Source organism: Streptomyces sp. NPDC050738 (assembly GCF_040654175.1).
Lineage (GTDB): Bacteria > Actinomycetota > Actinomycetes > Streptomycetales > Streptomycetaceae > Streptomyces.
In genome coordinates, this window is record NZ_JBFAHN010000019.1 from 111372 (window position 1) to 161162 (window position 49791).

The 49791-nt window shown below is 69.6% G+C and carries 43 protein-coding genes and 2 pseudogenes; 31 read left to right on the forward strand and 14 right to left on the reverse strand.

The genetic code is table 11. From position 1 onward, the window contains the following. The first annotated feature begins 358 nt into the window (after window positions 1–358). From AB0H78_RS33950 to recQ, 15 genes are all read left to right on the forward strand, one after another. Entirely contained in the window at window positions 359–718 is a 360-nt protein-coding gene (locus tag AB0H78_RS33950) for an NADH-quinone oxidoreductase subunit A (RefSeq protein WP_030379754.1), read from the forward strand. Window positions 719–737: 19 nt separating this feature from the next. Next, window positions 738–1292 carry an NADH-quinone oxidoreductase subunit B family protein gene (locus tag AB0H78_RS33955; protein ID WP_328537291.1) on the forward strand — a complete coding sequence of 185 codons (555 nt, stop codon included), beginning with the start codon at window positions 738–740 and terminating at the stop codon, window positions 1290–1292. After that, entirely contained in the window at window positions 1289–2005 is a 717-nt protein-coding gene (locus AB0H78_RS33960) for an NADH-quinone oxidoreductase subunit C (protein ID WP_363238615.1), read from the forward strand. The genes AB0H78_RS33955 and AB0H78_RS33960 overlap by 4 nt, the downstream gene beginning before the upstream one ends. Then, window positions 2005–3339, forward strand: coding sequence for an NADH-quinone oxidoreductase subunit D (locus AB0H78_RS33965; RefSeq protein ID WP_363238617.1), 1335 nt, complete (start codon window positions 2005–2007; stop codon window positions 3337–3339). The genes AB0H78_RS33960 and AB0H78_RS33965 overlap by 1 nt, the downstream gene beginning before the upstream one ends. After that, window positions 3339–4190: an NADH-quinone oxidoreductase subunit NuoE gene (gene nuoE / locus AB0H78_RS33970; RefSeq protein WP_363238618.1), complete on the forward strand. Its 852-nt coding sequence runs from the start codon at window positions 3339–3341 to the stop codon at window positions 4188–4190. The genes AB0H78_RS33965 and nuoE overlap by 1 nt, the downstream gene beginning before the upstream one ends. After that, entirely contained in the window at window positions 4190–5560 is a 1371-nt protein-coding gene (gene nuoF, locus AB0H78_RS33975) for an NADH-quinone oxidoreductase subunit NuoF (RefSeq protein WP_363238619.1), read from the forward strand. The genes nuoE and nuoF overlap by 1 nt, the downstream gene beginning before the upstream one ends. Further along, window positions 5557–8070: an NADH-quinone oxidoreductase subunit G gene (locus AB0H78_RS33980; RefSeq protein ID WP_363238620.1), complete on the forward strand. Its 2514-nt coding sequence runs from the start codon at window positions 5557–5559 to the stop codon at window positions 8068–8070. Before nuoF ends, AB0H78_RS33980 begins: the two co-directional genes overlap by 4 nt. After that, on the forward strand, window positions 8067–9434 hold the full coding sequence (nuoH, locus tag AB0H78_RS33985) for an NADH-quinone oxidoreductase subunit NuoH (RefSeq protein ID WP_363238621.1): 1368 nt from the start codon (window positions 8067–8069) through the stop codon (window positions 9432–9434). Before AB0H78_RS33980 ends, nuoH begins: the two co-directional genes overlap by 4 nt. Beyond that, window positions 9427–10044, forward strand: a complete 618-nt coding sequence (gene nuoI, locus AB0H78_RS33990; protein WP_363238622.1) for an NADH-quinone oxidoreductase subunit NuoI — start codon at window positions 9427–9429, stop codon at window positions 10042–10044. Before nuoH ends, nuoI begins: the two co-directional genes overlap by 8 nt. Further along, entirely contained in the window at window positions 10041–10862 is an 822-nt protein-coding gene (locus AB0H78_RS33995; protein ID WP_363238624.1) for an NADH-quinone oxidoreductase subunit J, read from the forward strand. The genes nuoI and AB0H78_RS33995 overlap by 4 nt, the downstream gene beginning before the upstream one ends. After that, a complete protein-coding gene (gene nuoK, locus AB0H78_RS34000) occupies window positions 10859–11158 on the forward strand; it encodes an NADH-quinone oxidoreductase subunit NuoK (RefSeq protein ID WP_129773108.1) in 300 nt (99 codons plus the stop codon). The genes AB0H78_RS33995 and nuoK overlap by 4 nt, the downstream gene beginning before the upstream one ends. A gap of 14 nt (window positions 11159–11172) precedes the next feature. After that, window positions 11173–13068: an NADH-quinone oxidoreductase subunit L gene (gene nuoL / locus AB0H78_RS34005; RefSeq protein WP_363238625.1), complete on the forward strand. Its 1896-nt coding sequence runs from the start codon at window positions 11173–11175 to the stop codon at window positions 13066–13068. 5 nt (window positions 13069–13073) lie between these two features. After that, complete coding sequence (locus tag AB0H78_RS34010; protein WP_363238626.1) at window positions 13074–14645, forward strand: NADH-quinone oxidoreductase subunit M; 1572 nt, start codon at window positions 13074–13076, stop codon at window positions 14643–14645. Beyond that, the gene (gene nuoN, locus AB0H78_RS34015; RefSeq protein WP_363238627.1) at window positions 14642–16291 is read left to right on the forward strand and encodes an NADH-quinone oxidoreductase subunit NuoN; all 1650 of its coding nucleotides are present in this window, start codon (window positions 14642–14644) and stop codon (window positions 16289–16291) included. The genes AB0H78_RS34010 and nuoN overlap by 4 nt, the downstream gene beginning before the upstream one ends. A gap of 157 nt (window positions 16292–16448) precedes the next feature. Beyond that, on the forward strand, window positions 16449–18380 hold the full coding sequence (gene recQ / locus AB0H78_RS34020; RefSeq protein ID WP_363238628.1) for a DNA helicase RecQ: 1932 nt from the start codon (window positions 16449–16451) through the stop codon (window positions 18378–18380). 15 nt (window positions 18381–18395) lie between these two features. Here recQ and AB0H78_RS34025 read toward each other — a convergent pair whose 3' ends face one another. Together AB0H78_RS34025 and fahA are read right to left on the reverse strand one after the other, a co-directional pair. After that, window positions 18396–19079, reverse strand: coding sequence for a GPP34 family phosphoprotein (locus AB0H78_RS34025; protein ID WP_363238629.1), 684 nt, complete (start codon window positions 19077–19079; stop codon window positions 18396–18398). After that, window positions 19076–20305 (reverse strand): fumarylacetoacetase, encoded by a 1230-nt coding sequence (fahA, locus tag AB0H78_RS34030; RefSeq protein ID WP_363238630.1) that lies wholly within the window; start codon window positions 20303–20305, stop codon window positions 19076–19078. Before fahA ends, AB0H78_RS34025 begins: the two co-directional genes overlap by 4 nt. 179 nt (window positions 20306–20484) lie before the next feature. On the opposite strand from fahA, the gene AB0H78_RS34035 reads away from it, so the two are divergent. The 4 genes and pseudogenes from AB0H78_RS34035 to AB0H78_RS34050 all read left to right on the forward strand — a co-directional run. Next, the gene (locus AB0H78_RS34035; RefSeq protein ID WP_363238631.1) at window positions 20485–21741 is read left to right on the forward strand and encodes an ATP-grasp domain-containing protein; all 1257 of its coding nucleotides are present in this window, start codon (window positions 20485–20487) and stop codon (window positions 21739–21741) included. Window positions 21742–21801: 60 nt separating this feature from the next. Continuing rightward, window positions 21802–22992 carry an FAD-dependent oxidoreductase gene (locus tag AB0H78_RS34040; protein ID WP_363238632.1) on the forward strand — a complete coding sequence of 397 codons (1191 nt, stop codon included), beginning with the start codon at window positions 21802–21804 and terminating at the stop codon, window positions 22990–22992. A gap of 112 nt (window positions 22993–23104) precedes the next feature. Then, window positions 23105–23989, forward strand: a complete 885-nt coding sequence (locus AB0H78_RS34045; RefSeq protein WP_363238633.1) for an aminoglycoside phosphotransferase family protein — start codon at window positions 23105–23107, stop codon at window positions 23987–23989. A gap of 53 nt (window positions 23990–24042) precedes the next feature. After that, window positions 24043–24165: pseudogene (locus AB0H78_RS34050) on the forward strand (prevent-host-death protein); the annotation flags it as partial. Here AB0H78_RS34050 and AB0H78_RS34055 read toward each other — a convergent pair. Both AB0H78_RS34055 and AB0H78_RS34060 read right to left on the reverse strand, forming a co-directional pair. Further along, complete coding sequence (locus AB0H78_RS34055) at window positions 24162–24716, reverse strand: DinB family protein (RefSeq protein WP_363238634.1); 555 nt, start codon at window positions 24714–24716, stop codon at window positions 24162–24164. The pseudogene AB0H78_RS34050 and the gene AB0H78_RS34055 sit on opposite strands and share 4 nt — an antisense overlap. Window positions 24717–24724: 8 nt before the next feature. Then, window positions 24725–25345: a TetR/AcrR family transcriptional regulator gene (locus AB0H78_RS34060; protein ID WP_363238635.1), complete on the reverse strand. Its 621-nt coding sequence runs from the start codon at window positions 25343–25345 to the stop codon at window positions 24725–24727. 103 nt (window positions 25346–25448) lie between these two features. Between AB0H78_RS34060 and AB0H78_RS34065 the strand changes: the two genes are divergently transcribed. Further along, a complete protein-coding gene (locus AB0H78_RS34065) occupies window positions 25449–26447 on the forward strand; it encodes an ABC transporter permease (RefSeq protein WP_363238636.1) in 999 nt (332 codons plus the stop codon). A 10-nt stretch (window positions 26448–26457) separates the two neighbouring features. On the opposite strand, the gene AB0H78_RS34070 is transcribed toward AB0H78_RS34065, so the two are convergent. After that, window positions 26458–28449, reverse strand: coding sequence for a CocE/NonD family hydrolase (locus AB0H78_RS34070; RefSeq protein WP_363238637.1), 1992 nt, complete (start codon window positions 28447–28449; stop codon window positions 26458–26460). Window positions 28450–28471: 22 nt separating this feature from the next. Continuing rightward, complete coding sequence (locus AB0H78_RS34075; protein ID WP_363238660.1) at window positions 28472–29983, reverse strand: oligopeptide:H+ symporter; 1512 nt, start codon at window positions 29981–29983, stop codon at window positions 28472–28474. A gap of 192 nt (window positions 29984–30175) precedes the next feature. Here AB0H78_RS34075 and AB0H78_RS34080 point away from each other — a divergent pair, with 192 nt between their 5' ends. Then, on the forward strand, window positions 30176–31186 hold the full coding sequence (locus AB0H78_RS34080) for a polyprenyl synthetase family protein (protein ID WP_363238638.1): 1011 nt from the start codon (window positions 30176–30178) through the stop codon (window positions 31184–31186). A gap of 8 nt (window positions 31187–31194) precedes the next feature. On the opposite strand, the gene AB0H78_RS34085 is transcribed toward AB0H78_RS34080, so the two are convergent. Then, entirely contained in the window at window positions 31195–31737 is a 543-nt protein-coding gene (locus AB0H78_RS34085) for a hypothetical protein (RefSeq protein ID WP_363238639.1), read from the reverse strand. Between the two features lie 177 nt (window positions 31738–31914). On the opposite strand from AB0H78_RS34085, the gene AB0H78_RS34090 reads away from it, so the two are divergent. The 5 genes from AB0H78_RS34090 to AB0H78_RS34110 all read left to right on the forward strand — a co-directional run bounded on the left by AB0H78_RS34090 (window position 31915) and on the right by AB0H78_RS34110 (window position 37170). After that, window positions 31915–32844: a CHRD domain-containing protein gene (locus AB0H78_RS34090; RefSeq protein ID WP_363238641.1), complete on the forward strand. Its 930-nt coding sequence runs from the start codon at window positions 31915–31917 to the stop codon at window positions 32842–32844. A 231-nt stretch (window positions 32845–33075) separates the two neighbouring features. Further along, window positions 33076–34293 carry a DUF2092 domain-containing protein gene (locus AB0H78_RS34095; RefSeq protein WP_363238642.1) on the forward strand — a complete coding sequence of 406 codons (1218 nt, stop codon included), beginning with the start codon at window positions 33076–33078 and terminating at the stop codon, window positions 34291–34293. A 287-nt stretch (window positions 34294–34580) separates the two neighbouring features. Continuing rightward, the gene (locus AB0H78_RS34100) at window positions 34581–35516 is read left to right on the forward strand and encodes an ABC transporter ATP-binding protein (protein WP_363238643.1); all 936 of its coding nucleotides are present in this window, start codon (window positions 34581–34583) and stop codon (window positions 35514–35516) included. Further along, window positions 35503–36408, forward strand: a complete 906-nt coding sequence (locus AB0H78_RS34105; protein WP_363238644.1) for an ABC transporter permease — start codon at window positions 35503–35505, stop codon at window positions 36406–36408. The genes AB0H78_RS34100 and AB0H78_RS34105 overlap by 14 nt, the downstream gene beginning before the upstream one ends. A gap of 171 nt (window positions 36409–36579) precedes the next feature. Then, on the forward strand, window positions 36580–37170 hold the full coding sequence (locus AB0H78_RS34110; protein ID WP_363238645.1) for a TetR/AcrR family transcriptional regulator: 591 nt from the start codon (window positions 36580–36582) through the stop codon (window positions 37168–37170). Here the strand turns inward: AB0H78_RS34110 and rarD are convergent. Both rarD and AB0H78_RS34120 read right to left on the reverse strand, forming a co-directional pair. Continuing rightward, a complete protein-coding gene (rarD, locus tag AB0H78_RS34115; RefSeq protein ID WP_363238646.1) occupies window positions 37167–38123 on the reverse strand; it encodes an EamA family transporter RarD in 957 nt (318 codons plus the stop codon). The two genes, AB0H78_RS34110 and rarD, sit on opposite strands and share 4 nt — an antisense overlap. 86 nt (window positions 38124–38209) lie before the next feature. Then, on the reverse strand, window positions 38210–39061 hold the full coding sequence (locus AB0H78_RS34120) for an SDR family oxidoreductase (protein WP_363238647.1): 852 nt from the start codon (window positions 39059–39061) through the stop codon (window positions 38210–38212). A 110-nt stretch (window positions 39062–39171) separates the two neighbouring features. Between AB0H78_RS34120 and AB0H78_RS34125 the strand changes: the two genes are divergently transcribed. Then, window positions 39172–39558 carry a helix-turn-helix domain-containing protein gene (locus tag AB0H78_RS34125; protein ID WP_363238648.1) on the forward strand — a complete coding sequence of 129 codons (387 nt, stop codon included), beginning with the start codon at window positions 39172–39174 and terminating at the stop codon, window positions 39556–39558. A 37-nt stretch (window positions 39559–39595) separates the two neighbouring features. Here the strand turns inward: AB0H78_RS34125 and AB0H78_RS34130 are convergent, their stop codons facing one another. From AB0H78_RS34130 to AB0H78_RS34140, 3 genes are all read right to left on the reverse strand, one after another. Beyond that, entirely contained in the window at window positions 39596–40666 is a 1071-nt protein-coding gene (locus AB0H78_RS34130; protein WP_363238649.1) for a 2-oxoacid:ferredoxin oxidoreductase subunit beta, read from the reverse strand. After that, window positions 40659–42596 carry a 2-oxoacid:acceptor oxidoreductase subunit alpha gene (locus tag AB0H78_RS34135; protein WP_363238650.1) on the reverse strand — a complete coding sequence of 646 codons (1938 nt, stop codon included), beginning with the start codon at window positions 42594–42596 and terminating at the stop codon, window positions 40659–40661. Before AB0H78_RS34135 ends, AB0H78_RS34130 begins: the two co-directional genes overlap by 8 nt. Window positions 42597–42848: 252 nt before the next feature. Next, window positions 42849–43508, reverse strand: a complete 660-nt coding sequence (locus tag AB0H78_RS34140) for a response regulator transcription factor (RefSeq protein ID WP_363238661.1) — start codon at window positions 43506–43508, stop codon at window positions 42849–42851. Window positions 43509–43655: 147 nt separating this feature from the next. Between AB0H78_RS34140 and AB0H78_RS34145 the strand changes: the two genes are divergently transcribed. Next, complete coding sequence (locus AB0H78_RS34145; RefSeq protein WP_363238651.1) at window positions 43656–44918, forward strand: low temperature requirement protein A; 1263 nt, start codon at window positions 43656–43658, stop codon at window positions 44916–44918. A gap of 20 nt (window positions 44919–44938) precedes the next feature. Here AB0H78_RS34145 and AB0H78_RS34150 read toward each other — a convergent pair whose 3' ends face one another. Together AB0H78_RS34150 and AB0H78_RS34155 are read right to left on the reverse strand one after the other, a co-directional pair. Beyond that, window positions 44939–46249 (reverse strand): sensor domain-containing protein, encoded by a 1311-nt coding sequence (locus AB0H78_RS34150; protein WP_363238652.1) that lies wholly within the window; start codon window positions 46247–46249, stop codon window positions 44939–44941. Window positions 46250–46405: 156 nt separating this feature from the next. Next, complete coding sequence (locus AB0H78_RS34155; protein WP_363238653.1) at window positions 46406–47581, reverse strand: sensor domain-containing protein; 1176 nt, start codon at window positions 47579–47581, stop codon at window positions 46406–46408. Window positions 47582–47748: 167 nt separating this feature from the next. Here AB0H78_RS34155 and AB0H78_RS34160 point away from each other — a divergent pair, with 167 nt between their 5' ends. The 3 genes and pseudogenes from AB0H78_RS34160 to AB0H78_RS34170 form a co-directional block, all read left to right on the forward strand. Continuing rightward, window positions 47749–48150, forward strand: a complete 402-nt coding sequence (locus AB0H78_RS34160) for an NADH-quinone oxidoreductase subunit A (protein WP_363238654.1) — start codon at window positions 47749–47751, stop codon at window positions 48148–48150. Next, window positions 48141–48743: an NADH-quinone oxidoreductase subunit B family protein gene (locus tag AB0H78_RS34165; protein WP_363238655.1), complete on the forward strand. Its 603-nt coding sequence runs from the start codon at window positions 48141–48143 to the stop codon at window positions 48741–48743. The genes AB0H78_RS34160 and AB0H78_RS34165 overlap by 10 nt, the downstream gene beginning before the upstream one ends. After that, window positions 48740–49600 (forward strand): annotated as a pseudogene (locus AB0H78_RS34170) (NADH-quinone oxidoreductase subunit C); the annotation flags it as partial. The gene AB0H78_RS34165 and the pseudogene AB0H78_RS34170, both read left to right, overlap by 4 nt. Between the last annotated feature and the right edge of the window lie 191 nt (window positions 49601–49791).

Genomic DNA, 49791 nt, shown 5'->3' on the forward strand with positions numbered 1-49791 from the left:
GTCCGCGGCTTTTATCACCCGCCGCGGTCCACCGCCAATTTGCCCGCAGCGGCCATCACTTGATAGAGCCACGCGCCTGCGACCAGCGGTAACGCTCCCGGATGTCACGACTGGTGACCACTCAGGCGCTTCGCGTATGAAGATCACCGCTCATCCGACTTCATGATCCTTCGTCAGGTGGTGGAGATCACAAAGGCGTTGTTGTAACCCGTGTCGCAGATCACAGACCGGCAGGCATAGGATGCGGGGCAGCCGGGCTTGTGACCTGCTTCACATATTCGCGATCTTCGTCGGTTCGGCGGAACGCGAGAGCCCGTTGCGGTCCAACGGTCAAGGACGACTGGAAGGAGCGAGGAGCGTGAATGCCTACGCGCCCATCCTCGTGCTCGGTGCCCTAGGGGCGGGGTTTGCCATCTTTTCCGTGGTCATGGCCACGCTAATCGGCCCCAAGCGGTACAACCGGGCAAAGCTCGAGGCGTACGAGTGCGGCATCGAACCGACGCCAACACCGGCCGGAGGCGGCCGCTTTCCCATCAAGTACTACCTGACGGCGATGCTCTTCATCGTCTTCGACATCGAGATCGTCTTCCTCTACCCCTGGGCGGTCACCTTCGACTCCCTGGGGATTTTCGGGCTCGTCGAGATGCTGCTCTTCGTGCTCACCGTCTTCGTCGCCTATGCGTATGTATGGCGGCGCGGCGGGCTGGAATGGGACTGAGGGGCTGAGGGGCACACCTATGGGACTCGAAGAGAAGCTGCCAAGCGGTTTCCTGCTGACCACTGTTGAACAGGCCGCGGGCTGGGTGCGGAAGTCCTCCGTCTTCCCCGCCACCTTCGGCCTGGCCTGTTGCGCCATCGAGATGATGACGACGGGCGCCGGGCGGTACGACCTCGCCCGGTTCGGCATGGAGGTCTTCCGGGGATCACCGCGTCAGGCGGACCTGATGATCGTGGCAGGACGGGTCAGCCAGAAGATGGCGCCCGTCCTGCGGCAGGTCTATGACCAGATGCCGAACCCCAAGTGGGTCATCTCCATGGGGGTTTGTGCGTCTTCGGGTGGCATGTTCAACAATTACGCCATTGTTCAGGGTGTTGACCACATTGTCCCGGTAGATATCTATTTGCCCGGTTGCCCGCCGCGTCCCGAGATGCTGATCGACGCCATCCTCAAGCTCCACCAGAAGATCCAGGGCTCCAAGCTCGGGGTCAATCAGGTGGAGGCGGCCCGCGAGGCGGAGGAGGCGGCCCTCAAGGCGCTCCCGACGATCGAGATGAAGGGGCTGCTGCGGTGACCGACGCGCACGAGCAGAACAACAACGGTGTCCCGGCCCAGCGCGACGACTCCGGTGAGGTCATCCGCGTACGGAAGGGAATGTTCGGCGCCAACAACGGCGGCGACACCTCCGGCTACGGCGGCCTCGTCAGGACCGTGAGCTTCCCCGGGGCCACCGCACGCCCCTACGGCTCCTACTTCGATGAAGTGGCCGACGAGTTGGAGGGCGCCCTGGAAGAACAGGGACTCGTCCCCGAGAACGCCATCGAGAAGACGGTCGTCGACCGCGGCGAGCTCACCTTCCACATCGCCCGCGAGCACCTGCTGACTGTGGCGCGGACCCTGCGCGACGACCCGGCCCTGCGATTCGAGCTCTGTACGGGCGTCTGTGGCGTCCACTTCCTCGAGGACAAGGGCCGTGAGCTGCACGCGGTCTACCACCTGCGCTCGCTCACCCACGGCCGGCTGATCCGTCTCGAGGTCTCCGCCCCGGACACGGACCCGCACGTCCCGTCGCTCGTCGCGGTCTACCCGACCAACGACTGGCACGAGCGCGAGGCCTACGACTTCTTCGGTCTGGTCTTCGACGGTCACCCCGCCCTCACCCGGATCATGATGCCGGACGACTGGCAGGGCCACCCGCAGCGCAAGGACTACCCCCTGGGCGGCATCGCCGTCGAGTACAAGGGCGCCCAGATCCCGGCTCCGGACCAGCGGAGGTCGTACAGCTGATGACCACTTCCAGCGAAGCCTCCAGCGCTTCTTCCCGCGAGACGACCGAGGGGACTGTATATACAGTCACCGGCGGCGACTGGGACGAGGTCGTCCAGGCCGCGGCCAAGGCCGACGACGAGCGCATCGTCGTCAACATGGGGCCCCAGCACCCGTCCACCCACGGCGTGCTCCGTCTGATCCTGGAGATCGACGGCGAGACCGTCACCGAAGCCCGCTGCGGCATCGGCTACCTCCACACCGGCATCGAGAAGAACCTCGAATTCCGGAACTGGACACAGGGCACCACGTTCGTCACGCGCATGGACTACCTGACGCCCTTCTTCAACGAGACGGCCTACTGCCTGGGCGTCGAGAAGCTCCTCGGCATCACCGACGACATCCCCGACCGTGCGTCGGTCATCCGCGTGCTCCTGATGGAGCTCAACCGCCTCTCCTCCCACCTGGTGTGCATCGCCACCGGCGGCATGGAGCTGGGCGCGACGACGATCATGATCTACGGGTTCCGGGACCGGGAACTGATCCTCGACATCTTCGAGCTGATCACCGGCCTGCGCATGAACCACGCCTACGTCCGCCCCGGCGGACTGGCCCAGGACCTGCCCCCGGGCGCCGTGGACCAGCTGCGCGAGTTCGTGAAGACGATGCGCAAGAACCTCCCCGAGTACGACAAGCTCGCCACCGGGAACCCGATCTTCAAGGCCCGTATGCAGGACGTCGGCTACCTCGACCTGGCCGGCGCCATGGCCCTGGGCGCCACCGGCCCTGTCCTGCGCTCGGCGGGGCTCCCGCACGACCTGCGCAAGACGGACCCGTACTGCGGATACGAGACCTACGACTTCGAGGTCCCGACCGCCGACTCCTGCGACTCCTACGGCCGCTTCCTCATCCGGCTGGAAGAGATGCGCCAGTCGCTGCGGATCGTCGAGCAGTGCCTGGACCGGCTGGAGCCGGGCCCGGTCATGGTCGCCGACAAGAAGATCGCCTGGCCCGCGCAGCTCGCGCTCGGCCCGGACGGCCTCGGCAACTCCCTCGATCACATCAAGCAGATCATGGGCACCTCCATGGAGTCCCTGATCCACCACTTCAAGCTGGTGACCGAGGGCTTCAGGGTTCCCGCCGGACAGGCGTACGCAGCGGTCGAGTCGCCCAAGGGCGAACTCGGCGTGCATGTCGTCTCCGACGGCGGCACCCGCCCCTACCGGGTCCACTTCCGCGACCCGTCCTTCACCAATCTGCAGGCCATGGCGGCGATGTGCGAGGGCGGCCAGGTCGCCGACGTCATCGTCGCCGTCGCCTCCATCGACCCTGTGATGGGAGGCGTCGACCGGTAATGACGGATGTCTCACTGGGCATGCCCCAACTTCCCGCCCCCGATTACCCGGCCGATGTGCGCGCCAGGCTCGAAGCGGACGCCAAGGAAGTCATCGCCCGCTACCCCGACAGCCGCAGTGCCCTGCTTCCGTTGCTGCACCTCGTGCAGTCGGAGGAGGGGTACGTCACCCGGACCGGTGTCCGGTTCTGTGCCGAGCAGCTCGGCCTGACCACCGCCGAGGTCACCGCCGTCTCCACCTTCTACTCCATGTACCGCCGGAAGCCCTCCGGGGATTACCAGGTGGGGGTGTGCACCAACACCCTCTGCGCGGTCATGGGCGGCGACGCGATCTTCGAGGAGCTCAAGGAGCACCTGGGAGTCGGCAACAACGAGACCACCGAGGACGGCAAGGTCACCCTCGAGCACATCGAGTGCAACGCGGCCTGCGACTTCGCGCCGGTGGTGATGGTCAACTGGGAGTTCTTCGACAACCAGACCCCCGAGTCCGCCAAGCAGCTCGTCGACGACCTGCAGGCGGGCCGGCCGGTGGAACCCACCCGCGGTGCTCCTCTCTGTACGTACAAGGACACCGCCCGCATCCTGGCCGGCTTCCCCGACGAGCGCCCCGGTGCCGTCGAGGCGACCGGCGGCGCGGGCCCCGCCTCGCTGATCGGGCTGCGGCTGGCCAAGGGCGAGAGCCCGCAGCCCCGTGTCGTGGCCCCGCGCGGCGAAGCGTCCCGGGACAGGGCCCCGCAGGACGAGGCGCCCCAGCCCGGTGCGGAACACCTCAGCTCGCACGATGCACCGCAAGAGACCTCGGCCTCCGACCCGGCGAACCCGGCCGGACCCGCCGCCGAGGAGGGGGAGTGATGTCCGTGGCCACCGAGCTCGAAGGAAACGGGAACGGGAGCAGCCCCGAGAAGCTGCTCGCACCCGTCCTCTCGGCCTTCTGGGACCAGCCCAACTCCTGGACCCTGGAGACCTATAAGCGGCACGACGGGTACGAAGGCCTCAAGAAGGCCCTCGCCATGGCACCCGACGACCTCATCGCGTACGTGAAGGACGCGGGCCTGCGCGGCCGCGGCGGCGCAGGATTCCCCACCGGAATGAAATGGCAGTTCATTCCGCAGGGAGATGGAAAGCCGCACTATCTAGTTGTCAACGCTGACGAATCGGAGCCGGGGACCTGCAAGGACATCCCGCTCCTCTTCGCCAATCCGCACAGCCTCATCGAGGGCATGATCATCGCGTGTTACGCGATCCGGTCGAGCCACGCGTTCATTTATCTCCGCGGTGAAGTCGTCCCCGTGCTGCGGAGGTTGCACGAGGCCGTCCGTGAGGCGTACGAGGCGGGCTACCTCGGCGAGAACATCCTGGGCAGCGGGCTCAACCTCGACATCACCGTGCACGCGGGTGCGGGCGCGTACATCTGTGGTGAAGAGACCGCACTGCTGGACTCGCTCGAAGGCCGCCGTGGCCAGCCGCGACTCCGTCCCCCTTTCCCTGCCGTCGCGGGCCTTTATGCATGTCCCACTGTTGTCAATAACGTGGAATCCATCGCATCGGTTCCCGCAATTCTCACCAGGGGCAAGGACTGGTTCAAAGCGATGGGAAGCGAGAAGTCCCCCGGCTTCACGCTCTATTCGCTGAGCGGTCACGTCACCAACCCCGGCCAGTACGAGGCACCCCTCGGTATCACCCTGCGCCAGATCCTCGACATGAGCGGCGGCATCCGCGAGGGCCACCGCCTCAAGTTCTGGACGCCGGGCGGGTCTTCGACCCCGATGTTCACCGACGAACACCTCGACGTACCCCTCGACTACGAGGGCGTCGGCGCCGCCGGATCGATGCTCGGCACCAAAGCGCTGCAGTGCTTCGACGAGACGACCTGCGTGGTGCGAGCCGTCACCCGCTGGACCGAGTTCTACGCCCACGAGTCCTGCGGAAAGTGCACGCCCTGCCGCGAAGGCACGTACTGGCTGGTCCAGTTGCTCCGCGACATCGAGGCGGGCAAGGGACAGCTCGCCGACCTCGACAAGCTCAACGACATCGCCGACAACATCAACGGCAAGTCGTTCTGCGCGCTCGGTGACGGCGCGGCCTCGCCGATCTTCTCCTCGCTCAAGTACTTCCGCGAGGAGTACGAGCAGCACATCACCGGCAAGGGCTGCCCCTTCGACCCGGCCAAGTCGACCGTCTGGGCCGACCGGCCCGCCCGCACCACGGAGGTGAACGCATGACCGTCACGACCAGCGCTCCCTCCGGGGGCGGTGAGGCGGCGGTTCCGCCCGAGGACCTCGTCTCGCTGACGATCGACGGCATCGAAATCTCCGTCCCCAAGGGGACGTTGGTCATCCGTGCCGCCGAACTCCTCGGCATCGAGATCCCGCGCTTCTGCGACCACCCCCTCCTCGACCCGGCCGGCGCCTGCCGCCAGTGCATCGTCGAGGTCGAGGGCCAGCGCAAGCCGATGGCGTCCTGCACCATCACCTGCACCGACGGCATGGTCGTCAAGTCGCAGATCACCTCGCCGGTCGCCGACAAGGCGCAGCGCGGTGTGATGGAGCTCCTCCTCATCAACCACCCGCTGGACTGCCCGGTCTGCGACAAGGGCGGCGAATGCCCCCTGCAGAACCAGGCGATGTCCCACGGCGACGCGGACTCCCGTTTCGACGGCAAGAAGCGGACGTACGAGAAGCCCGTCCCGATCTCCACCCAGGTCCTCCTCGACCGCGAGCGCTGCGTGCTCTGCGCCCGCTGCACCCGCTTCTCCAACCAGGTCGCGGGCGACCCGATGATCGAGCTGATCGAGCGCGGCGCGCTCCAGCAGGTCGGCACCGGCGAGGGCGACCCCTTCGAGTCGTACTTCTCCGGCAACACCATCCAGATCTGCCCGGTCGGCGCGCTGACCTCGGCGGCGTACCGATTCCGCTCCCGCCCCTTCGACCTGGTCTCCTCGCCGTCGGTCTGCGAGCACTGCGCGGGCGGCTGCGCGACGCGCACCGACCACCGGCGCGGCAAGGTCCTGAGGCGGCTGGCCGCCAACGACCCCGAGGTCAACGAGGAGTGGATGTGCGACAAGGGGCGCTTCGGCTTCCGTTACGGACAGCGCCCCGACCGCCTGACGTCTCCGCTGGTACGTAACTCCGAAGGAGTTCTGGAGCCGGCGAGCTGGCCCGAGGCCCTCGAAGCCGCAGCCCGCGGACTCTCCGCCGCGAAGGGCCGCACCGGTGTCCTGACCGGTGGCCGCCTCACCGTCGAAGACGCGTACGCCTACGCCAAGTTCGCGCGCATCGCCCTCGACACCAACGACGTCGACTTCCGCGCCCGCGCCCACTCCGCCGAGGAGGCCGACTTCCTGGCCGCCCGGGTCGCGGGCCGCGGACGGGACCTGGACGGCAGCGGACTCACGTACACGACGCTGGAGAAGGCCCCCGCGGTCCTCCTGGTCGGATTCGAGTCCGAGGAGGAGGCGCCCGGCGTCTTCCTGCGGCTGCGCAAGGCACACCGCAAGCACGGGCAGCGCACCTTCTCGCTCGCCTCGCACGCGACACGCGGTCTGGAGAAGGCGGGTGGCGTACTGCTCGCCGCCGCACCCGGCACCGAGACCGAGTGGCTGGACGCCCTGTCCGGCGGAGTCGGCCTGGACGACGCGGGGCAGAAGGCGGCGGAGGCCCTTCGTACAGAGGGCGCGGTGATCGTCGTCGGCGAGCGCCTCGCGGCCGTCCCCGGGGCGCTGACCGCGGCAGTACGTACTGCCGCCGCGACCGGTGCCACCCTGGTATGGATCCCGCGCCGGGCCGGCGAGCGCGGCGCGGTCGAGGCAGGCGCGATCCCCTCGCTGCTGCCCGGCGGCCGCCCGGCCACCGACCCGCGCGCCCGCGAAGAGGTCGCCGCGGCCTGGGGCGTACGCGAACTGCCGCACCGCTACGGTCGCGACACCGGCCAGATCGTCGAGGCCGCCGCGACCGGCGAGCTCAGCGCACTGCTGGTCGCGGGCGTGGAGACGGCGGACCTGCCGGACCCGAAGCGGGCGCTGAAGGCGCTCGACGAGGTCGGCTTCCTGGTCTCCCTGGAGCTGCGGCCCAGCGAGGTCACCGACCGCGCGGACGTCGTCTTCCCGGTGGCCGCGGTCGCCGAGAAGCCCGGCACCTTCCTCAACTGGGAGGGCAGGGCCCGGATGTTCGAGGCGGCGCTGAAGCCGGAGCAGATGACCCGGCGGCTGGCCCCCGCGGACTCGCGTGTCCTGCACATGCTGGCCGATGCGCTCGACGTCCACTTCGCGCTGCCGGACCTCAAGTCCGTACGTACGGAGATGGACCGCCTGGGCGCCTGGGAGGGCCGGTACGCCGACGACCCGATCGAGTCGGCCCTGCAACTGCCACGCCCCGCCGAGGGCGAGGCCGTCCTCGCAGGTCACCGCCTTCTGCTCGACCAGGGGCGGCTCCAGGACGGCGACGAGGCCCTGGCAGGCACCCGCCATGCCGCGGTCGCCAGGCTCTCCGCCGCCACGGCGGCCGAGACCGGCGTCAAGAACGGCGACCTTGTCGCGGTCACCGGCCCGGCAGGCGCTCTCCAACTCCCGCTCCAGGTCACGGACATGCCCGACCGCGTGGTCTGGGTTCCGCTGAACTCGGTGGGAGCGGGCGTGCCCTCCGATGTCGGGGCCCGACCGGGTGACCTGGTCCGTGTCTCCGCCGTCTCCGCCGCACCTGCAGCACCCGCGACCGCCACAGAGGTGGAGGCATGACCAACAACTACCTCGCCGCGAACGCCGAAGACCTCTCGATGTTCGGCACCGACCCCTGGTGGCTCGTCGTCATCAAGGCCGTCTTCTGCTTCGCCTTCCTGATGATCACCGTGCTGTTCTCCATCGTGTGGGAGCGCAAGGTCGTCGCCTGGATGCAGCTGCGCATCGGCCCCAACCGGCACGGCCCCTGGGGCATGCTCCAGTCGCTCGCCGACGGCGTGAAGCTGATGCTGAAGGAAGACCTGATCGTCAAGCGGGCGGACAAGGTCGTCTACGTCCTGGCGCCGATCATCGCCGCGATCCCGGCCTTCATGGCGATCGCGGTGATCCCCTTCGGACCGCCCGGCAACGAAGTCTCGATCTTCGGCCAGCGCACGACGATGCAGCTCACCGACCTGCCGATCGCGATGCTCTACATCCTCGCGGTCGCCTCGGTCGGCATCTACGGCATCGTGCTCGCGGGCTGGTCGTCCGGCTCCACGTACCCGCTGCTCGGCGGTCTCCGCTCCTGCGCGCAGATGATCTCGTACGAGATCGCCATGGGCGCCGCCTTCGCCTCGGTCTTCCTCTACTCGGGGTCGATGTCGACGTCGGCGATCGTCGATGCGCAGAAGGACCGCTGGTTCATCATCCTGCTGCCGGTCTCCTTCATCATCTACATCGTCACGATGATCGGTGAGACCAACCGCGCGCCGTTCGACATGCCGGAGTCCGAGGGCGACCTGGTCGGCGGCTTCAACACCGAGTACTCCTCGATCAAGTTCGCGCTGTTCATGCTGGCCGAGTACGTCAACATGGTCACCGTCTCCGCCGTCTCGGCCACCCTCTTCCTGGGCGGCTGGCGGGCGCCGGCGCCGATCTCCACGTACTGGGAGGGCGCGAACCACGGCTGGTGGCCGATGCTCTGGTTCGTGATCAAGGTGCAGCTGCTGCTCTTCTTCTTCATCTGGCTGCGCGGCACGCTTCCACGCGTGCGCTACGACCAGTTGATGAAGCTGGGCTGGAAGGTGCTGATCCCGGTCTCGGTGGTCTGGCTGATGCTGGTCGCCACCGTGCGTGCGCTGCGCAACGAGAACTACGACTTCAACCAGATCGTGCTGTACGTCGGCGGGGCGGTCGTGGCGATCCTCCTGCTCTCCTTCGTCGTGGACATCTTCCGCGACAAGAGCGAGAAGGCCGATGCTGCCGAACAAGCCGCGTCCGACGCCGCGTTCGACCCGATGGCGGGCGGATTCCCCGTACCGCCGCTGCCCGGCCAGAGCCTTCCGCCGGTGCCCAGGCGACGCCCGCGCAGTGAGCGGGAGTTGATTGTCAGTGGTGGGAGCGACACTGTGAGTGACGGAAAGGAGGCGGACGATGCCTGACGAATCTTCCCGCTGGCAGAATCCTGTGGCCGGCTTCGGCGTGACCTTCAAGGCCATGTTCAAGAAGCGGCTGACCGAGCAGTATCCGGAGCAGGAGAAGACGACGGCGCCGCGCTTCCACGGGCGGCACCAGCTCAACCGGCATCCGGACGGACTGGAGAAGTGCATCGGGTGCGAGCTGTGCGCCTGGGCCTGTCCGGCGGACGCGATCTATGTGGAGGGCGCGGACAACACCGAAGAGGAGCGCTACTCCCCGGGTGAGCGGTACGGCCGCGTCTACCAGATCAACTACGCCCGCTGCATCCTCTGCGGACTCTGCATCGAAGCCTGCCCGACCCGGGCGCTGACGATGACGAACGAGTTCGAACTGGCCGACAGCAGCCGCGAGAACCTCATCTACACCAAGGAGCAGCTGCTCGCCGGTCTGGACGAGGGCATGGTCGAGTCACCGCACTCGATCTTCCCCGGCACGGACGAGCAGGACTACTACCGGGGCCTGGTGACCGAGGCCGCCCCGGGCACGGAGCGCCAAGTGGCCGTGTCCAAGGGCGAGTCGGCGCCTCCGGCACCGTCGGGCGCACAGCCCGCGGGGACGGGGGTGGAGGCATGACCGGCCTGGCCGTGGCTGCGACCACCACCTCCACCGGCGAAGCCTTCCAGTTCTGGGTGCTCGGCACGGTCGCCGTCATCGGCGCGCTCAGCACCGTACTGATGAGGAGGGCCGTCCACAGCGCGCTCTGTCTCGCCGGGACCATGATCATCCTGGCGGTCTTCTACCTCGCCAACGGGGCGTACTTCCTGGGCATCGTCCAGATCGTCGTCTACACCGGCGCGATCATGATGCTCTTCCTCTTCGTCGTCATGCTGGTCGGTGTCACGGCCGCGGACTCGCTGCAGGAGACCATCAAGGGCCAGCGCTGGCTGGCCGTCGCCTGCGGGCTCGGCTTCGGAGTGCTGCTGATCGCGGGCATCGGGAACGCCTCGCTCAAGCACTTCAACGGCCTGGGCACGGCCAACGCCGGCGGGAACGTACAGGGCCTGGCGGCCCTCATCTTCACCAAGTACGTCTTCGCCTTCGAGATCACCGGCGCCCTGCTGATCACGGCCGCCGTCGGCGCGATGGTGCTCACGCACCGCGAGCGCACGGAGCAGGCCAAGACCCAGCGGCAGATGTCCGAGGAGCGCACCCGCTCCGGCCATGTGCCGCCGCTGCCCGCCCCCGGCGTGTACGCCCGGCACAACGCGGTGGACGTCGCCGGTCTGCTCCCGGACGGCACTCCGTCCGAGCTCACCGTCATGCAGACGCTGCGCCAGCGCGGTCAGATCCGCGATGTGTCGAGCGAGGCGCTCGCCGACCTCAAGGCGCTGGAGCAGCGCTCCGAGGAGCGGCTCGGGCGCAGCAAGGAAGAAGAGGAGGCAGCGAAGTGAATCCGGTCAACTATCTCTATCTCGCCTCGCTGTTGTTCACCATCGGTGCGGCCGGGGTGCTGATCCGGCGGAACGCGATCGTGGTCTTCATGTGCGTCGAGCTGATGCTCAACGCCTGCAACCTCGCGTTCGTCGCCTTCTCCCGGATGCACGGCAACCTCGACGGCCAGATCATCGCGTTCTTCACGATGGTCGTCGCCGCCGCCGAGGTCGTGGTCGGGCTCGCGATCATCGTGTCGCTCTTCCGTTCCCGCCACTCGGCCTCGGTCGACGACGCCAGCCTGATGAAGCTGTAAGGGGTCGCTGAACAGTGGAGAACTTGATTGCGCTGCTGGTTGCGGCGCCTTTGCTCGGAGCGGCGGTACTGCTGTGCGGTGGCAGGCGGCTCGACCGCTTCGGCCATCTGCTCGGTACGGTGCTCGCGGCCGCGTCCTTCGTCGTCGCGGCCATCCTCTTCACCGACATGCTGGGGAAGGGGGCCGAGGAGCGCACCTTCACCCAACACCTGTTCAGCTGGGTGCCGGTGGAGGGCTTCCAGGCCAACGTCGGCTTCCAGCTCGACCAGCTGTCGATGACCTTCGTCCTGCTGATCTCCGGTGTGGGCACGCTGATCCACATCTACTCGATCGGCTACATGGAGCACGACGAACGCCGTCGCCGCTTCTTCGGCTATCTGAACCTGTTCGTCGCGGCCATGCTGCTGCTGGTCATCGCCGACAACTACCTTCTGCTGTACGTCGGGTGGGAGGGCGTCGGTCTCGCCTCGTACCTGCTGATCGGCTTCTGGCAGCACAAGCCCAGCGCGGCCACCGCCGCCAAGAAGGCGTTCCTGGTCAACAGGGTCGGCGACATGGGCCTGTCGATCGCGATCATGCTGATGTTCACCACCTTCGGCACCTTCGCCTTCGACTCGGTGCTGCCTTCGGCGACCGACGCGAGCGAGGGCAAGCTGACGGCCATCGGCCTGATGCTGCTGCTCGCGGCCTGCGGCAAGTCGGCCCAGGTGCCGCTGCAGTCCTGGCTCGGTGACGCGATGGAGGGCCCGACCCCGGTCTCGGCCCTGATCCACGCGGCGACGATGGTGACCGCCGGTGTCTATCTGATCGTCCGGTCCGGCGCGATCTTCAACGCGGCACCGGACGCGCAGACCGCGGTCGTCGTGGTCGGCGCGGTGACGCTCCTCTTCGGTGCGATCGTCGGTTGCGCGAAGGACGACATCAAGAAGGCCCTCGCCGGGTCGACGATGTCGCAGATCGGCTACATGATCCTGGCGGCGGGCCTCGGCCCGATCGGCTATGTCTTCGCGATCATGCACCTCGTCACGCACGGCTTCTTCAAGGCCGGGCTCTTCCTCGGCGCCGGATCGGTCATGCACGGCATGAACGACGAGGTGGACATGAGGAAGTACGGCGCGCTGCGCAAGCACATGCCGATCACCTTCATCACCTTCGGGCTCGGCTATCTCGCGATCATCGGCTTCCCCTTCCTGTCCGGCTTCTTCTCCAAGGACAAGATCATCGAGGCGGCCTTCGCCAAGGGCGGTACGGAGGGCTGGATCCTGGGCGGTGCCGCTCTGCTGGGCGCCGCGATCACGGCCTTCTACATGACCCGCGTCATGCTGATGACCTTCTTCGGAGAGAAGCGCTGGCAGGACGATGCGGAAGGCCACCAGCCGCACCCGCACGAGTCGCCCAAGTCGATGACCTTCCCCATGATCATCCTTGCTTTCGGGTCGGTCTTCCTCGGCGGCATCCTCGGGGTCGGCGACCGCTTCCTGAAGTGGCTGGAGCCCGTCACCGGGCACGAGCACGGCAACCCGCCGGTCAGTGAAACGACGGTCACCCTCTCCACCATGGTGGTCCTGGTGATCGGCGTCGGGATCGCCTGGGCGGTCTACGGACGGCGCCCCGTCCCCGTCGTCGCCCCGCGAGGTTCGCTGCTCACCCGGGCGGCCCGGCGCGATCTCTTCCAGGACGACTTCAACCACGTGGTCCTGGTCCGCGGCGGCGAGCACCTGACCCGCTCGCTGGTCTATGTCGACCACACGCTGGTCGACGGAGTCGTCAATGGCACGGCCGCCTCGGTCGGCGGGCTCTCGGGCCGGATGCGCAAGCTGCAGAACGGCTACGCCCGTACGTACGCGGTCTCGATGTTCGGCGGTGCGGCGATCATCATCGCCGCGACCCTGCTGATGAGGGCGGTCTGATCACGATGTCTTTTCCCCTTCTGACCGCAACGGCCGCACTGCCGGCGGTGGGCGCCATCGCCACCGCCGCGGTCCCGGCCGCCCGGCGCACCGCCGCCAAGTGGCTGGCGCTGCTCGTCTCGCTCGGGACGCTGGTGCTGGGCGCCGCACAGCTCGTACGGTTCGAGCCGGGCGGCGGCCGCTATCAGCTGACCGAGACACATGCCTGGATCGCGGACTTCGGCGTCCGGTACGAACTGGGCGTGGACGGGATCGGGGTCGCGATGGTCGCGCTGACCGCGCTGCTCATCCCGTTCGTGATCCTGGCCGGCTGGCACGACGCCGACCCGCTGGAGACCCACAGCTCACGGTGGCGGCCGACGCAGGGCTTCTTCGCCCTGATCCTGGCCGTAGAGGCGATGGTGATCCTCTCCTTCGAGGCCACCGACGTCTTCCTCTTCTACATCCTCTTCGAAGCCATGCTCATCCCGATGTACTTCCTCATCGGCGGCTTCGGGGACCGGGCCCACGCGGGCACCGACGAGGCGGCGTCGACCCAACGCTCGTACGCGGCCGTGAAGTTCCTGCTCTACAACCTGGTCGGCGGGCTCGTCATGCTGGCCGCGGTGATCGGGCTCTACGTGGTCACGGGCACCTTCCAGCTCGACGAGATCGCTGCCGCCCGCGCCAGTGGGTCGCTCGACATGGCGACCAACACCGAACGGCTGCTGTTCCTCGGCTTCTTCTTCGCCTTCGCGGTGAAGGCGCCGCTCTGGCCGCTGCACACCTGGCTGCCGAACGCGATGGGTGAGGCGACCGCCCCGGTCGCCGTACTGATCACGGCAGTTGTCGACAAGGTCGGCACGTTCGCGATGCTGCGCTTCTGCCTCCAGCTCTTCCCGGAGGCCAGCAAGTGGGCCACCCCGGCGATCCTGGTGCTCGCGCTGATCAGCATCGTCTACGGCGCACTGCTCGCGGTGGGCCAGCGCGACATCAAGCGTCTGATCGCCTACGCCTCGATCTCGCACTTCGGCTTCATCATCCTGGGCATCTTCGCGATGACCAGCCAAGGCGTGTCGGGCGCGACGCTCTACATGGTCAACCACGGCATCTCGACCGCCGCGCTGATGCTGGTGGCCGGATTCCTGATCTCGCGGCGCGGTTCGCGGCTCATCGCCGACTACGGCGGGGTGCAGAAGGTGGCCCCGGTGCTCGCCGGGACCTTCCTGATCGGCGGTCTCGCGACGCTGTCCCTGCCCGGACTCGCCCCGTTCGTGAGTGAATTCCTGGTCCTGGTCGGCGCGTTCGCCGCGTACCCGGTGGTCGGGATCATCGCGACGGTGGGCATCGTCCTGGCCGCGCTGTACGTCCTGGTCCTCTACCAGCGGACGATGACGGGCCCGGTCAGGGAGTCGGTGCAGGGCATGCCGGACCTCAAGGTCCGTGAGCTGGTCGTCGTGGTGCCGCTGATCGCGCTCCTCGTCTTCCTCGGCGTCTATCCCAAGCCGCTCACGACCATCGTCAACCCGGCGGTGCAGCACACGATGTCCGACGTACAGAAGCACGACCCGAAGCCCCAGGTGGAGGCCGTCAAGTGAGCGCAGCATCCGTCCACAGCCTGTGGACAATGGGAGCGGATTCCACCGCCAAGATCCCCACGCCCCATATCGAGTACGCGCAGCTCTCTCCTGTGCTGATCGTGCTCGGGGCGGCGTGCCTGGGCGTCCTGGTCGAGGCATTCGTACCGCGCAAGGGGCGCTACTACGCGCAGGTCTTCCTCTCGGTGGTGGCGCTCGTCGCCTCCTTCGCGGCGATCGTCGCCCTCGCGGCCGGCGGGTACGGATCGACGAAGGCGCACATCGCGGCGATGGGCGCCGTCGCGGTCGACGGGCCCGCGCTGTTCCTGCAGGGCACCATCCTGCTGGCCTCGCTGGTCGCGATCTTCACCTTCGCCGAGCGGCGCCTGGACCCCGAGACGCACGGGAACCGCGTCGACTCCTTCGCGGCCGAGGCCGCCGCCGTCCCCGGCAGTGAGGGCGAACAGGCAGCGGTCAAGGCCGGGTTCACCACCACCGAGGTCTTCCCGCTCGCGCTCTTCGCGGTCGGCGGCATGCTGGTCTTCCCGGCGGCCAACGACCTCCTGACGCTCTTCATCGCGCTGGAAGTCTTCTCGCTCCCGCTCTACCTCCTGTGCGCCGTCGCCCGCCGCAAGCGGCTGATGTCGCAGGAGGCGGCGGTGAAGTACTTCCTCCTCGGCGCCTTCTCCTCGGCCTTCCTGCTCTTCGGGATCGCCCTGCTCTACGGCTACGCGGGCTCCGTCTCGTACGCCAAGATCGCGTCGGTCGTCGACGGCAGCATCGCGACGATCGACCCGGCGCTCGCCGACACCATGGGCAACGACGCGCTGCTGCTCATCGGCGCCGCGATGATCCTGGTCGGCCTGCTCTTCAAGGTCGGCGCGGTCCCGTTCCACATGTGGACCCCGGACGTCTACCAGGGCGCCCCGACCCCGGTCACCGGCTTCATGGCCGCGGCGACGAAGGTGGCCGCCTTCGGCGCGCTGCTGCGTCTCCTGTACGTCGTCCTGCCGGGCCTGCGCTGGGACTGGCGGCCGGTGATGTGGGGAGTGGCGATCGTCACGATGCTGGCCGGGGCGATCGTCGCGATCACCCAGACCGACATCAAGCGGCTCCTCGCGTACTCCTCGATCGCGCACGCCGGATTCATCCTCGCCGGTGTGATCGCGACCACGCCCGACGGCGTCTCCTCCGTCCTCTTCTACCTCGGCGGCTACTCCTTCGTGACGATCGGCGCCTTCGCCGTCGTCACGCTGGTGCGCGACGCGGGGGGCGAGGCGACGCACCTGTCGAAGTGGGCGGGGCTCGGCCGGCGTTCACCGCTGGTCGCCGCGGTCTTCGCGGTCTTCCTGCTCGCCTTCGCCGGCATCCCGCTGACCTCAGGTTTCGCGGGGAAGTTCGCGGTCTTCAAGGCGGCGGCGGAAGGCGGAGCAGGACCGCTGGTCGTGGTCGGTGTGCTCTCCTCCGCGGTCGCCGCGTTCTTCTACATCCGGGTCATCGTGCTGATGTTCTTCAGCGAGCCGAAGGCGGACGGCCCCACGGTCGCCGTCCCGTCCCCGCTGACGATGGCCACGATCGGTGTGGGCGTGGCGGTGACGCTGGTGCTCGGTGTCGCGCCGCAGTACTTCCTGGATCTGGCGAACCAGGCGAGTGTCTTCGTGCGCTGACCGCGCTGACCTGGTGCGTAACGCTCCGTGATGGCCGCCCGGCTTCCGCTTCTGTGGAAGGCGGGCGGCTTTGTCAGTGCGGGGCCCTATCGTGGCTGGAGTGACGGGCAAGGCGAGTACGGCGAGCACAACGGGGGACAGAGCGATGGGCGCGGCGATGGACACGCAGAGCGAGGCTTTGCAGACCCTGCACCGGGTCTTCGGATACGACGCGTTCCGGGGCGAGCAGGAAGAGATCATCGAGCAGGTGATCGGGGGCGGTGACGCCGTCGTCCTGATGCCGACCGGTGGCGGAAAATCCCTGTGCTATCAGATCCCGGCGCTGGTCAGGCCCGGTACGGGCGTTGTCGTCTCGCCGCTGATCGCGCTGATGCAGGACCAGGTGGACGCGCTCAGGGCGCTCGGGGTGCGTGCCGGATTCCTCAACTCCACGCTCGACTTCGACCAGCGGCGGACCGTCGAGGCGGAGCTCCTCGCGGGAGAGCTGGACCTGCTCTATCTCGCTCCGGAGCGGCTGCGCGTCGAGACGACGCTGGACCTGCTGTCCCGGGCCAAGATCTCGCTCTTCGCGATCGACGAGGCGCACTGCGTCGCCCAGTGGGGCCACGACTTCCGGCCGGACTATCTCGCGCTGTCGACGCTGGGCGAGCGGTGGCCCGACGTACCGAGGATCGCGCTCACGGCCACCGCGACGCGGGCCACGCACCAGGAGATCACCGCGCGGCTCGGGATGCCGCGGGCCAGGCACTTCGAGGCGGGCTTCGACCGGCCGAACATCCAGTACCGGATCGTGTCCAAGGCCGAACCCAAGAAGCAGCTCCTCACCTTCCTGAAGGAGGAGCACCCGGGGGACGCGGGCATCGTGTACTGCCTGTCCCGGGCCTCGGTGGAGCGGACCGCCGAGTATCTGAGCGACAACGGCATCGAGGCGGTGCCGTACCACGCGGGTCTCGACGCCGGCACGCGCGCCGCCCACCAGTCGCGCTTCCTGCGGGAGGACGGTCTGGTCGTCGTCGCGACCATCGCCTTCGGGATGGGCATCGACAAGCCCGATGTGCGTTTCGTCGCCCACCTGGACCTGCCGAAGTCGGTCGAGGGGTACTACCAGGAGACCGGACGCGCGGGGCGTGACGGACTGCCCTCCACGGCGTGGATGGCGTACGGCCTCCAGGACGTCGTCCAGCAGCGGAAGATGATCCAGAGCGGGGACGGCGACGAGAACCACCGGCGGCGGGCCGCAGCCCACCTGGAGTCGATGCTGGCGCTCTGCGAGACGGCCGACTGCCGGCGGGCCCAACTCCTCGGTTACTTCGGCCAGGAGGACGTCGCGACGACGTGCGGCAACTGCGACACCTGCCTCACCCCGCCCGAGACCCTGGACGGGACCGTCCCGGCCCAGAAGGTGCTCTCCACCGTCGTGCGCCTGGAGCGTGAGCGGCGGCAGAAGTTCGGTGCGGGCCAGATCATCGACATTCTGCTGGGGAAGAAGACGGCGAAGGTCATCCAGTTCGACCATGACCAGCTGTCGGTCTTCGGCATCGGCGCGGAGCTGAGCGAGACCCAGTGGCGGGGCGTGGTGCGGCAGTTGCTGGCCATGGGGTTCCTCGCGGTCGAGGGGGAGTACGGCACGCTGGTGCTCACCGACACCAGTGCGCAGGTGCTGGGCGGCGGGCGCGAAGTGCGGCTCCGCAAGGAGGCCGAGCGGCCCGCGCGGGTGCGGGGCGACCGGTCCGAGCGCAAGGCGAAGGCGGCCGTCGCCGATCTGCCCGCCGAGGCGGTCAAGGTCTTCGAGGCGTTGCGGGCCTGGCGCGGGGCACAGGCCAAGGAGCTGGGCGTGCCCGCGTATGTGATCTTCCACGATGCGACGCTGCGGGAGATCGCCACGCTGCGGCCTGAGTCGCTGCAGGCGCTCGGCACGATCGGCGGCCTCGGGGAGAAGAAGCTGGCGACGTACGGGGAAGGGGTGCTCGGGGTGGTCGGGGAGTTCACGGGCGCGCCGCCGCAGGACAGCAGCGGTGACGCGCCGGGTGACTTCGAACCTCCGGAGGAATTCGGGGAGTTCGAGCCGCCGGAGGATTACGAGGGCTGAGCCGCGGAAGGCAGGTCAGCCGTCGCTGTCCCGGCTGCTTCTGCCGCTGTCGCTGGCGCTGCTGCTCTCGCTGGACTTGTCCTGGCGTACGTTGCGCAGCACCGCCTCCGGCGCCCACTCGTCGCGGAGGCGCGAGCGCAGTGCTCCGCGGGCGCGCCAGCCGCTGCCGGGGAAGGCGCCGGTCAGGTCGATGGCCAGGGCGAAGCCGGCCAGCAGGCTGCTGCGGCGGTCGGGAAAGCCCGCCGCCTCGGCCTGCGCGAAGCGCGTCCTGACGAGTGCCGACCAGTTGTCGGCGCCCGCGGGATGACGGACGTAGGGGAAGATCCCCAGGGCGCGGCGCCGTTCCCTGCGCAGTACGCCGCGCTCCACCAGGTCGTCCAGATAGAGCCCTTCGACGGCACGGGCCTCCTGGCGCACCCAGCGCCGCGCGCTCGTGCTGCCGGAGAAGCGGCTCTTGCCGGGCGGCGGCAGGGTGGAAAGGACCGTCCCGAGGCGCCAGTCGTCGGGCGGGAGCGGCATGACCACCGCCACCCGCCTGCGGTCCTCCGCTATCCGGCCCTGGAGTTCGAGCTCCGCGAGGGCCGCGCCGGCCATCCCGTACTCCAGGAACCGGCTGCGGCATTCAGGCTTGCCCCGGACCGGATCCAGGGCGAGGAGCAGCAGCTCCTCGGGGAGGGTGAGGCCCGGGGCGGGGTTCATGACGCGGCGGGCGCGATCGTGCCGGTGACCTCGCCGAGGCCGACCCTGGTGCCGTCCGGGCCCGGGGCCCAGGCCGTCATGGTGACCACGTCGCCGTCCTCCAGGAACGTCCGCTTGCCCGCCGGGAGTTCAAGCGGCTCGGTGCCGTTCCAGGTGAGCTCCAGGAGCGAACCGCGCTGCTCCTGGGCGGGGCCGCTGACCGTCCCGGAACCGTAGAGGTCGCCGGTGCGCAGCGAGGCGCCGTTGACCGTCATGTGGGCGAGCATCTGTGCCGCGGTCCAGTACATCGTTGAGAACGGGGGAGAGGAGATCTTCTCGCCGTTGAGCGCGACCGTCAGGTGCAGGTCGAGGCCGCCGTGCTCGTCCTCGGCCGCGTCGTCCAGATAGGGCAGGAGCGCGAAGTCCCTTGCGGGGGGCGCCACTCGCGCCGCGTCGAGGGCCTCCAGGGGCGTCACCCAGGCCGAGACCGACGTGGCGAAGGACTTGCCGAGGAAGGGGCCGAGGGGGACGTACTCCCAGGCCTGGAGGTCGCGCGCCGACCAGTCGTTGAGCAGCTGCACGCCGAAGACGTGGTCGCGGAAGGCGGACAGTTCCACCGGCCGCCCCTGCTGCGACGGTACGCCGACGACGAAGCCGACCTCCGCCTCGATGTCCAGCTTGACCGAAGGGCCGAAGACCGGGGCCGCATCGGACGGGGCCTTGCGCTGGCCCGACGGGCGCACCACCTCGGCGCCCGAGGCGACCACGGTGCCTGAGCGGCCGTGGTAACCGATCGGCAGATGCTTCCAGTTGGGCGTGAGCGCCTGCCCGTCCGGCCGGAAGATCTTGCCGACGTTGGTGGCGTGATGCTCGCTCGCGTAGAAGTCGACATAGTCGGCGACCGCGTACGGAAGGTGCAGCGTGACCGCGGACAGCGGGTGCAGCAGCGGCTCGATGTCCTGCCGGTGGGCCGGCACGGTCACCCACGCGGTGAGCGCGCGCCGCACGTCGCGCCAGGCGGTGCGGCCCGCGGCGAGCAGCGGGTCGAGCGAGGGCCGGTCGAGAAGCCTGGCATACGGCGAGCCCAGCGCCAGGGCGGCCGCTCCCGCGTCCAGTACGTGGTCGCCTATACGCACGCCGACCCGGTGGCGGTCGGGGGAGTCGGCGGTCGAAAAGACTCCGTACGGGAGGTTGTGCGGGCCGAAGGGATCGCCTTCGGGCAGGTCGAGCGGGCTCTGCTCGGGCATGGGGTACTGCCTCGCTTTCCGGATCTCGTTGTCGGACACGTTACGTGGGCAATGGTTGCGGCGTCAGGGGCTAAAGAGTTCGTAATGTCCTGAAATTCCGTGCCGGAATAGGCGATTCCCCCCGTAGCGTCCCCCTCGGAGAACGGCCAGGGTGGGGCCTGGGGCCATAGGGGGGACACGTGGCGAGCCGTAACGCTCTGTTCACGCCGGACCGGGACGTACCCGGCCTGATCGTGAAGATAGGTAACTACCCGCTGCACCACGGGGGAGTCGGGGCCATACGCAGCCTCGGGCGTCTCGGTGTGCCGATGTTCGCGGTGACCGAGGACCGGTGGACCCCGGCAGCCCAATCCCGGTATCTGGAACGGGCGTTCGTCTGGCCGACCACCGGCAAGGAGGATCCTGGGCGGCTCGTCGAGGGGTTGCTGCGGATCGGCCGCCGCATCGGCAGGCCGACGGTCCTGATACCGACCGACGAGGAAGCGGCGGTCCTGATCGCCGAGCATCAGGATGCGCTGGCCGGCCCCTTCCTCTTTCCGCGCGTGGAGCCCGCGCTCCCGCGCCGCCTCGCCAGCAAGCAGGGTCTGCACGAGCTCTGCGTCGAACACGGGGTGGCCTCCCCGGCGGCCGCGTTCCCGGATTCGTACGCCGACATAGAGGAGTTCGCGGCGCACGCCCGCTTCCCGGTCGTCGCCAAGAACCGTGAGGCGTTCGTACGCAGGAGCAGGCCCGCCGTCATCGGCACCACCCGGATCCCGGACGCCGGGCATCTGCTGACCCTCGCCAGGCGCTGGGGGGACCACCCCGGGGTGATCCTCCAGGAGTATCTGCCGCGCGAGGAGGCCGAGGACTGGATCGTGCACGCCTACTTCGGCGAGGACGCCGAGCCCCTCGCCCTGTTCACCGGGGTGAAGGTGCGGTCCTGGCCGCCGCACGCCGGAATGACGGCGCTTGCCTACGTGGTCGACAATCCGGAACTTTCCGCCCTGGCCGCGCAGTTCATCAAGCAGATCGGTTTCAGCGGGATGGTCGACCTGGACCTCCGCTTCGACCGGCGCGACGGGCAGTACAAACTGCTGGACTTCAATCCCAGGATGGGGGCGCAGTTCCGCCTCTTCGAGAACGAGGCGGGGGTGGATGTCGTACGGGCACAGCATCTGCACCTCACCGGCCGCACGGTGCCCGAGGGCGAACAGCGGGCCGGCCACCGCTATGTGGTCGAGCACATCGACCTGCCCGCACTGGCGGCCTACCGCCGCAGCGGCTACACGACCCCGCACGCGCCGAAACGGGCGAGCGGGACGGAACTGGCCTGGTTCGCGGCCGACGACGTCCGGCCGCTGATCACCATGGCGGCGCGGCTCGTCGGGCCGGGCTTCAAGCACCTCTACCAGTTGTGGCGTTCCACCACGCGGCGCGGAGCGATCGTCAAGTAAGCAGCATGGGCCGTCAGTTGAGCGTCGGTATAGACCGGCACCCTGGGGAGGGGACTGCACGTGAATCGTCCGGTAGCTGTCATCGGGGCGGGGCCCTATGGTCTGTCGACCGCCGCCCATCTGCGGGCCCGGGGCATCCCCGTCCGCGTCTTCGGGTCGACCATGGTGAGCTGGCGCGAGGGGATGCCCGCCGGGATGATCCTCAAGTCCACCCCGGTCGCCTCCAGCATCGACGCGCCCCAGCCGGGTCACCGCCTGGTCGACTTCTGCGCCGACACCGGCATCACGCGCTACGAGTCCGACTGGGACCTCATCCCGGTCGAGGACTTCGCGGCGTACGGACAGTGGTTCGCCGACCGGCTCTTTCCCGACCTGGAAGCGGTCAAGGTCGTCTCGATCGACCGGGCACCCGGCACCGGGTCGGGCTTCTCCCTGAAGCTCGACTCCGGCGAGACGTTCGACGCGCGGGCGGTCGTCGTCGCGACGGGGCTGACCGGCGTGGCCCGGATGCCGCGCGAGCTCGACGCCCTCGCGGACACCGGCCTGGTCTCGCACGCCTCCCAGCACCGTGACCTCACCCGGTTCGCCGACCGGGACGTCGTCGTCATCGGCGCCGGCCAGTCGGCCCTGGAGAACGCGGTGCTGATGGCGGAGGCAGGCGCCAGGGTGCGGATCGTGGCCCGCAGGCACGGCGCGGTGGCCTTCGGCGACGCCCCGGACCGCCAGCCGCGGCTGACGCCCGTCACCCCTTTCGGCAACGCCTGGTCGCTGTACGCCTTCTCGTACCACGCCACGCACTTCCGCCATCTGCCCGCCCCGGCCCGCCACTACCTGGTCCGCCGCGTGCTCGGCCCGCTCGGCGCCTGGTGGCTGCGCGACCGCTTCACCGGAAACGTCCAGGTCACCGACGGCCGCCGACTCGTCCGCTCGCAGGTCGAGGACGGCCGCCCGGTGCTGACCCTGAGCGGCGGCGGCCCCTCCGCGCGCCTCGCCGCCGACCACGTCATGGCCGCCACCGGCTACCGCATGGACGCCACGGCCCTGGACTTCCTGGGCCACGGGCTGCGCGCCGGCCTCTCCACATCGCGGGGCGCCCCGGTCCTCGACGCGGGCTATGGATCCTCCGTCCCCGGCCTGTACTTCACGGGTCTGCCGGCGGCCGCGTCCTTCGGCCCGGTGATGCGCTTCGTGGTGGGCACCGAGTACGCATCGCCGCGCATCGCGGCATCGGTGGCGAAGCTGGGGCGGTAGGCACTCTTCCGCCTCATCGGTCCGGGTAAATGGAGTTGCCCGGACCCGCCCCGGCCCGCTCCCATATATCTCGGCCCGCCCCCACATGCCACGCCCGCCGAGAGAGGCCCCCTTGTCCGCACCCCGTATGCACGCCGAAGAGGCGGACATCGACACCGCGCTCGTACGGCGCCTGCTCGCCGCCCAGTTCCCGCAGTGGGCGCACCTGCCCGTGACCCGCTTCGCGTCCTCCGGGACGGTCAACGCGGTCTACCGGCTCGGGGACGACATGGCCGTACGGCTGCCCCGCATCGCGGGCGCCGACCCCGGCATCGAGCACCGGTGGCTGCCGTACCTGGCCCCGCGGTTGCCGACCGGGATCCCGGCCGTGCTCGGCAAGGGCCGGCCCGCCGAGGGCTACCCCTGGCCCTGGACGGTCTGCACCTGGCTCGACGGCGCGAACCCGGACCCCGCCCACCTCGTCGACCCCGGTCAACTGGCCAAGGGGCTGGCCGAGTTCATCGGCGCCCTGCAGCAGATCGACCCCGCGGAAGGCCCGCCCGCGTACCGTGGCGGGCTCCTCTCCGAGGTCGACGCCGAGACCCGCGACGCGATCGCCGAGCTCGACCGCCTCGACATGATCGACGCCGCGGCGGCCACCTCCGCCTGGGAGGAGTCCCTCGGCGCCCCCGCGTGGTCGGGCCCGCCCGTCTGGCTGCACTCCGATCTGATGCCCGGCAATCTCCTGACCGCCGATGGCCGCCTGACCGGCGTCATCGACTTCGGCACCCTGGGCGTCGGCGACCCGGCGGCGGACCTGCTCCCCGCCTGGAACCTGCTCCCGCCCGAGGCCCGCACCGCGTTCCGCGAGGCCCTCGCCCCCGACGACGCGACCTGGCTGCGCGGCCGGGGCTGGGCCCTGTCGATGTCGCTGGTCATGCTCCCGTACTACCGCGACACGAACCCCGCGATGGCGGACAACGCCCGCCACGTCCTGGCCCAAGTGCTGCCGCGCTGAAGTGAGCTCGTACAGGCGTCTTCGCGCACACGGGCTGGATGGACGAGAACGTGGAGGCGCGGGAAGAAGCAGCCGATGTGCTGCTGGCCCGCGAAGCGGAAGCAGTGCTGGCCGAGGGTGGCCCCACCGTAACGATGGCCGAGTTGCCGGCAGACCTGTGTGAGGAGTCCCGCTAAAGCCCCGTGGCCCCGTCGATCCGCTCCCGCAGGAGATCGGCGTGGCCGTTGTGGCGGGCGTACTCCTCGATCATGTGGATGAGCACCCAGCGCAGCGACACCACACCCAGCCACGCATCGTTCTCGCCTTCGATGTCCAGATCGGGTGCCTCGGCCACGAAGCGCTCGGCGAAGGCCACTTCGGTGCGCCACGCCTCCCAGGCCCCGGCGATGACGGCCGGATCGGGCACCGCGCCGTCGAAGTCCTCGTCGGGGTTGTCCTCCGTGAAGAAGATCCGCTCCACGTCCTGCCCGGCCAGCACCTGCCGGAACCACCGGTGCTCCACGGCGGCCATGTGCCGTACGAGGCCCAGCAGCGAGAGCGTCGAGGGGGCCACGGAACGGTCGGCGAGCTCCTTCCCGAGACCGGCGCACTTCGCTTCCAGCGTCGCGCGCTGGGCCGCGAGGAAGTCGGTGAGCAGGCGCCGCTCGTCACCCGTGGCCCGGGGGTAGAGGCGGCGGTACTCCTCTTCGCCGACGAAGAACTCGGCGCGTCTGCTGGGGTTCGTCATGTACGTCATCATCGCCGCGCCCCCATCGACGTCAGCGCCCGCACCCCCGCCTCGATCTCCTCGACGGGCGCCTCGCCGAACAGGGCGACCTGCACACCGAATCCCTGGGTCAGCGCGAGCATCGTCCGGGCCACTGATTCGGCGGGGATGTCGTCCCGCATCAGGCCCTCCGCCTGGTATGCCTCGAAGATCTTCACCCAGCTCGCCCGCATCCCGGAGAAGCCTTCGCGCATCAGGGCGTTGAGCTCCTTGTTGCGCAGCGTTTCGGCCCACACCTGGACGATCAGTGGCGGGAAACTGTTGCTCTCGTCGGTCGCCTCGGCGTTCAGGCCGAGCACCCCGCGCATCAGCCTGCCGAGCAGTTCGTCGAGCGGCGGGGGAGTCGATTCCCATACCGCGGCCGCCGCGAAGTTGTCGCGGAAGGAGTGGATGACAGTGGTGACGACGGCCTCGATGATCTCGTCCTTGCCGCGGAAGTAGCGGTACACGGCCCCCGCCGAGAGCCCGGCCTCCTGGAGAACGTCCTGCATGGACGTGGCGTGGAAGCCGTTACGGGCAAAGCAGCGGGCCGCGCCGTCGAGGATCTGGCTGCGGCGGGCGTCGAGGTGTTCCTGGGATACGCGGGCCATGGCCCCAAGCTAAAGCGAACGTTCGTTCTTGACAAGCGCCCCGGCCGCCGGGCAGGCTGCTCCTGCTCAAAACGAACGATCCTTCTCTTTGAATCGAGGCCGCATGCCCGCCACACCGCCCTCCCGCCGCAAGGCGCTCGCGGCAGTCGTCCTGATCCCGGTGATCGCCGCCGTCGTGCTCTGCCTCTTCGCCTGGCCCGCCGCCCGCACGGCCCCCCGCGACCTGCCCATCGGACTCGCGGGCACCCCGGCCGGCACGGCCCAGCCGCAGCACCAACTGGCCGCGCAGGGGAGCGCCTTCGAGGTGACGCACTACGCCGACGAAGCCGCGGCCCGCGCCGCCATCGAGGACCGGGACATCTACGGCGCCCTGGTCGTCACCGCGCAGGGTCCGCGCCTGCTGACCGCGTCGGCCGCGAGCCCCGTGGTCGCCCAGTTCCTCCAGAAGGCCGCCGCCGGCATGGCGCCCGCCGGCGCCGCGATACCGGTCACCGACGTGGTGAGCCCGCCGGCGGCGGACCCGCGCGGAACCGCACTCACCTCCAGCATCCTGCCGCTCGCGATGGCCGGCATGGTGGCCGGCGCGATCGTCACCCTCTTCGGCCTGCGCGGCATCCGCGCCGCGGCCGCCCTCGTGGCCGCCTCGGCGCTGGTCGGGATCGCCGCCACCGCCGTCACCGACAGCTGGCTCGGCGTGTTCGCGGGCTCCCGGCCGGCCGAGGCGGGTGTGCTGGGTCTGGCGGTGCTCTCGATCGCCGCGATCGTGGCGGGCCTGGCCGCGCTGATGGGCCCCGGGGGCATCGGGATCGGCGCGCTGCTGACCATGATCGTCGGCAATGCCTTCTCCGGCGCCGGCAGTGCACCCGAGCTGCTGCCCCAACCCGCAGGTGTGATCGGCCAGTTGCTGCCTCCGGGCGCGGCGGCGACGCTGCTGCGCTCCGTCGCGTACTTCGACGGAAGCGCGGCCCTGGTCCCCGCCCTGACGCTCGGCGCGTGGGGCGCGCTCGGGCTTGCCGCGGTCCTCGCCGGCGGACGGCGGGGCCGCCCGGTCCCGGGCCGCGAAGTCCCGTCTCCCGCACCGGTGTTGGAGCCGGTCGCCTGAGCGGTGCCGCTCAGCCCGCCGTGCGCGGGATCCGCTTCTCCCATGTGCGGTGGAAGACCACCTCGCCGCCCTCCTTGCACGTGACCTCGTTGGAGGTGATGAAGTCGTTCTCGTCGCAGGTGATTTCGGAGCGGGTCTCCACGCGTACGTCCCAGGACAGGTCGGGCCGCCGCAGCCCGATCGTCCACTCGGACTTCGTACGCGCCGACAGCGGGTCCGCCTCGTTGATCTCGTACGTCTCCAGGGCGTCCTCGGTGAACTCCAGCCCGTCCGGGTAGATCCGGGTGCCGCCGTAGCGCGGATCCACCTCCAGACGCCAATTGCCCGCCGCCACATCCCGGATGATCAGGCGCTCGGGCCGCTGGCCGGGATTCTCCGGGAAGACGACCCCGAGCGGCTCCGACTGCTCCGGCTCCTCGAAGGCGATGGTGTCGTCCGTCGTCGGGGTGCGGACCGGGAGCTGCAGCGAGCTCGCCGCCGGGTCGAGCGTGAAGCCCTCCGCGTCGGGCTGGGGCCAGATCCAGGGCCAGTACGCGGAGGAGACCGCCAGCCGGATCCGGTGGCCGGGAGGGAAGGTGTGCCCGATGCCGTTGAGTTCGAAGGTGACGTCCTCGGTGGCGCCCGGCGTCCACGGGATGTTCCTGTCGCGGCCGTGGCGGGCCGAGAGGTTCAGGGCGCCGCGCGTGACCAGGGTGGAGGAGCCGTCCGTCGCCACGTCGCACAGGCGGGCCACGATCTGCCCGCTGGGCACATCGCACCGCACGTTCAGCGTCACCCTCGGGCGGCCCAGGATCTCGATCGGTGCGTAGCGCACAGGGAACTCGAAGCACACCGACTTGGCGTCCTCGTCGCGCTGGTCGGGCGGCAGGTCGGAGTCGTTGCCGAAGGGGAAGAAGCGCCCGGCGTCCAGACCGGTGTTCTGCGGGGAGTGGACGCGCACCGGATCGCCCTGGAAGCCGTACGTCTCGGGCGTGACGTGCGCGGAAGGCCACTCGGTGTCGCCCACCCAGCGGCCGGGCAGCACGGGATACGTCGTCGCCGGGGGGTGCGACTTGCTGATCCAGGAGCGCAGCAGCGGCTCCGCCATCACCCCCGTCTCCTCGTCCTTCAGCCAGTGGTCCCACCAGCGCAGCGTCTCCTGAAGGAAGCCGATGGCGGGCCCCGGCGGCAGACCGCGGTCCGGGTACTGGTGCGACCACGGGCCGATCAGGCCTCGTACGCGCGAGGGATCGAGGTGCTCCACCAGCCGCAGCACGGTGTCGCGGTACGGGTCGTGCCAGCCGCCCACCGCGAGCACCGACGCCTTGATCGTCGAGTAGTCCTCGCAGACGCTGCCGTGCTGCCAGTACGCGTCGCGCGTCTGGTGCGCCAGCCAGGTATGGATGAACGGATCGACCCTCTCCAGGCGCTTCAGCCACATCTCCCGCCAGGCGTCGCCCACTTGGGCCGGGTCCGGCGGTCGCGAGACGAAGGCGAGCATGGTCGCGGCCCAGGCGTGCATGTCGACGGCGAGGACGGAGCCGCCCATGTAGTGCACGTCGTTGTCGTAGCGGTCGTCCGCCGAGCAGACGGTGACGATCGCCTTCAGCGGCTCGGGCGCAAGAGCGGCGATCTGCAGCGAGTTGAAGCCGCCCCAGGAGATCCCGAACATGCCCACTTTCCCGGTGCACCAGGGCTGCTCGGCGAGCCACTCGACCACGGCGACGCCGTCGGCGAGCTCCTGGGCGTCGTATTCGTCGCCCGGCATCCCGAGCGAGTTCCCGTGCCCGCGTACGTCGACGCGCACCGAGGCGTAGCCGTTGCCCGCGTACCAGGGGTGGCGCTGTGCGTCGCGCGGGGCGGTCCAGTCGCTGAGCCGGTACGGGAGGTATTCGAGCAGCGCCGGTACGGGCTCGTCCGCCACCGGCCGCCAGATTCTCGCGTACAGATGCGTGCCGTCGGGAAGCGGGATCCAGACGTCGTCGCGCCGGATCTCGTGCGGGAACTCCGTGCGTATCTGCATCAGTTACCACCTGTAGGAGTGGTCAGTGGACGGGGTGCATGGTGCGCTTCAGCCAGGGCGCGGCCGCGATCACGGCGAGACCGGCGGCCACCGCGATGGCGCCGTTGACGCCGAAGTAGGCGGGGTTGGAGACATGGCCGTAGAGCTTCACGACCTGGGCCTGGATGCCGTTGGCGAGGGCCAGGGAGAGGAACCAGAGCGCCATCGTCTGGCTGGCGAAGGCCTTCGGGGCGAGCTTCGTGGTGGCCGACATCCCGGAGGTCTCCAGGAGGATGTCACCGAGCCCGAGCAGGAAGTACGAGCCGACGATCCACCAGACCGACATCATCCAGTTGTCGCCGGTGCGGCCGATCGTGGCCGGGACCATGATCAGGAACGAGAGACCACCGAGGATCGTGCCGAAGGCGATCTTGTTGGAGGCGTGCGGCTGGCGGTCGCCCATCCTGACCCAGAGCGCCGCGACCACGGGGGCGAGGGCGACCTCGAAGGCGCCGAGCGCGGAGGCGTACCAGCTGGCCGGGAAGTGGAAGCCGAAGATCACCGTCTGGGCGTTGGACGCGGCGATCAGCATCATCGTCGAGTACGCCTGGAAGAGGATGAAGTTGAAGACGACGGAGGCCAGGAAGAGGACGACGTACGGGCGCAGCCGCCCGCGCTCCTCGGAGGTGACCTGCGGGCTGCGGAACATCACCGTGAAGTAGACGACCGGTGCGACGACGGAGATGACGGTCAGGACGTCGACGGAGCGGTCGATCGTCAGGATCCCGGTCAGGCCGAGGACCGTGCAGATCACCAGGACGGCGACGATCCCGCCGATGATCATGCGGACGGTACGGCGCATCTTCTCGGGCGGCAGGGCCTGCTCGGCCTGCTCCGTGCGGCCCGCGATGGTCTTGCGGCCCAGTACGTACTGGATCAGGCCGAATGTCATCCCGATCGCGGCCGCCGAGAAGCCCCAGTGCCAGCCCTTGTGGTCGCCCAGCCAGCCGGTGACCAGCGGTCCGAGGAAGGCGCCGATGTTGATGCACATGTAGTAGAGGGCGAAGCCGGCGTCGCGGCGCTCGTCGGCGGTGCGGTAGAGCTTGCCGACGAGGGTGGCCACGTTGGGCTTCAGGAGGCCGGTGCCCAGCGAGATCAGACCGAGGCCGATCCAGGTGGCGCCGTTGCTCGGCACGGACATCGTGTAGTGGCCACAGGCGATGAGGATGCCGCCCCACAGGACCGCGCGGTAGGAACCGAGGATCCGGTCGGCGAGCCAGCCGCCGGCCACGGAAACGAGGTAGACCATGGTTCCGTACGCTGCCGATACGGAGGCGGCGGTCCCGGGGTCCATCCCCATGCCGTCTTCGCTGACGGCAGCCGTGAAGTAGAGGACGAGAATGGCCTGCATCCCGAGGAACGAGAAACGTTCCCAGATTTCGAGACCCGAGAGGGTCATCAGGCCGCGGGGCTGACCGAAGAAGGAGTGGTCGTCGCCCGGAAGAGGACCCGGCTGAGAACCCGGCTCGGGGGCTCTCGGCGGCGGCGGCGCCATATCGGTTCCGGACAAAAGCCCCACTCCTTGTCGTAGCAGCTTTTCCAGAACATACCGGGCACTCTCCGTGTGCGCTCGGGCAGCGCGGGCAGGTGCCCTCTGTGATCGAACAGCGACCGGATACGCTGACTTGAGTGATGGCAGCGACACATCGACAATCCGTGTGATCGTCAGCAGACAGGAGATCCCCTCGTGACCGTCGTCGGGTCGTTCGGACTGAGCGTGCGTGACCAGGCACTTGAGGCCGATGTCCAGGCCGGACTGGGAGCTGTCGAGGCAGGACTGCTCGAAGCCACCAAGAGCGAGGTCCCCTTCATCACGGAGGCCGCCCAACATCTGCTGCGTGCCGGGGGCAAGCGTTTCCGCCCGCTCCTGGTGATGCTGGCCTCGCAGTTCGGTGACCCCTATGCGCCTGGTGTGGTTCCCTCGGCCGTGGTCGTGGAGCTGACGCATCTCGCGACGCTGTACCACGACGACGTGATGGACGAGGCGGAAGTGCGCCGCGGGGTGCCGAGCGCCAACTCCCGCTGGGACAACTCCCTGGCCGTCCTCACCGGTGACTTCCTCTTCGCGCGGGCCTCGCACATCCTGGCCGACCTCGGCCCCGAGGCCGTACGGATCCAGGCCGAGGCCTTCGAAAGGCTCGTCACCGGCCAGATCCTGGAGACCGCGGGGCCGCGCGACGGCCGCGACCCGGTCGACCACTACATGGACGTCCTGTCCGGCAAGACCGGCTCACTGATCGCCGTCTCCGGGCGCTTCGGCGCCATGATGGCCGGCGCCGACGAGGGCATCGTCGACATCCTCACCCAGTACGGGGAGCGGCTCGGCATCGCCTTCCAGCTGGCCGACGACGTCCTGGACATCGCCAGCGACACCCAGGAGTCGGGCAAGACGCCCGGCACCGACCTGCGCGAAGGCATCCCTACGCTGCCGGTGCTCTACCTCCGGGCCCAGGCCGAGGCGTACGGCCGCCCCGACGATGTGGCGCTGGTCGAGCTGCTCGACGGGGATCTGAGCGACGACGTACGGCTGCGCGAGGCGGTGCTGCGGCTGCGGGCCCACCCGGCTCTGGAGCGGGCCCGCCAGGACGCTGTGCGCTACGCGGAAGAGGCGCGGGCGACGCTCGGGCCGCTGCCCGAGGGGTACGCCAAGTCCTCGCTGGAGGAGCTGTGCGGTGTCGTGGTGCACCGCGTCGGCTAGGCAGTGGCTCAGTAGCCTCCACCGCTGCTGGAGTCCTCGTCGCTGCTGGGGCCCGCTCCCTCGGCCTTCGCGCCCGTGGGGGTCGCGGCGAACCAGGTGCCGCCCACGCCCTGGCCGTACGGCTCGCGCGGCTCATCGTCCTTGGCGTACCGGTAGAGCGGCCAGCCCCCGAGGGTCAGCTGCTTGGAGCCGTCGGCGCGGGTGACCGTACCGACGAGGGACTTGTCGATCCCCTGCAGGCTGACCGAGGAGCCGGTGGCGACGGCGGGCGGCCACAGGGCGGCGCAGGCGTCGGTGCAGTTCGAGGCCGGCGGCTTGGCGGTGTCCCGGTCGAAGCGGTAGAGCACGAACCCCTTGGAATCGGTGACGACCGTGCCGAGCTTGTCCACCTTGGCGGTGGAGAGGTCGGCGGCGGTGGCGGTGGCGGTGGGTGTCTTGGATCCGGATCCGGTGCCCGATCCGCCGCCGCAGCCGGTGGCTGCGAGGGCGAATCCGGCGACCGCGGTGGCTGCGTAGATGCCGATGCGACGGCTGTTCCTGCTGGTGAGCATGGCGTTCCCCCTTGGTGGTGCCGTTCTGCTCTCACCAGGGGGTACGGATTCGGGGACCCCTGTACTCACTGTGAGCCAGGTCACATTTCTGGATTGAGCCCAGGGTGAGATTCGATCCGTATCCCTGCCCAGAAGCTGACGCAGGGGGCGTCGGCTCCGATACGGGGAGAATCTGGCATGAAGCACATCAAGAGCATCGTCGTCGGCACGACCGCTGTCGCGGCTGCCGCGGGTCTCGCCCTCGCGGTGCTGCCTGCCGCGGCGGACAGCGGGACGGACGGCGGCGACAGCGGCGACGGCCTCTTCGTCGCCTCGATGCGCGGCGCCAACGAGGTGTCCGATCAGGGCAAGCCCTCCGCCGGCGACCCGGACGGGACCGCCCTGGAGTTCATCGAGGTCAAGGGCGACCAGGTCTCGGTCACGGTGAACTGGCGGGCGACCGCCAGGCCCACGATGCTCCACCTCCACCAGGGCGCCCGCGGAGCCAACGGCGACGTGAGGATCGACTTCGGCGCACTGCTCGACCACGCGCGCGACCGGAGCGTCACCGGCACGGTCCGGGTCGCGGACAGGGCGCTGCTGGACGCGCTCAAGAACGACCCCGCGAGCTTCTACGCCAACCTGCACACCGAGGAGTTCCCCGGTGGCGCGGTCCGCGGCCAGCTCCACAGGGTCACCGGCCCCGCCGCCTTCGCGAACGCCTCGGCGAGCTTCCAGGCCCCGGTGGTCCAGGGCCGGCAGATCTACGAGTGCAAGAAGGGCGACGACGGGAAGTTCGCGTTCCTGCAGCGCGATGTAAGGGCCACGCTCGGCGGGGACATCCAGCACTTCTTCACCGCGCCGAACTCCGGCGTCCCGTCCTGGCACGCCCGGGACCGCAGCGCCGTCACGGGCACGGTGCTCACCAAGACGCCCAACGGGGACGGCAACATCGCCGAGTTGGACCTGCGGGCGACACAGGCGGGAGGCGGGAACGGGCTGCTCTCCCGTACGGACGAGATCATGCGGCTGAACACGGTGGGCGGCGTCGCACCGGCGGGGGAGTGCGCCCCGGGGGCGGTCGTGGAGGTCCCGTACTTCGCCGACTACGTCTTCATCCAGCGGTAACCAGAGCACCGGAGAGCCGACCGGGCCGGCGCGACCCCTACTGGACGGGGGAGCGCCGGCCCCTTTGTGTCATCCCTCAGCAGTACGCGGAGTTGCTCCCGGGGTCTGACGCTTTCCCGTGGCCGATTTGGTCGGATAGAGAGCACCACACCACACCAATTCGGGTGAGAATGGCGGCGAGGGGTGGACGAGTGCAACCGGACGGAGCGCCGCCGACCACGGAGGGCACACATGGCACCGAACGACAGCGCAGAGGCCACCGAAGAGGCCAGGGACCTGGCGGCGGGGCGCCGGAAGGCGGCACGCTATCTCGTCCCGGTCGCGATTGCCGGGGTGGCGGCAGCGACCATCGGACTGGTTCCGGCGCTCGCCAGCTCGGGTGACCCCGATCTGCCGAAGATCACCGCACAGGAACTCATCGAGAAGATCGCCGCTTCGGACACCCAGCAGCTGTCCGGCACGGTCAAGATCCGCACGGACCTGGGCCTGCCGTCGCTGGGCTCCATGGGCAGTTCCTTCGCACCGGGCGGAGGTTCCGGCGGAAGCGAGGGCGCGTCACCCACCTCGAAGCTGACCGAACTCGCCACCGGTACGCACACGTTGCGCGTCGCCGCCGACGGCCCCGACCGGCAGAAGGTCTCCATCCTGGAGAACGCGGCCGAGTACAGCCTTATCCACAACGGCACACAGATCTGGGGCTACGACTCCAAGTCCAACGAGGCGTTCCACGGTACGGCGCCGAAGTCCGAGTCCGGCAAGCGCGCGGGCGGCGGAGCCGACATGACGCCGAAGGCCCTCGCCGAAGAGGCGCTGAAGGCGGCGGACGCGACGACGTCGGTGACGGTGGACGGTACGGCGCAGGTGGCGGGCCGGGATGCGTACCAACTCCTCATCAAGCCCAAGCAGTCGGGCACGACGGTCGGTGCGATCCGGGTCGCGGTGGACGCCGAGAACGGCACCCCGCTGAAGTTCACGCTGACCCCGAGCGGGGGTGGCAAGGCGGTGGTCGACGCGGGTTTCGCGAAGGTGGACTTCTCGAAGCCGTCGGCCTCGACCTTCAACTTCACGCCGCCCAAGGGCGCCAAGGTGACCGAGGACGGCGCCCCGAAGGCGGACAAGCGCGGCGCGGACCTGGGCAAGGACTTCGGCGTGCCCCAGGGCGAAGGGATGAAGGTGATCGGCAAGGGCTGGACGTCGATCGCGTCCTTCGACACGGGCGGCCAGGGACTGAACGCTCCGGACAAGGGCCGGCAGAAGGACCACGGGACCGGCTCGGCGGACGCCCAGAGGTTCCTGGACTCCCTGGGCGACAAGGTGACGGGCAAGTTCGGCTCGGGCACGGTGTTCCATACGCGCCTGGTCAACGCCCTGATGACGGACGACGGCAAGGTCTACGTGGGCGCGGTGGACAAGGCGACGCTGGTCGCAGCGGCGAACGCGGCCAAGTAGTCCCGGGGCACACGGCCTTCGGTCGTGTGCCCTCAATCGCCGGGCAGGCTTGATTGTGCGGGCGTGTGGTCCGGCACGGGCCAAGTCTTGTGCTCGCACATGCGCGCTCACGTCGAGCAGATTCAAGCCCCTCCGGCGATTCAGGAGCGGGGGTCCGGGGGCGGAGCCCCCGAAAGCGGGGGCCGGGGTGGCAGCCCCGGTTCGGGAAGGGGCGGGGTGGGGGAACTCTCCCCGCCTCGCCCCCGTTAACGTGGCGCACCGACATCGCCCACCAGGGGGAGCGCGCGATGACCGACCCCGTCATAGAAACCCACGGCCTCACCAAGCGCTTCAGAGGCGGCCAACTGGCAGTGAACCACCTCGACTTGACGGTCCCCGGCGCCAGCGTCTTCGGCTTCCTGGGCCCCAACGGCTCCGGCAAGACCACCACCATCCGCATGCTGATGGGCCTCATCGCGCCAACTTCCGGCACCGCAAGCCTCCTCGGCCGCCCCATGCCGAAGGCGGCCCGCACCGTCCTCCCCCGTGTCGGCGCACTCATCGAGGGCCCCGCCCTCTACGGCTTCCTCTCCGGCCGCGACAACCTCGTCCGATACGACGCAGCCGACCCCGATGCCGACCCCCGCACCCGCCGCACCCGCGTCGACGCCGCCCTCGACCGGGTCGGGCTCACCGCGGCGGCGGGCAAGAAGTCCAAGGCGTACTCCCTCGGGATGAAGCAGCGCCTCGGCCTGGCCGCCGCCCTCCTCCAGCCGCGCGAACTCCTCGTCCTGGACGAGCCGACCAACGGCCTCGACCCGCAGGGCATGCGCGAAATCCGAGCCCTCATCAGGGAGTTGGCGGCCGACGGCACCACCGTCTTCCTCTCCTCCCACCTCCTCGACGAGATCGAGCAGGTCTGCACCCACGCCGCCGTGATGGCGCAGGGCCGGCTGATCACCCAGGGCCCCGTCGCCGACCTCGCGGCCCGCAGCCGCCTCGCCGTGACCACCCCTGACACGGCGGACGCGGCCCGCGTCCTCAAGGAACTCGGCGCCACGGACCTCACCCTCACCGAGAACCGCATCACGGCCGAACCACCCCCGGACCAGGCCGACTTGGCCGACCTGAACGCCGCACTGGTCCACGCGGGCGTCCGCGTACGCTCCTTCGGCATGGAGCGCGCGAGCCTGGAGGACGCCTTCGTGGCACTCACCGGAGAGGGCTTCGATGTCGCAGGCTGAACGGGCCGACCAGGCCGAGCAAGCTGCATTCAGGAAGCCCACCCCCCGGGCGATCCGCTCCCTGGGCCTCTTCCGCAGCGAGATCACCACCACGCTCCGCCGCTGGCGCACCCTCGCGCTGCTGGCATGCCTGGCCGCCGTACCGATCCTCATCGGTGTGGCCGTCAGGATCGAGACCGGCAGCGGCGGCACGGCCGGCGGCAACCCGAACAGCGGCGAAGGCCCCGCCTTCATCGCCCAGATCACCAACAACGGCCTCTTCCTGGTCTTCGCCGCCCTCGCCGCCACCCTCCCCGTCTTCCTCCCGATGGCCATCGGCGTGATCGCGGGCGACGCGATCGCGGGCGAGGCGAACGCGGGCACCCTGCGCTATCTCCTGGTCGCCCCGGCGGGCCGTACCCGCCTGCTCCTCGCCAAGTACGCCTCCACGCTCGCCTTCTGCCTGATCGCGACCCTCGTCGTGGCCCTCGCCGCGCTCGCCACGGGCGCCGTGCTCTTCCCGCTGGACGACGTCACCACGCTCTCCGGCACGCAGATCCCGCTCGCCGACGGGCTGGTCAGGGCGCTGCTGATCGCGGTGGTCGTCGCCGCGTCACTGATCGGCGTAGCGGCCCTGGGCATCTTCATCTCGACGCTCACCAACAGCGGCATCGCGGCGATGGCGGCCACCGTGGGCCTGCTGATCACCGTGCAGATCGTGGACCAGATCCCGCAGCTGCACGCGGTCCATCCGTATCTCTTCCCGCACTACTGGCTGTCCTTCGCGGACCTGCTGCGCGAGCCCGTCTACTGGGATCAGATCGTCAGGAATCTGGGGCTGCAGGCGCTGTACGCCGCCGTCTTCGGCTCGGCGGCCTGGGCGCGTTTCTCCACGAAGGACATCGCCGCCTGAGAGGCGGGTCCGGGGAGGAAAGGGAGGGTACGTGTCGCGGCGAGAAGCCGTCCCCCGACGCGGCTCGACACGACACGTACCGTTTCCCCGGCGCTTATTCTCGGAGTCTGACCTTCCGCTGTCAATACGCTACGTATCGTCCTCCCCAGAGCCTCCCCATAGACTCCAGATGTGAGCAACGGTGTTCCGCCCAACCCCGCGCGCCGCAGCGAGCGGTCACGGCAGGCGATCCTGGCTGCAGCCCTCGATCTCTGTACGGAGAAGGGGTACGCCCGTGCCACGGTCGAGGCCATTGCCGCCCGCGCGGGTGTGAGCAAGAAGACGATCTACCGCTGGTGGCCGTCCAAGGGCGCGATCCTGCTCGAAGCGATCAACAACGCGGTGGTCATGACGACCCCGTTCCCCGACACCGGCGACCTCGCGGCCGACCTGCGCACCCAGATGAACGCGGTCGTACGGCTGCTCACCACCCCGCCGCTGGGGCCCGCGTACGCCGGCATCCTCACCGAGATCCAGTACGACGACGAGCTGTGCCGCGCCGTCCAGGACGTGTTCATCACCCCGCGCGTCCAGGCCGCCCGCGCCCGCCTGTGCATCGCCCGTGACCAGGGTGAACTCCCGCTGGACGCCGACCTGGACCTGGCCGTTGAGCTCTTCTACGGCCCCCTCTACTACCGGCACACGCTGCGGAGACCGCCGTACAGCCCCGAGCGCATCGCCACCCTGATCGACCATGTGATGCGGGCGCTGGGCGCTTCCTAGGAGGCTGTGGCCTTGGGCATGTCACCGGCGGCAGGGACCCCGGCCTGAGCCGAAAGACGTGCGGCCTGGGCCCTGTTGCGGTGCGCGTTGCGCAGCGCGTCCCAGGTCAGGACCGTCAGCGCCAGCCAGACGAGGGCGAATCCGGCCCAGCGCTCGGGCGGCATCGCCTCGTGGAAGTACAGGATGCCGAGCCCGAACTGGAAGACCGGCGTCAGGAATTGCAGCAGCCCGATCGTGGAGAGCGGCACCCGGATCGCGGCGGCGCCGAAGCAGACCAGCGGGATGGCGGTGACGAGCCCGGTCGAGGCGAGCAGCGCGCCGTGCGCGGGGGTGGAGAAGGTCGAGTCGCCGCTCGCGCCGATGAAGACCAGATAGCCGAGCGCCGGGAGGAACTGGACGGCGGTCTCGGCGGCGAGCGATTCGATCCCGCCCAGGTTGACCTTCTTCTTCACCAGTCCGTACGTGGCGAAGGAGAAGGCCAGGATCAGCGAGATCCAGGGCGGCTGCCCGTACCCGATGGCGAGCACCAGGACCGCCGCGACGCCGGTGGCGACCGCGACCCACTGGGCGCGGCGGAGCCGTTCGCCGAGGAGCAGGACGCCCATGGCGATGGTGACCAGGGGGTTGATGAAGTAGCCGAGGGAGGCCTCGACGACATGGCCGCTGTTGACGGCCCAGATGTACACGCCCCAGTTGACGCTGATGACGATGGCCGCGACGGTGATCAGGCCCAGGCGTTTCGGCTGGCGTATGAGCGCGCCGATCCAGGCCCAGCGCCGCATGACGAGCAGCGCGATCGCCACCACGCCGAGCGACCAGACCATCCGGTGGGCGAGGATCTCCACCGCGCCCGACGGCTTGAGGAGCGGCCAGAAGAGGGGGACGAGGCCCCACATCGCGTACGCGGCAACGCCGTTCAGGAATCCTGCGCGCTCGCTGGTGATCCCCTTCACGGGCCCTCCTCTTTGATGCTTCCGTCAACCAGTCGACGGTAGCGGGGGGAGGGCCCGGCTGTCATGCCCGTATCGCTATACGGTCATTACAGGGCGGCGGCGATCGTCTCGGAGATCGGCGTGGTGGGCCGGCCGATGAGACGGGCCAGGTCACCGCTGGTGCCGGCGAGCAGTCCGCGCTCGATGCCCTTGTCGACGTCGACGAGGATCGCGGCGAAGCCCTCGGGGAGCCCGGCGCCGATCAGGATCTCCTGGTGCACGGAGGCCGGGACGTTGTTGTACGCGATCTCCTTGCCGGTGGCCTTGGCGACCTCGGCGGCGTACTCGGCCAGCGACCAGGCGGTGTCGCCGCTCAGCTCGTACGCCGTGCCGAGGTGGCCGTCGGAGACCAGGACGGCGGCCGCGGCGGCGGCGTAGTCCGCGCGGGACGCGGAGGCGACGCGGCCTTCGCCGGCGTTGGCGACGACGGCTCCGTGGGCGAGGACCGGGGCGAGGTTGGCGGTGTAGTTCTCGGTGTACCAGCCGTTGCGCAGGAAGGTGTGGGGGAGTCCGGAGTCCAGGATCAGCTGCTCGGTGACCTTGTGCTCGGCGGCCAGCTCGATGTCGGCGTCGGGGCCGCCGAGGATGCCGGTGTACGCGAGCTGGGCGACACCCGCCGCCTTCGCCGCGTCGATCACCGCGGTGTGCTGCGGTACGCGGCGGCCGACCTCGTTGGCGGAGATGAGCAGGACGCGGTCGCCGGAGCGGAAGACGCCTTCGAGGGTCTCGGGGGCGTCGTAGTCGGCGATGCGCAGTTCGACGCCGCGGGCCGCGAGGTCGGCGGCCTTGTCCTTGTTGCGGACGACTGCGGCGACCTGGTCGGCCGGGACCTTGGCCAGGAGCTCGTCGATGACGAGACGGCCGAGGGATCCGGTGGCTCCGGTGACGACGATGCTCATGGGTCTTTTCTCCTCTTTGCGGGACTTGCGGGTCTTCGTTGCGTTCTGGAGCTAACCCTACGGCTGACACTATCTTTTGGAAAGTACCCACTTTGAAGTAAGGTACTGGCATGACTGTTAGTGACTTCCGTATGCGGCAGACCGCCGGCGAGGAGATGTGCCCCCATCGCCTCGTCCTGGAGCACGTCACCAGCCGCTGGGGCGTGCTGATCCTGATCGCGCTGCAGGAGCGCACGTACCGCTTCAGCGAGCTCCGCCGCCATGTCGGCCGCGTCAGCGAGAAGATGCTGGCCCAGACCCTCCAGACACTGGAGCGCGACGGCTTCGTGCACCGCGACGCCAAGCCCGTCATCCCGCCGCGCGTCGACTACAGCCTCACCGAGCTCGGCCAGGAGGCCGCCGAGCGGGTCAGGAGCCTTGCCGCCTGGACGGACGTACGCATGGCTGCGGTCACCGAGGCGCGCGAGGCGTACGACAAGGCCCGGACCTCCTCCTGAGAAGAGATCCGGGCCAGGGTCGGGCAGTGGCCGCGCGCTAGCCGGCGACGGTCCAGGTGTCGTTGCCCGCGAGCAGGGAGGCGAGGTCACCCTTGCCCTTCTGCTCGATGGCGGCTTCGAGCTGGTCGGACATCTGGGTGTCGTAGACCGGGCGGTCGACGGACCGGAAGACGCCGATGGGCGTGTGGTGCAGGGTGTCGGGGTCGGCCAGGCGCGAGAGCGCGAAGGCCGTGGTGGGGCTGGCGGTGTGGGCGTCGTGGACGAGGATCTGCGACTGGTTCTCCTCGGTGACCGCGATGACCTTGAGGTCGCCGGTCTGTGCGTCGCGTACGACGCCCTTGGAGCCGTCGGCGCCGAAGCGGATGGGCTGCCCGTGCTCCAGCCGGATCACCGCCTCTTCGGCCTGCTGCTTGTCCTTGAGGACCTCGAAGGCGCCGTCGTTGAAGATGTTGCAGTTCTGGTAGATCTCCACGAGCGCGGTGCCGGGGTGCTCGGCGGCCGCGCGCAGCACCGAGGTGAGGTGCTTGCGGTCGGAGTCGACGGTGCGGGCCACGAAGGAGGCTTCGGCGCCGATCGCCAGGGAGACCGGGTTGAAGGGCGCGTCCAGGGAGCCCATCGGGGTCGACTTGGTGATCTTGCCGACCTCGGAGGTGGGGGAGTACTGGCCCTTGGTCAGTCCGTAGATCCGGTTGTTGAAGAGCAGGATCTTGAGGTTGACGTTGCGGCGCAGCGCGTGGATCAGGTGGTTGCCGCCGATGGACAGCGCGTCGCCGTCACCGGTGACCACCCACACGCTCAAGTCCCGCCGGGAGGAGGCGAGTCCGGTGGCGATGGCCGGGGCGCGGCCGTGGATGGAGTGCATCCCGTAGGTGTTCATGTAGTACGGGAAGCGCGAGGAGCAGCCGATCCCGGAGACGAAGACGATGTTCTCCTTGGCCAGGCCCAGTTCGGGCATGAAGCCCTGAACCGCGGCCAGGACGGCGTAGTCGCCGCAGCCGGGACACCAGCGCACTTCCTGATCGGACTTGAAGTCCTTCATGGATTGCTTGGCGTCGGCCTTGGGCACCAGGGAAAGCGCCTCAATCACGTCAGTGGACACCTCAGTCATCGATGGCCTCCTTGAGAGCCGTGGCGAGCTGCTCGGCCTTGAACGGCATGCCGTTGACCTGGTTGTACGAGATCGCGTCGACGAGGTACTTCGCGCGCAGGAGCGTGGCCAGCTGGCCGAGGTTCATCTCGGGGACGACCACATGCTCGTAACGCTTCAGGACCTCGCCGAGATTCCTCGGGAAGGGGTTGATGTGGCGCAGATGCGCCTGGGCGATCGGCACCTGCTCGGCGCGCAGCCGGCGGACGGCCGCGGTGATCGGTCCGTACGTCGAACCCCAGCCCAGGACCAGGGTCTTGGCGCCGTCCGGGTCGTCGACTTCCAGGTCGGGGACCTCGATGCCGTCGATCTTGGCCTGGCGGGTGCGGACCATGAAGTCGTGGTTGGCCGGGTCGTAGCTGATGTTGCCCGTGCCGTCCTGCTTCTCGATCCCGCCGATACGGTGCTCGAGCCCCGGCGTGCCGGGCACCGCCCAGGGGCGGGCCAGGGTCTGCGGGTCGCGCTTGTACGGCCAGAACACCTCGGTGCCGTCGGCCAGTTCATGGTTGGGTCCTGACGCGAACTGCACGCGCAGGTCGGGCAGTTCATCGACCTCGGGGACCCGCCAGGGCTCGGAGCCGTTGGCCAGATAGCCGTCGGAGAGCAGGAAGACCGGGGTGCGGTAGGTCAGTGCGATGCGTGCCGCGTCGATGGCCGCGTCGAAGCAGTCGCCCGGCGTCTTGGGCGCGACGATGGGCACCGGGGCCTCGCCGTTGCGCCCGTACATGGCCTGCAGGAGGTCGGCCTGCTCGGTCTTGGTGGGCAGACCGGTCGAGGGCCCGCCGCGCTGGATGTCGATGATCAGCAGCGGCAGTTCCAGGGAGACCGCGAGCCCGATCGCCTCGGACTTCAGCGCCACTCCGGGGCCCGAGGTGGTCGTCACCGCGAGGGAGCCGCCGAAGGCCGCGCCCAGGGCCGCGCCGATGCCGGCGATCTCGTCCTCGGCCTGGAAGGTCCGCACACCGAAGTTCTTGTGCTTGGAGAGCTCGTGCAGGATGTCGGAGGCCGGGGTGATCGGATACGAGCCCAAGTAGAGCGGCAGATCGGCCTGTCGGGCGGCCGCGATCAGTCCGTAGGACAGGGCCAGGTTGCCCGACATGTTGCGGTAGGTGCCGGGCGGGAAGGCGGAGGTCGCCGGGGCGACCTCGTAGGAGACGGCGAAGTCCTCGGTCGTCTCGCCGAAGTTCCAGCCCGCCCTGAACGCCGCGACGTTCGCCTCGGCGATCTCCGGCTTCTTGGCGAACTTGGTCCGCAGGAACTTCTCGGTCGCCTCGGTGGGCCGGTGGTACATCCACGACAGCAGACCCAGGGCGAACATGTTCTTGGAGCGCTCGGCCTCCTTGCGGGAGAGCCCGAAGTCCTTCAGCGCCTCGATCGTCATCGACGTGAGCGGCACCGGGTGGACCCGGAAGGCCTCCAGCGACCCGTCCTCCAGCGGCGAGGTCGCGTAGCCCACCTTCGCCATCGGGCGCTTGGTGAACTCATCGGTGTTGACGATGATCTCGGCCCCGTGCGGCAGGTCCGCGATGTTCGCCTTCAGGGCTGCCGGGTTCATCGCGACGAGCACATTGGGCGCATCCCCGGGCGTGAGGATGTCGTGGTCGGCGAAGTGCAGCTGGAAGGAGGAGACGCCCGGGAGCGTCCCGGCAGGTGCCCGGATCTCGGCGGGGAAGTTCGGCAGCGTCGAGAGGTCGTTGCCGAACGAGGCGGTCTCCGAGGTGAAACGGTCCCCGGTGAGCTGCATGCCGTCACCGGAGTCACCCGCGAACCGGATGATCACCCGGTCGAGCCGGCGCACCTCTTTTGCCCCGGAAGGCTTGCGCTGTTCTCCGACGACGGCCTCATCGGCTCCGTCGGCCTGCTCGGCTGGGCTACTGACCTGGCTGGTCACTGAACTGGACCTCCCTCGAGGCGGCGGCACTCGGACACGGCCGGACGACCGGTCGCACCTCGGCCCACCCTACGTCGGTAAGGGTCACCTTCCCCGGACGGCTCATATGGTGGACGCACTTTTGAGACGCCCTCTTGCCCTGGTCTGTCACGATTCGACCGCCCCCCGGCCTCTCCATTAAGACGCTGCGCGTTCATCCTTTGGTTCTAGGTCTCCGGCCCCGACCTCGATATCTGACAGAGTGTCAGCTCTTCAGGACTTCAGGTAGGTCAGTACCGCGAGTACCCGTCGGTGATCCCCGTCACTGGGCGACAGCCCCAGTTTCAGGAAAATGTTGCTCACATGCTTCTCGACGGCCCCGTCGCTCACGACCAGCTGCTTGGCCACGGCCGAGTTCGTACGCCCCTCGGCCATCAGCCCCAGGACCTCGCGCTCGCGCGGCGTCAGATTGGCCAGCACGTCCTGCTTGCGGCTGCGGCCGAGCAGCTGCGCCACGACCTCGGGGTCGAGCGCGGTCCCGCCCTGCGCGACACGCACCACCGCGTCCACGAACTCGCGCACCTCGGCGACACGGTCCTTCAGCAGATAGCCGACGCCCCGGCTCGACCCGGCGAGCAGCTCGGTGGCGTACTGCTCCTCGACGTACTGGGACAGCACGAGCACCCCGATCCCGGGGTAGTCCTTGCGCAGCTGCACCGCGGCCCGCACGCCCTCGTCGGTGTGCGTCGGCGGCATCCGTACGTCCGCGACCACCACGTCCGGCAGCTCCTGCCGGTCGGCGAACTCCGCGATGGTCTTGATCAGGGCTTCCGCGTCCCCGACCCCTGCGACGACATCGTGACCGAGGTCCGTCAGCAGCCGGGTCAGTCCCTCCCGAAGCAGTACTGAATCCTCGGCGATGACGACCCGCACTCTGTCCTCCACGACGCTTCTGCCCCCAGCTGTTGTCTGATCCCGCCCCGCCCTGCGCGTACAGCATCCCAGCATCCGGACCCGAGTGTGCCGACGCGCCTGCAATCAGTCCGGGAATCGGGGGGTGGAGGTGCTGATACTTCCCGCATGACGGATGCGGCGAGCACTCAGGAAACCGGCCAGGGGGCCGCCGGGGAGACCGAACGCCACGCCTCCTGGCTGGAGTTGTTCTTCGACCTGATCGCGGTGGCGGGCGTCGCCCAGCTGGCTCATCTACTGCACGGGGAACCCGGGTTGGCGGACATCGGGCTCTACGCCCTGCTCTTCCTGGCCTTCTGGACGGCATGGATGTGCTTCACGCTGTACGGCAACACGGCCGGCGAGCAGATGCGTACGGGCACCATGCGCACCGGGATGTTCGGCCTCGCCGTGATGGCCGCGGCCGTCCCCGGCATCCGCGAGGACCACGCCCCGGCCTTCGCGATCGCCTATGTGGGGACCCGGCTGCTCGCCGAGCACGCCTGGCGGCGGCGCGGCGAGGTCGTCGTCGACTGGCCCGTCGCCCAGCTCTCCTTCGGGGTGCTGCCCTGGGTGGTGTCGATCTGGTGCGACGCACCGCTGCGGTACTGGCTGTGGGCGGCGGGGCTGCTCATCGACCTCGGGGTGACCTTCGCGTACTCCCGCAGCTCGGCGCTGAAGCGCATCGAGGCGGTACGGGACCTGGCGGAGGAGCGGATCGAGGAGCGCAGCCGGCGCGAGGAGAGCACCGGCCGGGGCGGCCAGAGGGGTGCGGGCGGCCCGGGAGGCCTGGGCGGCCCGAGGCTGCTGCCGACGGCGGCCCGCTCGGACCAGAGCCACCTCAGCGAGCGGCTCGGCCTGTTCGTACTGATCGTGCTCGGCGAGGCCGTCGCCCAGGCGGTCGACGCGGCCTCCGAGGTGACCTGGGACTTCGCCCTGTACGGGGTGGCGGCCGGCGCCCTCTTCCTGCTGATGTCCCTCTGGTCGCTGATGCTGCGCTACGGCGCCTACGGCGTCCCGCTGCTCCGCGCAGGCGCTCTCCCCGCCCGGCTCGTCCTGCCGCTGCACTGCTTCACCGCGGGCGCGCTGGCCGCGCTCGCCGCCTCGCTCGGCGACGCGGTGGCCCACTCCGACGACGTACTGCCCCGCAACGCGCTCTGGCTGATGTGCGGCTCCATGACCCTGGTGCTCGCCATCGCCCTGCTGGCGGAGATCTGCTCGGGCCGCGACCGCCGCCGGCAGGTGGTCGCGGCAGTGTCCCTGCTCTTCCCGCCGGCGGTGGCGCTGGTGGCGGGAAGAGCAGGGAACTGGGGCCCTGTCGGTGTGGTCTGGCTCCTGCTGCTCGGCGTGCACATCCAGCTGGCGTACGAGCGCCGAGCGGCCAAGCCCTAGCCCCAGCTCTAGCCCAAGCCCTAGCCCCGCCAGGGCAGTTGGGCCGTCACCGTGGTCGGTCCGCCGACCGGCGAGTCGACGACCAGGAGACCGTCCACCGCGTCCAGCCGCTCGGCCAGACCGGCCAGACCGCTGCCCGCGTCGAGGCGCGCGCCGCCCTTGCCGTCGTCGGTGACCACGAGCATCACCCGGTCGTCCACCCGCCAGACGTCCACGGTCGCGCGGGTCGCCCTGGCGTGCTTGCTGATGTTCTGCAGGAGCTCGGAGACGGTGAAGTACGCGATGCCCTCGATGGCGGCCGCCGGACGGTACGGCAGGTCCACCTCCACGCTCACCGGCACCGTGCACCGCGAGGCCACCGCGGACAGCGCCGCGTCCAGGCCTCGGTCGGTGAGGACCGCCGGGTGGATGCCGCGGGCCAGGTCGCGCAGCTCCTGCAGCGCGACCTTCACCTCGCCGTGCGCCTCGTCGACCATCTTGGCGGCGGCCTCGGGGTCCTGCGTCAGCTTCTCCTTGGCGAGACCCAGGTCCATCGCGAGGGCCACGAGCCTGGCCTGCGCCCCGTCGTGCAGATCACGCTCGATACGGCGCAGGTCGGCGGCGGCCGTGTCGACCACGACGCCGCGGTCCGACTCCAGTTCGGTGACCCGGCTGTCGAGGCGGGAGGCACCGAGGAGACTGGTCACCAGCAGACGGTCGACGCTGGTCAGGCCCCGGATGATCCAGGGGGTGGCGAGGACGAAGACCAGGCCGACGGCGCTGGTGAGGGCGATCTCGAAGGGGTTGTTGAGGTAGACGCTGTGGTTGTGGTCGCCGTACAGCTGCAGACCGGCCTGGCCCGCGTACATCGGGAAGACCCACTGCCACAGCGGATACGTGAAGAGGCCCCAGCCCCACGTGAAGAGGGCCACCGAGACGGAGAAGGCGAACGTCGCCCACGGCATGTGCAGCAGCGTGTAGATGAGGTGACGCCAGGAGGTCCCGCTCTTGAGGACCGCGCCCATCCAGGACAGCGGCCCGCCGGTCCTGGAGCGCACCGGCTTCGGGTCGGCGACGTCCAGCTTCAGCAGACCGCGCGCCCTGGCCCGCTCCATGGCGCCGAAGCCGCGGCACAGCGCGAGGCCGGCCGCCAGGATCGGGATGCCGACGAAGGTGATGGCCATCCCGATGCCCATCGAGAACATGGTGATCGAGAAGACGAACGTCACGATGCTGATCGGGAAGGAGAGGAGCAGATACCCGAACTCGCGCCAGGTGCGGGCCTCGATCGGTGCGCGGAGCGCCGCGGGCAGGCGGGGGGCCTGTCGCTGGGTGACGTAATCCGTAGCCATGGCGTCGTCCGTTTCTTCTCGTCTCGACCGCTGTCTGCTGTCTGTATCCATCGTGCTGGGCGGGGCCGGCACGGACCATGAGGCGGATCACCGTCTTCGCCCGGGGGTTTTCCCCACCCCGGGACTGCGGTTCTGCCTGCTGCCTGCGGTCTGCTCCTACGCCTTGCCGCGGTCGCGCCACGGCAGCTCGGCGGTCACCGTGGTCGGACCGCCGACGGGGGAGTCCAGGACGAACAGCCCGTCCACCGCCCCGAGCCGGTCGGCCAGTCCCGCCATGCCGCTGCCGCCGTCGAGGCGCGCACCGCCCTGACCGTCGTCCTGGACCTGGATCAGCAGCCGGTCGCTGGTCCGCCACACGTCGACGGACGCGTTCTGCGCCCGGGCGTGCTTGGAGACGTTCTGCAGGAGCTCGGAGACGGTGAAGTACGCGATGCCTTCGATGGCCTCCGCCGGCCGTTCGGTCAGATCGACCGTCACCTTCACCGGGGCCGTGCACCGCGAGGCGATCGAGGAGAGCGCCGCGTCCAGGCCTCGGTCGGTGAGGACCGCCGGGTGGATGCCGCGGGCCAGGTCGCGCAGCTCCTGCAGCGCCAGCTTCACCTCGCCGTGCGCCTCGCCGACCATCAGGGCCGCGGCCTCCGGGTCCTCCAGGAGCTTCTCCTTGGCGAGACCGAGCCCCATCGCGAGAGCGACGAGCCTGGCCTGCGCTCCGTCGTGCAGATCGCGCTCGATACGGCGCAGGTCGGCGGCGGCCGTGTCGACCACGACGCCGCGGTCCGACTCCAGTTCGGCGATCCTGAGCTCCAGCTCGTCGGAGGGCGAGAGCAGCCCGCGCACCATCATCCGGTCGACGTTGGCCAGCCCGCGCGCGATGAAGGGGAGCACCGGCCACAGGCCGATGAGGCCGACGAGGGTGACGGCGAAGGTCACCACGCTCCAGGGCAGCCGGATGAATTCGTACAGCACCGTCCGCCAGCCCACCGGGTCCTTCAGACTCGACCAGAGCCAGGGGAGGAAACCGTGGCCGCGACGGGCCGGGATGGGGCTCGGCTCCTCGATCCGTACGCCCAGAAGCGCGCGCGCCCTGGCCCGCTCCGCCTTGCCGAGCTGGCGTGCGCCGAGCAGTCCGAAGGCGAGCAGCGGCAGCCCGATGACCGTGACGGACAGGCCACCACCTGCGGCAACCATGAACACGACGTAAACAAACCCGATCAGCGACACCGGGAGATTGACCAGGAGATGGGCGATCTCCTTCCAGGTGTACCGGTCGAAGGCGAATCGGGCAGGCGGGGGCCGCTCTGAGTCGTGCGGGCGGAAGTTGTCCACGGTCATGGTCCCAAGACTGCCGGTCCTGGCAGGTGGATGCCATGGGGCAGCTGGGTGGGCCTGAAGTAGGGATAACCCCACCCCCGCTGTGACACGGCTGCTTACCAAGTCTTTAGCAGGGCCTAGACTCCCGTGCGTACAGATCGTCGAACACCAGGGAGCGAGGGGCGGACGTGGTGGAAAGAGCCGTTCTCGCGGCCGGGACCACGGGCTATTTCCACAGTTATTCGGTCGTCGGGCTGCTCGCCGTACTCGGGGTGCTGTTCGTCGCCGTGGCCTTCGGGGCCGGACGGCTGCTGCGCCCCGTCGTGCCGACGCCCGAGAAACTCCTGACGTACGAATGCGGAGTCGACCCCGTCGGCGAGGGCTGGGCGCACACCCAGGTCCGCTACTACGTCTACGCGTTCCTCTACGTGATCTTCGCCGTCGACTCGATCTTCCTCTTCCCGTGGGCGACGGTCTTCGCGGCGCCGGGATACGGCGCGGCCACGCTGGTCGAGATGTTCATCTTCCTCGGCTTCCTGGCCGTCGGACTGCTCTACGCATACAAGAAGGGCGTCCTCGAATGGACGTGACCCCGGCTTCCAACCCGGCTTCCGGTCCGGTGGATCTCCCGCAGCCGCAGCGCCTCGGCGTCCTCTCGCGCCTGGCCCCCGAGCCGATGAAGGTGGTCCTCAACTGGGGCCGCCGGTACTCGCTCTGGGTCTTCAACTTCGGACTCGCCTGCTGCGCGATCGAGTTCATCGCGGCGTCGATGGCCCGGCACGACTTCATCCGGCTCGGCGTGATCCCCTTCGCGCCGGGGCCGCGCCAGGCGGACCTGATGATCGTGTCCGGCACGGTCACAGACAAGATGGCGCCGGCGGTGAAGCGCCTGTACGAGCAGATGCCCGAGCCCAAGTACGTCATCTCCTTCGGCGCCTGCTCCAACTGCGGCGGCCCGTACTGGGACTCGTACTCGGTGACGAAGGGCGTCGACCAGATCATCCCGGTCGACGTGTACGTCCCCGGGTGCCCGCCCCGTCCCGAGGCGCTCCTGCAGGGCATCCTCAAGCTGCAGGAGAAGATCGCCCGCGAGTCGCTGGCCGACCGCTACTCGGCGCCTTCGACGGCCCAGCTGACCAGCGGCCTGGTCACTCCGCCTCCGGTGCCCGGGGCGGCCAAGTGAGCGCGTACGACAGCCTTCCCGAGGGAGCCCCGGAGATCTTCGGCGAGGAGGCGACGGCGGAGTACGCCTACCACCTCATGACGGTCGACGTCCCGGTCGGCTCCTGGATCGCGGCGCTCGAAATCGCCCGGGACAAACTCGCCTGCACCTACTTCGACTGGCTGAGCGCGGTGGACGAGCCCGGGACGGGCTTCCGCGTCTGCGCCCACGTCGTGGCCCTCGAAGGCCGCACGGTCCGCCGCCTCCTGCTCCGTACGACGGTGCCGCACACGGCGCCTTCGCTCCCGTCCGCGGTGGACGTCTACGCGGGCGCGAGCTGGCACGAGCGCGAGACGCACGAGATGTTCGGGGTCGTCTTCACGGATCACCCGAACCTGGTCCCGCTGCTCCTCCCCGAGACCTTCGAAGGCCACCCCCTGCGCAAGGACTTCGTCCTGGCGGCGCGGGTGGCGAAGGCGTGGCCGGGCGCGAAGGAACCGGGCGAGTCCCACGACGGCGGCCCCAAGCGCCGCCAGATGCTCCCCCCGGGCGTCCCCGACCCGAACGAGTGGGGCCCCCAGAAGGGCCAGCTCCCCCCGGCCCCCGCCCGCCCGACCCGCGCCACGCGAGCAGCGGCGGGCGGCGCAACGGCCGACCGCCCGCCCCGCCGAACCCGCAGCGTCACAGAGGGCTCGTCGAGCCAGACGCCCGCCGCGCCCGCCGCGCCCGCCGCGCCCGCCGCGCCGGCGGCGGCACCGCCCGAGCCGAAGCGGCCGACCGTTCCCGAGGCCGGAGCGTCAGAGCCCCCGAACCCCGCCGGGCCCACCTCGCCCACCTCGGACGCCCCCTGGCACTCCGACCGCCCCGCCTTCGACGACGCCGAGCAAAATCAAGCCCCTCCGGCGATTGAGGAGCGGGGGCCCGGGGGGGGCGGCCCCCCCCCCCCCCACCCACCCCCACCCCCCCCCCCCCCCACCCCCCCCCCCCCCCCCCCACCCCCCCCCCCCCCCCCCCCCCCCACCACCCCCCCCCCCCCCCCCCCACCACAACCCCCCCCCCCCCCCCCCCC

What these genes read in the sequence shown, in the direction of transcription:
- AB0H78_RS33955 (WP_328537291.1), top strand. Translation starts at nt 738, where the DNA reads ATGGGACTCGAAGAGAAGCTGCCAAGCGGTTTCCTGCTGACCACTGTT.
- AB0H78_RS33965 (WP_363238617.1), top strand. Translation starts at nt 2,005, where the DNA reads ATGACCACTTCCAGCGAAGCCTCCAGCGCTTCTTCCCGCGAGACGACC.
- nuoE (WP_363238618.1), top strand. Translation starts at nt 3,339, where the DNA reads ATGACGGATGTCTCACTGGGCATGCCCCAACTTCCCGCCCCCGATTAC.
- nuoF (WP_363238619.1), top strand. Translation starts at nt 4,190, where the DNA reads ATGTCCGTGGCCACCGAGCTCGAAGGAAACGGGAACGGGAGCAGCCCC.
- AB0H78_RS33980 (WP_363238620.1), top strand. Translation starts at nt 5,557, where the DNA reads ATGACCGTCACGACCAGCGCTCCCTCCGGGGGCGGTGAGGCGGCGGTT.
- nuoH (WP_363238621.1), top strand. Translation starts at nt 8,067, where the DNA reads ATGACCAACAACTACCTCGCCGCGAACGCCGAAGACCTCTCGATGTTC.
- nuoI (WP_363238622.1), top strand. Translation starts at nt 9,427, where the DNA reads ATGCCTGACGAATCTTCCCGCTGGCAGAATCCTGTGGCCGGCTTCGGC.
- AB0H78_RS33995 (WP_363238624.1), top strand. Translation starts at nt 10,041, where the DNA reads ATGACCGGCCTGGCCGTGGCTGCGACCACCACCTCCACCGGCGAAGCC.
- AB0H78_RS34010 (WP_363238626.1), top strand. Translation starts at nt 13,074, where the DNA reads ATGTCTTTTCCCCTTCTGACCGCAACGGCCGCACTGCCGGCGGTGGGC.
- recQ (WP_363238628.1), top strand. Translation starts at nt 16,449, where the DNA reads ATGGACACGCAGAGCGAGGCTTTGCAGACCCTGCACCGGGTCTTCGGA.
- AB0H78_RS34025 (WP_363238629.1), bottom strand. Translation starts at nt 19,079, where the DNA reads ATGAACCCCGCCCCGGGCCTCACCCTCCCCGAGGAGCTGCTGCTCCTC.
- fahA (WP_363238630.1), bottom strand. Translation starts at nt 20,305, where the DNA reads ATGCCCGAGCAGAGCCCGCTCGACCTGCCCGAAGGCGATCCCTTCGGC.
- AB0H78_RS34055 (WP_363238634.1), bottom strand. Translation starts at nt 24,716, where the DNA reads ATGACGAACCCCAGCAGACGCGCCGAGTTCTTCGTCGGCGAAGAGGAG.
- AB0H78_RS34060 (WP_363238635.1), bottom strand. Translation starts at nt 25,345, where the DNA reads ATGGCCCGCGTATCCCAGGAACACCTCGACGCCCGCCGCAGCCAGATC.
- AB0H78_RS34065 (WP_363238636.1), top strand. Translation starts at nt 25,449, where the DNA reads ATGCCCGCCACACCGCCCTCCCGCCGCAAGGCGCTCGCGGCAGTCGTC.
- AB0H78_RS34070 (WP_363238637.1), bottom strand. Translation starts at nt 28,449, where the DNA reads ATGCAGATACGCACGGAGTTCCCGCACGAGATCCGGCGCGACGACGTC.
- AB0H78_RS34075 (WP_363238660.1), bottom strand. Translation starts at nt 29,983, where the DNA reads ATGGCGCCGCCGCCGCCGAGAGCCCCCGAGCCGGGTTCTCAGCCGGGT.
- AB0H78_RS34085 (WP_363238639.1), bottom strand. Translation starts at nt 31,737, where the DNA reads ATGCTCACCAGCAGGAACAGCCGTCGCATCGGCATCTACGCAGCCACC.
- AB0H78_RS34090 (WP_363238641.1), top strand. Translation starts at nt 31,915, where the DNA reads ATGAAGCACATCAAGAGCATCGTCGTCGGCACGACCGCTGTCGCGGCT.
- AB0H78_RS34095 (WP_363238642.1), top strand. Translation starts at nt 33,076, where the DNA reads ATGGCACCGAACGACAGCGCAGAGGCCACCGAAGAGGCCAGGGACCTG.
- AB0H78_RS34100 (WP_363238643.1), top strand. Translation starts at nt 34,581, where the DNA reads ATGACCGACCCCGTCATAGAAACCCACGGCCTCACCAAGCGCTTCAGA.
- AB0H78_RS34105 (WP_363238644.1), top strand. Translation starts at nt 35,503, where the DNA reads ATGTCGCAGGCTGAACGGGCCGACCAGGCCGAGCAAGCTGCATTCAGG.
- AB0H78_RS34120 (WP_363238647.1), bottom strand. Translation starts at nt 39,061, where the DNA reads ATGAGCATCGTCGTCACCGGAGCCACCGGATCCCTCGGCCGTCTCGTC.
- AB0H78_RS34125 (WP_363238648.1), top strand. Translation starts at nt 39,172, where the DNA reads ATGACTGTTAGTGACTTCCGTATGCGGCAGACCGCCGGCGAGGAGATG.
- AB0H78_RS34130 (WP_363238649.1), bottom strand. Translation starts at nt 40,666, where the DNA reads ATGACTGAGGTGTCCACTGACGTGATTGAGGCGCTTTCCCTGGTGCCC.
- AB0H78_RS34145 (WP_363238651.1), top strand. Translation starts at nt 43,656, where the DNA reads ATGACGGATGCGGCGAGCACTCAGGAAACCGGCCAGGGGGCCGCCGGG.
- AB0H78_RS34150 (WP_363238652.1), bottom strand. Translation starts at nt 46,249, where the DNA reads ATGGCTACGGATTACGTCACCCAGCGACAGGCCCCCCGCCTGCCCGCG.
- AB0H78_RS34155 (WP_363238653.1), bottom strand. Translation starts at nt 47,581, where the DNA reads ATGACCGTGGACAACTTCCGCCCGCACGACTCAGAGCGGCCCCCGCCT.
- AB0H78_RS34165 (WP_363238655.1), top strand. Translation starts at nt 48,141, where the DNA reads ATGGACGTGACCCCGGCTTCCAACCCGGCTTCCGGTCCGGTGGATCTC.